The 57,671-nt window shown below is 43.0% G+C and carries 53 protein-coding genes, 7 tRNA genes, 1 rRNA gene and 1 pseudogene (2 of these 62 cut by a window edge); 49 read left to right on the forward strand and 13 right to left on the reverse strand.

Annotated elements, in window-relative coordinates; genetic code table 11:
* The 8 genes from GN277_RS01900 to GN277_RS01935 form a co-directional block, all read left to right on the forward strand.
* Positions 1-2,040: ribosomal RNA gene (locus GN277_RS01900) — 23S ribosomal RNA — on the forward strand; it begins 873 nt to the left of the window's first position.
* A 105-nt stretch (positions 2,041-2,145) separates the two neighbouring features.
* Positions 2,146-2,219: transfer RNA gene (locus tag GN277_RS01905), tRNA-Asp, on the forward strand.
* Positions 2,220-2,270: 51 nt separating this feature from the next.
* A tRNA-Val gene (locus GN277_RS01910) sits at positions 2,271-2,343 on the forward strand.
* A gap of 8 nt (positions 2,344-2,351) precedes the next feature.
* Positions 2,352-2,434, forward strand: a tRNA-Tyr gene (locus GN277_RS01915).
* 76 nt (positions 2,435-2,510) lie between these two features.
* Positions 2,511-2,583 (forward strand) — tRNA-Thr (locus GN277_RS01920).
* 30 nt (positions 2,584-2,613) lie between these two features.
* A tRNA-Met gene (locus GN277_RS01925) sits at positions 2,614-2,687 on the forward strand.
* A gap of 3 nt (positions 2,688-2,690) precedes the next feature.
* Positions 2,691-2,763: transfer RNA gene (locus GN277_RS01930), tRNA-Phe, on the forward strand.
* A 22-nt stretch (positions 2,764-2,785) separates the two neighbouring features.
* Positions 2,786-2,858 (forward strand) — tRNA-Lys (locus tag GN277_RS01935).
* A 108-nt stretch (positions 2,859-2,966) separates the two neighbouring features.
* On the opposite strand, the gene GN277_RS01940 is transcribed toward GN277_RS01935, so the two are convergent.
* Both GN277_RS01940 and GN277_RS01945 read right to left on the reverse strand, forming a co-directional pair.
* Entirely contained in the window at positions 2,967-3,737 is a 771-nt protein-coding gene (locus GN277_RS01940; protein ID WP_159749347.1) for a flagellin, read from the reverse strand.
* 134 nt (positions 3,738-3,871) lie between these two features.
* Entirely contained in the window at positions 3,872-4,588 is a 717-nt protein-coding gene (locus GN277_RS01945; RefSeq protein WP_159749349.1) for a LytR/AlgR family response regulator transcription factor, read from the reverse strand.
* 148 nt (positions 4,589-4,736) lie between these two features.
* On the opposite strand from GN277_RS01945, the gene GN277_RS01950 reads away from it, so the two are divergent.
* From GN277_RS01950 to GN277_RS01960, 3 genes are all read left to right on the forward strand, one after another.
* A complete protein-coding gene (locus GN277_RS01950) occupies positions 4,737-6,614 on the forward strand; it encodes a hypothetical protein (protein ID WP_204162689.1) in 1,878 nt (625 codons plus the stop codon).
* A gap of 307 nt (positions 6,615-6,921) precedes the next feature.
* Positions 6,922-9,471, forward strand: coding sequence for a cation-translocating P-type ATPase (locus GN277_RS01955; RefSeq protein ID WP_159749351.1), 2,550 nt, complete (start codon positions 6,922-6,924; stop codon positions 9,469-9,471).
* 86 nt (positions 9,472-9,557) lie between these two features.
* Positions 9,558-10,724: an AI-2E family transporter gene (locus GN277_RS01960; RefSeq protein ID WP_159749353.1), complete on the forward strand. Its 1,167-nt coding sequence runs from the start codon at positions 9,558-9,560 to the stop codon at positions 10,722-10,724.
* Positions 10,725-10,808: 84 nt separating this feature from the next.
* On the opposite strand, the pseudogene GN277_RS31970 reads toward GN277_RS01960, so the two are convergent.
* The 4 genes and pseudogenes from GN277_RS31970 to GN277_RS01980 all read right to left on the reverse strand — a co-directional run.
* A pseudogene (locus GN277_RS31970) lies at positions 10,809-10,931 on the reverse strand (NADH peroxidase); the annotation flags it as partial.
* Positions 10,932-10,997: 66 nt separating this feature from the next.
* On the reverse strand, positions 10,998-11,225 hold the full coding sequence (locus tag GN277_RS01970; RefSeq protein ID WP_159749355.1) for a type II toxin-antitoxin system MqsA family antitoxin: 228 nt from the start codon (positions 11,223-11,225) through the stop codon (positions 10,998-11,000).
* 214 nt (positions 11,226-11,439) lie between these two features.
* Positions 11,440-11,982 (reverse strand): NADH peroxidase, encoded by a 543-nt coding sequence (locus GN277_RS01975; RefSeq protein WP_159749357.1) that lies wholly within the window; start codon positions 11,980-11,982, stop codon positions 11,440-11,442.
* Positions 11,983-12,130: 148 nt separating this feature from the next.
* Positions 12,131-12,553, reverse strand: coding sequence for a Fur family transcriptional regulator (locus GN277_RS01980; protein WP_159749359.1), 423 nt, complete (start codon positions 12,551-12,553; stop codon positions 12,131-12,133).
* A 271-nt stretch (positions 12,554-12,824) separates the two neighbouring features.
* On the opposite strand from GN277_RS01980, the gene GN277_RS01985 reads away from it, so the two are divergent.
* From GN277_RS01985 to GN277_RS01995, 3 genes are all read left to right on the forward strand, one after another.
* Positions 12,825-13,727, forward strand: coding sequence for a C40 family peptidase (locus tag GN277_RS01985; RefSeq protein WP_159749361.1), 903 nt, complete (start codon positions 12,825-12,827; stop codon positions 13,725-13,727).
* A gap of 121 nt (positions 13,728-13,848) precedes the next feature.
* On the forward strand, positions 13,849-14,061 hold the full coding sequence (locus tag GN277_RS01990) for a hypothetical protein (protein ID WP_159749364.1): 213 nt from the start codon (positions 13,849-13,851) through the stop codon (positions 14,059-14,061).
* Positions 14,062-14,153: 92 nt separating this feature from the next.
* Positions 14,154-14,372 carry a DUF1858 domain-containing protein gene (locus GN277_RS01995; protein WP_159749366.1) on the forward strand — a complete coding sequence of 73 codons (219 nt, stop codon included), beginning with the start codon at positions 14,154-14,156 and terminating at the stop codon, positions 14,370-14,372.
* A 160-nt stretch (positions 14,373-14,532) separates the two neighbouring features.
* Here GN277_RS01995 and GN277_RS02000 read toward each other — a convergent pair whose 3' ends face one another.
* The gene (locus GN277_RS02000) at positions 14,533-15,264 is read right to left on the reverse strand and encodes an adaptor protein MecA (RefSeq protein ID WP_159749368.1); all 732 of its coding nucleotides are present in this window, start codon (positions 15,262-15,264) and stop codon (positions 14,533-14,535) included.
* A 420-nt stretch (positions 15,265-15,684) separates the two neighbouring features.
* Here GN277_RS02000 and GN277_RS02005 point away from each other — a divergent pair, with 420 nt between their 5' ends.
* The 6 genes from GN277_RS02005 (at position 15,685) to GN277_RS02030 (ending at position 25,986) form a co-directional block, all read left to right on the forward strand.
* The gene (locus tag GN277_RS02005; protein WP_159749370.1) at positions 15,685-15,900 is read left to right on the forward strand and encodes a hypothetical protein; all 216 of its coding nucleotides are present in this window, start codon (positions 15,685-15,687) and stop codon (positions 15,898-15,900) included.
* 105 nt (positions 15,901-16,005) lie between these two features.
* Positions 16,006-18,243 (forward strand): glycosyl hydrolase family 18 protein, encoded by a 2,238-nt coding sequence (locus tag GN277_RS02010; RefSeq protein ID WP_159749372.1) that lies wholly within the window; start codon positions 16,006-16,008, stop codon positions 18,241-18,243.
* 195 nt (positions 18,244-18,438) lie between these two features.
* Positions 18,439-20,469 carry an RNA polymerase sigma factor gene (locus tag GN277_RS02015; RefSeq protein WP_159749374.1) on the forward strand — a complete coding sequence of 677 codons (2,031 nt, stop codon included), beginning with the start codon at positions 18,439-18,441 and terminating at the stop codon, positions 20,467-20,469.
* A 72-nt stretch (positions 20,470-20,541) separates the two neighbouring features.
* Positions 20,542-21,483, forward strand: a complete 942-nt coding sequence (locus GN277_RS02020; protein ID WP_159749376.1) for a hypothetical protein — start codon at positions 20,542-20,544, stop codon at positions 21,481-21,483.
* 123 nt (positions 21,484-21,606) lie between these two features.
* On the forward strand, positions 21,607-24,189 hold the full coding sequence (locus GN277_RS02025) for a leucine-rich repeat domain-containing protein (protein ID WP_159749378.1): 2,583 nt from the start codon (positions 21,607-21,609) through the stop codon (positions 24,187-24,189).
* Positions 24,190-24,309: 120 nt separating this feature from the next.
* Positions 24,310-25,986: an O-antigen ligase family protein gene (locus tag GN277_RS02030; RefSeq protein ID WP_159749380.1), complete on the forward strand. Its 1,677-nt coding sequence runs from the start codon at positions 24,310-24,312 to the stop codon at positions 25,984-25,986.
* Positions 25,987-26,056: 70 nt separating this feature from the next.
* Here GN277_RS02030 and GN277_RS02035 read toward each other — a convergent pair whose 3' ends face one another.
* From GN277_RS02035 to GN277_RS02045, 3 genes are all read right to left on the reverse strand, one after another.
* Entirely contained in the window at positions 26,057-27,109 is a 1,053-nt protein-coding gene (locus GN277_RS02035; protein WP_159749382.1) for an L-threonylcarbamoyladenylate synthase, read from the reverse strand.
* Positions 27,110-27,129: 20 nt separating this feature from the next.
* A complete protein-coding gene (locus tag GN277_RS02040; protein WP_159749384.1) occupies positions 27,130-27,810 on the reverse strand; it encodes an N-acetylmuramoyl-L-alanine amidase in 681 nt (226 codons plus the stop codon).
* A 95-nt stretch (positions 27,811-27,905) separates the two neighbouring features.
* Positions 27,906-28,142 carry a YaaL family protein gene (locus tag GN277_RS02045; RefSeq protein WP_159749386.1) on the reverse strand — a complete coding sequence of 79 codons (237 nt, stop codon included), beginning with the start codon at positions 28,140-28,142 and terminating at the stop codon, positions 27,906-27,908.
* A 120-nt stretch (positions 28,143-28,262) separates the two neighbouring features.
* Between GN277_RS02045 and GN277_RS02050 the strand changes: the two genes are divergently transcribed.
* The 13 genes from GN277_RS02050 to GN277_RS02110 all read left to right on the forward strand — a co-directional run bounded on the left by GN277_RS02050 (position 28,263) and on the right by GN277_RS02110 (position 38,139).
* Positions 28,263-28,472 carry a pro-sigmaK processing inhibitor BofA family protein gene (locus GN277_RS02050; RefSeq protein WP_159749388.1) on the forward strand — a complete coding sequence of 70 codons (210 nt, stop codon included), beginning with the start codon at positions 28,263-28,265 and terminating at the stop codon, positions 28,470-28,472.
* A gap of 193 nt (positions 28,473-28,665) precedes the next feature.
* Positions 28,666-29,583 (forward strand): P-loop NTPase family protein, encoded by a 918-nt coding sequence (locus tag GN277_RS02055; protein WP_159749390.1) that lies wholly within the window; start codon positions 28,666-28,668, stop codon positions 29,581-29,583.
* Entirely contained in the window at positions 29,580-30,788 is a 1,209-nt protein-coding gene (locus tag GN277_RS02060) for a CpaF family protein (RefSeq protein ID WP_159749392.1), read from the forward strand. Before GN277_RS02055 ends, GN277_RS02060 begins: the two co-directional genes overlap by 4 nt.
* A 16-nt stretch (positions 30,789-30,804) precedes the next feature.
* Positions 30,805-31,494: a type II secretion system F family protein gene (locus tag GN277_RS02065; protein ID WP_244324556.1), complete on the forward strand. Its 690-nt coding sequence runs from the start codon at positions 30,805-30,807 to the stop codon at positions 31,492-31,494.
* 11 nt (positions 31,495-31,505) lie between these two features.
* Positions 31,506-32,708, forward strand: a complete 1,203-nt coding sequence (locus GN277_RS02070) for a type II secretion system F family protein (protein ID WP_244324557.1) — start codon at positions 31,506-31,508, stop codon at positions 32,706-32,708.
* 33 nt (positions 32,709-32,741) lie between these two features.
* Positions 32,742-32,930: a Flp1 family type IVb pilin gene (locus tag GN277_RS02075; RefSeq protein ID WP_159749394.1), complete on the forward strand. Its 189-nt coding sequence runs from the start codon at positions 32,742-32,744 to the stop codon at positions 32,928-32,930.
* Positions 32,930-34,339 (forward strand): DUF5702 domain-containing protein, encoded by a 1,410-nt coding sequence (locus GN277_RS02080; RefSeq protein ID WP_159749396.1) that lies wholly within the window; start codon positions 32,930-32,932, stop codon positions 34,337-34,339. The genes GN277_RS02075 and GN277_RS02080 overlap by 1 nt, the downstream gene beginning before the upstream one ends.
* Before the next feature lie 112 nt (positions 34,340-34,451).
* Positions 34,452-35,258: a TadE/TadG family type IV pilus assembly protein gene (locus GN277_RS02085; RefSeq protein ID WP_159749398.1), complete on the forward strand. Its 807-nt coding sequence runs from the start codon at positions 34,452-34,454 to the stop codon at positions 35,256-35,258.
* Complete coding sequence (locus GN277_RS02090; RefSeq protein ID WP_159749400.1) at positions 35,246-35,683, forward strand: prepilin peptidase; 438 nt, start codon at positions 35,246-35,248, stop codon at positions 35,681-35,683. The genes GN277_RS02085 and GN277_RS02090 overlap by 13 nt, the downstream gene beginning before the upstream one ends.
* A complete protein-coding gene (locus GN277_RS02095) occupies positions 35,680-36,078 on the forward strand; it encodes a TadE family protein (RefSeq protein WP_159749402.1) in 399 nt (132 codons plus the stop codon). The genes GN277_RS02090 and GN277_RS02095 overlap by 4 nt, the downstream gene beginning before the upstream one ends.
* Before the next feature lie 39 nt (positions 36,079-36,117).
* Entirely contained in the window at positions 36,118-36,861 is a 744-nt protein-coding gene (locus GN277_RS02100) for a DUF6382 domain-containing protein (protein ID WP_159749404.1), read from the forward strand.
* Between the two features lie 84 nt (positions 36,862-36,945).
* Positions 36,946-37,422 carry a coiled-coil domain-containing protein gene (locus GN277_RS02105; RefSeq protein ID WP_159749406.1) on the forward strand — a complete coding sequence of 159 codons (477 nt, stop codon included), beginning with the start codon at positions 36,946-36,948 and terminating at the stop codon, positions 37,420-37,422.
* 150 nt (positions 37,423-37,572) lie between these two features.
* Positions 37,573-38,139 carry a rhomboid family intramembrane serine protease gene (locus tag GN277_RS02110; protein WP_159756289.1) on the forward strand — a complete coding sequence of 189 codons (567 nt, stop codon included), beginning with the start codon at positions 37,573-37,575 and terminating at the stop codon, positions 38,137-38,139.
* On the opposite strand, the gene GN277_RS02115 is transcribed toward GN277_RS02110, so the two are convergent.
* On the reverse strand, positions 38,080-38,826 hold the full coding sequence (locus tag GN277_RS02115) for a sensor histidine kinase (RefSeq protein ID WP_159749408.1): 747 nt from the start codon (positions 38,824-38,826) through the stop codon (positions 38,080-38,082). The genes GN277_RS02110 and GN277_RS02115 overlap by 60 nt on opposite strands.
* Positions 38,827-38,910: 84 nt before the next feature.
* Between GN277_RS02115 and GN277_RS02120 the strand changes: the two genes are divergently transcribed.
* Together GN277_RS02120 and GN277_RS02125 are read left to right on the forward strand one after the other, a co-directional pair.
* On the forward strand, positions 38,911-39,318 hold the full coding sequence (locus GN277_RS02120; protein ID WP_159749410.1) for an HIT family protein: 408 nt from the start codon (positions 38,911-38,913) through the stop codon (positions 39,316-39,318).
* Between the two features lie 27 nt (positions 39,319-39,345).
* Positions 39,346-39,906 carry an RNA polymerase sigma factor gene (locus GN277_RS02125; protein ID WP_159749412.1) on the forward strand — a complete coding sequence of 187 codons (561 nt, stop codon included), beginning with the start codon at positions 39,346-39,348 and terminating at the stop codon, positions 39,904-39,906.
* 102 nt (positions 39,907-40,008) lie between these two features.
* On the opposite strand, the gene GN277_RS02130 is transcribed toward GN277_RS02125, so the two are convergent.
* Positions 40,009-41,076, reverse strand: a complete 1,068-nt coding sequence (locus GN277_RS02130) for an undecaprenyldiphospho-muramoylpentapeptide beta-N-acetylglucosaminyltransferase (RefSeq protein WP_159749414.1) — start codon at positions 41,074-41,076, stop codon at positions 40,009-40,011.
* A gap of 157 nt (positions 41,077-41,233) precedes the next feature.
* On the opposite strand from GN277_RS02130, the gene GN277_RS02135 reads away from it, so the two are divergent.
* The gene (locus GN277_RS02135) at positions 41,234-42,169 is read left to right on the forward strand and encodes a hypothetical protein (RefSeq protein WP_244324558.1); all 936 of its coding nucleotides are present in this window, start codon (positions 41,234-41,236) and stop codon (positions 42,167-42,169) included.
* 69 nt (positions 42,170-42,238) lie between these two features.
* Positions 42,239-42,721 (forward strand): DUF6147 family protein, encoded by a 483-nt coding sequence (locus GN277_RS02140; protein WP_159749415.1) that lies wholly within the window; start codon positions 42,239-42,241, stop codon positions 42,719-42,721.
* Positions 42,722-43,103: 382 nt separating this feature from the next.
* Here the strand turns inward: GN277_RS02140 and GN277_RS02145 are convergent, their stop codons facing one another.
* Positions 43,104-43,349, reverse strand: coding sequence for a TIGR03905 family TSCPD domain-containing protein (locus GN277_RS02145; protein ID WP_159749417.1), 246 nt, complete (start codon positions 43,347-43,349; stop codon positions 43,104-43,106).
* A 344-nt stretch (positions 43,350-43,693) separates the two neighbouring features.
* Here GN277_RS02145 and GN277_RS02150 point away from each other — a divergent pair, with 344 nt between their 5' ends.
* The 12 genes from GN277_RS02150 to GN277_RS02205 form a co-directional block, all read left to right on the forward strand.
* On the forward strand, positions 43,694-44,386 hold the full coding sequence (locus tag GN277_RS02150; protein ID WP_159749419.1) for a 5'-methylthioadenosine/adenosylhomocysteine nucleosidase: 693 nt from the start codon (positions 43,694-43,696) through the stop codon (positions 44,384-44,386).
* Between the two features lie 128 nt (positions 44,387-44,514).
* Positions 44,515-45,963, forward strand: coding sequence for a putative sodium/potassium/calcium exchanger (locus tag GN277_RS29715; RefSeq protein WP_244324559.1), 1,449 nt, complete (start codon positions 44,515-44,517; stop codon positions 45,961-45,963).
* Positions 45,964-46,069: 106 nt separating this feature from the next.
* Positions 46,070-47,416, forward strand: a complete 1,347-nt coding sequence (locus GN277_RS02160) for a glucose-6-phosphate isomerase (protein WP_159749421.1) — start codon at positions 46,070-46,072, stop codon at positions 47,414-47,416.
* The gene (locus tag GN277_RS02165) at positions 47,416-48,852 is read left to right on the forward strand and encodes an aminotransferase class I/II-fold pyridoxal phosphate-dependent enzyme (RefSeq protein ID WP_159749423.1); all 1,437 of its coding nucleotides are present in this window, start codon (positions 47,416-47,418) and stop codon (positions 48,850-48,852) included. The genes GN277_RS02160 and GN277_RS02165 overlap by 1 nt, the downstream gene beginning before the upstream one ends.
* The gene (locus tag GN277_RS02170) at positions 48,845-49,432 is read left to right on the forward strand and encodes a nucleoside/nucleotide kinase family protein (RefSeq protein WP_159749425.1); all 588 of its coding nucleotides are present in this window, start codon (positions 48,845-48,847) and stop codon (positions 49,430-49,432) included. Before GN277_RS02165 ends, GN277_RS02170 begins: the two co-directional genes overlap by 8 nt.
* On the forward strand, positions 49,419-50,408 hold the full coding sequence (holB, locus tag GN277_RS02175; protein WP_159749427.1) for a DNA polymerase III subunit delta': 990 nt from the start codon (positions 49,419-49,421) through the stop codon (positions 50,406-50,408). The genes GN277_RS02170 and holB overlap by 14 nt, the downstream gene beginning before the upstream one ends.
* Positions 50,409-50,412: 4 nt before the next feature.
* Positions 50,413-51,324 carry a PSP1 domain-containing protein gene (locus tag GN277_RS02180; RefSeq protein WP_159749429.1) on the forward strand — a complete coding sequence of 304 codons (912 nt, stop codon included), beginning with the start codon at positions 50,413-50,415 and terminating at the stop codon, positions 51,322-51,324.
* Positions 51,314-52,060: a tRNA1(Val) (adenine(37)-N6)-methyltransferase gene (locus GN277_RS02185; RefSeq protein WP_159749431.1), complete on the forward strand. Its 747-nt coding sequence runs from the start codon at positions 51,314-51,316 to the stop codon at positions 52,058-52,060. Before GN277_RS02180 ends, GN277_RS02185 begins: the two co-directional genes overlap by 11 nt.
* A 12-nt stretch (positions 52,061-52,072) precedes the next feature.
* The gene (gene rsmI, locus GN277_RS02190; protein WP_159749433.1) at positions 52,073-52,915 is read left to right on the forward strand and encodes a 16S rRNA (cytidine(1402)-2'-O)-methyltransferase; all 843 of its coding nucleotides are present in this window, start codon (positions 52,073-52,075) and stop codon (positions 52,913-52,915) included.
* A 153-nt stretch (positions 52,916-53,068) separates the two neighbouring features.
* Complete coding sequence (locus tag GN277_RS02195) at positions 53,069-54,181, forward strand: ABC transporter ATP-binding protein (RefSeq protein ID WP_159749435.1); 1,113 nt, start codon at positions 53,069-53,071, stop codon at positions 54,179-54,181.
* 126 nt (positions 54,182-54,307) lie between these two features.
* On the forward strand, positions 54,308-55,426 hold the full coding sequence (locus tag GN277_RS02200) for a PucR family transcriptional regulator (RefSeq protein ID WP_159749437.1): 1,119 nt from the start codon (positions 54,308-54,310) through the stop codon (positions 55,424-55,426).
* Positions 55,427-55,464: 38 nt separating this feature from the next.
* Positions 55,465-57,671: the 5' portion of a hydratase gene (locus tag GN277_RS02205; protein WP_159749439.1), read on the forward strand. It continues 79 nt past the right edge of the window; 2,207 of the gene's 2,286 nt are visible here — the first part of the coding sequence; it begins with the start codon at positions 55,465-55,467; the stop codon falls past the right edge of the window.

Here is a 57,671-nt window from a genome sequence, read left to right on the forward strand (position 1 = left end):
CGAAATAGCTTTAGGGCTAGCCTCATACAAGTCTTGCGGAGGTAGAGCACTGAATTTCCTAGGGGGCGTCAAAGCTTACCGAAGAATATCAAACTCCGAATGCCGCGTAGATGATGTATGGGAGTCAGACTGCACGAGATAAGTTGGGTAGTCGAAAGGGAAAGAGCCCAGACCTACAGCTAAGGCCCCAAAATGTATGTTAAGTGGAAAAGGATGTGGGATTTCAAAGACAACTAGGATGTTGGCTTAGAAGCAGCCATACATTCAAAGAGTGCGTAATAGCTCACTAGTCGAGAGGTCCTGCGCCGAAAATGTCCGGGGCTGAAACATACTGCCGAAGCTTAGGAATCAGAAATGATTGGTAGAGGAGCATTGGATACTGGAGGAAGCAGTACTGAAAAGAGCTGTGGACGGTATCGAAGAGAGAATGCCGGAATGAGTAGCGAGAGGAAGGTGAGAATCCTTCCGGCCGAATATCCAAGGTTTCCAGGGTAAAGCTGATCTGCCCTGGGGAAGTCGGGACCTAAGGCGAGGCCGAGAGGCGTAGCCGATGGACAACAGGTTGAGATTCCTGTACCACAATTTAACAGAACTGTGGGGACACGTGTGGAAAGCATAAGCCGGGAATGAAGAAACCGGCGCAAGCGAGGTAGGAGGTACATTGGCAAATCCGTGTATCAATCTGAAGACGTGATGCGGACCGAATTAAGAGTAGGGAAGTATGTGAGCCATGCGTCAAGAAAAGCCGCTATAGTTTGAATTGTGCCCGTACCGTAAACCGACACAGGTGGATGAGGAGAGAATCCTAAGGCCGACGGGAGAAGCATTGTCAAGGAACTCGGCAAAATGACTCCGTAACTTCGGGAGAAGGAGTGCCAGGTAAGACTGGCCGCAGAGAATTGGCCCAAGCAACTGTTTAGCAAAAACACAGGTCTGTGCAAAACCGAAAGGTGAAGTATACGGGCTGACGCCTGCCCGGTGCTGGAAGGTTAAGAGGAGAGGTTAGCGAAAGCGAAGCCTTGAATTGAAGCCCCAGTAAACGGCGGCCGTAACTATAACGGTCCTAAGGTAGCGAAATTCCTTGTCGGGTAAGTTCCGACCCGCACGAAAGGCGTAATGATTTGGGCACTGTCTCGACAATGCACCCGGTGAAATTGAAGTACCAGTGAAGATGCTGGTTACCCGCGCCAGGACGGAAAGACCCCATGGAGCTTTACTCCAGCTTGATACTGGGATTCGGTATTGCATGTACAGGATAGGCGGGAGGCTGGGAAGTGGTGACGCCAGTTGCCATGGAGCCGCTGTTGGGATACCACCCTTGCAGTATTGGATTTCTAACCAGAGGCCGTAAGCCGGTCTGGGGACAATGTCAGGTGGGGAGTTTGACTGGGGCGGTCGCCTCCGAAAGGGTATCGGAGGCGCTCAAAGGTTCCCTCAGAATGGTTGGAAACCATTCGCAGAGCGCAAAGGCAGAAGGGAGCTTGACTGTGACACCGACGGGTGGAGCAGGTACGAAAGTAGGACTTAGTGATCCGGTGGTATAAAGTGGGATTGCCATCGCTCAACGGATAAAAGCTACCCTGGGGATAACAGGCTTATCACTCCCAAGAGTTCACATCGACGGAGTGGTTTGGCACCTCGATGTCGGCTCATCGCATCCTGGGGCTGAAGTAGGTCCCAAGGGTTGGGCTGTTCGCCCATTAAAGCGGTACGCGAGCTGGGTTCAGAACGTCGTGAGACAGTTCGGTCCCTATCCGGCGCGGGCGTAGGATATTTGAGAGGAGCTGTCCTTAGTACGAGAGGACCGGGATGGACTGGCCGCTGGTGGATCTGTTGGCTAATCAAGGCCATGGCAGAGTAGCCAAGCCGGGAGGGGGATAAACGCTGAAGGCATCTAAGCGTGAAGCCCCCCCTCAAGATGAGATATCCCTACTGTCAAGGTAGTAAGACCCCTTGAAGACGACAAGGTAGATAGGGCGGAGGTGGAAGTGCAGTAATGTATGGAGCTGACCGCAACTAATCGGTCGAGGGCATGACCAAAGGTGGATAGGTAAAGGAAGAAGATGGAAGATCAGATAGAGCTTAGAATAAAGTTTCTTGTGTGCAGTTTTGAAGGTATGTACCTTCTAAGCGTATTATACGCAAGGCCCAGTGGCTCAGTTGGTTAGAGCGCCGCCCTGTCACGGCGGAGGTCGAGAGTTCGAGTCTCTTCTGGGTCGTTGACATCAGACATTCGATGTGTTATAATTGAATGTAGATGTTGATTATATGGGATCTTAGCTCAGCTGGGAGAGCATCTGCCTTACAAGCAGAGGGTCATAGGTTCGAGCCCTATAGGTCCCATAGATTATGGATGGATTCCCCGAGTGGCCAAAGGGGGCAGACTGTAAATCTGTTGGCAACGCCTTCGAAGGTTCGAATCCTTCTCCATCCATTTGGATATTAAAAAGATATTTAAAGTTTTTTTATATCCGGTTAGATATAATTATCTATTTGATGATGTATCTTGTGCCGATGTGGCTCAATTGGCAGAGCAGCTGATTTGTAATCAGCAGGTTATCGGTTCGAGTCCGATCATCGGCTTGCTTCCAAAAGAAGCATTTAACAGAATATCGCGGGGTGGAGCAGTCTGGAAGCTCGTCGGGCTCATAACCCGAAGGTCGTAGGTTCAAATCCTGCCCCCGCAATCCGCCCAGATAGCTCAGTTGGTAGAGCAGAGGACTGAAAATCCTCGTGTCGCTGGTTCGATTCCGGCTCTGGGCATTTTGTATACCTAAAATAACGTGGGCGTGTAGCTCAGTTGGTAGAGCACTTGACTTTTAATCAAGTTGTCCGGGGTTCGAATCCCCGCACGCTCAGTTAAAGCAATACGATTGTGTCAAATGAAAAATACAAGATATGGCGTTTCCCATAAAATGGATTCCACCATATCTTGTATTTTTTAATTCAAGAAATCGCTAAATGTCTTAAAACAAAAGACCCATAGTCTTCTGACCTTCCTGTTCTGCTTTCTTCTTCTGAAGCATCATGGAAATACTCTGCATGGTCTGCTGATGTGTCAATTCCTGAATTGCCTTTGCAATGTCAGTATCCCCCATACGGCTTTGAGCAGCAGTCAGATTAGTGGACGCATATCCATTATAATCGATTGCATGATCAAGAGAATTGGACTGCGCGCCAAATGTACTGCGGTTGCTGGTGACCTTTGTTAAGGCATCATCAATAGACTGAAGGTTAAAATCCTTCGTAACATCAAAGTCCGCAATTCCAAGAGCCTGTAATGTAGAGTTTGCAGCATGGTTGACGGTAATGGAAGCACCGCCGGCATCTGATACAAGCTGAACGCCGTTACTCATACTGCCATCTAGCAGATTCATCCCGTTATAGCGGGTCTGAGTAGCAATATGCTCAATACCCTGCTTCAACTGATCGATTTCCTTCTGGATATCTGCCCGATTCGTACCATTCAGGGTTGAATTGCTGGCACGTAAGCCTAATTCACGCATTCTCTGCAGATGGCTGGTGATACTTCCCAGTGCTGAATCAGAAGTATTCAGCATGTTCGTTCCGTCGCCCAGATTCTTTGTACCTGTATTATAGCCCGTCACTTGAGCTTTTTCATTCTCGACAATAGCCAGTTCAGCGGCGCCGTCCGCTGCAGACATCAGCTTGTTACCACTTGAAATATGTCCAAATATATAAGGGGTTGTGCTGCTTATTGCGGAAATTCTGCTCATCTATATTCCTCCTTTCATAATGGTATAAAGTTATACCTTAATGGACGGAGTCCACCCGCCCCGATAGGGACATGTATTGCGGTGTGCCCTTGGGTATACTTTCATATATAATATCGTACAAATTATTAAAATGATTACCAATTTTTGTAAAAACGATAATTTTTAACAAGTTGTTTTATTTTTACGTGACCGCGTACACGAATAGGAAGGCGTTTTCCATTTTCTAAGAGACAACAGTTATTTTCAAAATCCAGAACATGGTCAGCGTTAATCAGGATGCCTTTGTTGATTAAAATAAAGCGGGGGTCGTGATGTGTTTTGCAAATAAATTCGGACATAGTCAGACGGCTTCTCAAGATGGACTCGTCAGTAAGGCTAATGTCTAAATAATGTCCGTCTGTGACAGCAGAAATAATGTCTCGGTAAAAGACGGGAATGATTCTCCGGTTACTGTTAATCTCCATATACTTCGGATATGGAAGAAGTATTGACATGGCATCCTCCAACACCTTCGCCACTCTCTCCTCAGAGAAGGGTTTGACTATATATTCAAAGGCATGGCAGGAGAAAGCGTCCGGCATGAAATCAGCGCTGGAGGTCAGGAAAATGAGGAGACAACTGTTATCCTGTTCTCTCATTTTTAATGCGGCTGTGATTCCATCCATTTTTTCCATATAAATATCCATGAAAATAATAGAAAATTTATTTCTTTTAAAATCACTGAGAAAATCTTCTCCGCTGACAAAGGATACAATTTCTGTTTGACATTGGTTTACCATACAAAAGTCACGGCAGATTCCTTTCATTTTATCTAAAAAAATCGGTTCATCATCAACGATTGCAATTTTCAATCAAACTTACCTCCTGTCAGGTTGTATTACTATTTTATCATATGGATGTTGTTTTTGCCAGAAATTTGATGTTCTTGCCAGAGAGGTTCTCTTTTCTGGCAAGAAATATATAATTGGTTTAGAGAATAAATAAGGGAGAAGTTTGCTTATGAAAAAAACAGTAAAACGTATAGGAAGTCTGCTACTCTTTGTTTGCGTGGCATTCGTCTGTACAATGAACGTATTTGCAGAGGAGGAGAAAGCGCCTGTGGTCTATGATTCTGGGACAGGTTATAAGGCAGAGAAAATCACACATCCTGAAAAGGATGTGATGACGGCGGACGGCATTGTGGATTACACAGGAAATGGAACGATGGGGGTTAATCTGGAGGATGGACAAGGTGACCGCGGACAGAATTATTCCTGGGGCTCCATTGGTTACGGGGATTATATGTACATAGGTACTTGTTATGGTGCGTGGACGTCTACGCTTCAATTTATGAAAATGAGCCTGGGACGTAATTATGATGATACAGTCATGAAGGAGGCGTTGGATACCTATTATCACGGAAATATGTATACCGGTGAGGAGGACGGGGTAGATGCACTGGGAATCCTGTTAAAGCTGAATGTTAAAACAGGAGAAGTTAAGATTCTTATGTCTAAGGAATCGACGGGGCAGAACACGATTTTTAGAAATGCTGTTGAATTCAAGAATAAGTTATATTTTTGCGGCGCAGTTAATACGATTCCCTGCATCTATCAGGTGGATCCGGAAACAGACGAATGTAAGCAGGTGTATGCGGGCATGACATTAGAAGAATACATGGAGGCTTATCAGAAGGGAGTGTCAGTTGGAATTCGGGGAATGTGTGTATATAAGGATAGGCTCATAGTAAGCTGTATCAATACGAATGGGGCAGTAATCTGTGAGTCAGAAAATCCCACTGACCAGGAGTCATTTAAGATTATTGCGACAGATGAGGAGTTATTCCATTATCCTGCTTATAATTACTGCGATAGTATCTATGGCGGTTCTATTTTCGATATGACCCAGTACGGAGAGAGTCTTTATGTTTCAATCTGTACCGGTAAGCCGGAAAATGCTGTAAACGAGAATACGATGCAGTCTTTTGGAATTGTAAGGGGAGATGTTGCAAAGGACGGCAGTTGGAAGTGGACGAGTGTGGTAGGCGACAAGGAGAAGGATGGGGCTAAATACACTTTTGGAATCGATCCAGAACGTACACGCAGCGGGGCCGCAAATTTGATTACATTTGACGGATATCTCTATATCGGGGAATATAATGATGAAGAAATTGCGGTAGAAAGGATGTTGTTTGACAATGATTTTACGTTTATGAATCTGAATTTTGAGCAGCCGGTTAATTTCTACCGGATGGATGAAAATGAAGATATAGAGCTGGTTGTGGGAGATAAGGACGAGATGTTTCCAGAGGGAGGTCTGTCCGGAATGGGTTCAGGATTTGGATGTAACGAAAATCAGTATATCTGGAAGATGGTGGAATATGACGGAAAACTTTATGTGGGAACTTATGATGCCAGCAGCTTTTTACTTCCGCTTGACGAGTATATGAATGACGAAAATGCAGCGCAGGAGTGGAAGGATAAAGTAGATGAATATGTAGAGAAGCTGTGCAGTAACTATCAGGGAATTCCGGAAAGCGCTGTTACCTGTGGGGAGTATTTAGATAAAGCAACATTTGGATTTGATTTGTATGTGACAGAGGATGGAATTCATTTTACAAAGATTACTGATGATGGATTTGGGGATCCGTATAACCATGGATGCAGGGCATTTGGTATTACAGAGGAAGGATTGTTTGTCGGTACAGCGAATCCCTTTTATGGCACTCAGGTTTGGAAGCTCAGTGAGAATGAGGATTCAATGGAAATGGAAGGGGAAGATGTAATACAGGAGGATTCGGAGGGAGAAAATAGTCAGATAGGCATAATAGTGGGAGTGTTTGCAGCGGCAGCTTTAATATTCCTGTTGGCTATATATAAGAAAAGGAAACAAAAATAGCCGGCAGATGTTGACAAGATTTGGAAATTAGTATATATTGATTATCAGATAAAAGGGAGTAACTTGCGTATTCGGGATCATCTGAAGCGTTTACGATGTCGTCAGTACGATGATGAAGCACCATCCGTATCGTAATGAAATAGTGAGACTTTTATTGCATAGTTCCATATGCAATAGAGGTCTCTTTTTTGTATTCCTGATGCCTGTATTACTAGAAATATGGGTATGCTAAAAGAGAAAGAGAGCTCTGTATGCAGGAACGTGAATCATTTACTTTGACAAATATTGAGAAAGAGAGGAAATGTTTATGCTGACGAGTGAACAGGCAAGAAAGAATCAGGAGAAGTTTGGATTAAATGAATTGACGGAGGGGAAGAGGAAAAGTACGTTTCGGATATTTCTGGAGCAGTTTAAAGATTTTCTTGTGGTCATATTGGTGATTGCAGCTTTTGTTTCAGGATTCCTTGGAGATGTTGAGAGTACGATAGTTATTCTGTTTGTGATTATTATGAATGCTATTTTGGGTACAGTTCAGACAGTGAAAGCAGAGAAGTCTTTGAATGGATTGAAGCAGTTGTCTGCACCTGCGGCAAAAGTGGTTAGAGACGGCACGCTTAAGCAGATTCCTTCCCGTGAGGTTACGGTTGGCGACGAGGTTATAATTGAGGCGGGGGATTGTATTCCGGCTGATGGAAGGCTGCTTACTTGTATGAGTCTGGAGATAGATGAAAGTACGCTGACTGGAGAGAGCCTTCCTGTGGGAAAATCTCTTGAAGAACCGCCCAAAGGGGCTGCACTGGGGGATCAGACGAATCGGGTATTCTCCGGAAACTTTGTCACTTACGGGAGAGGAACCTATGAAGTGACTGCTATTGGCATGAAGACAGAGGTAGGCAAGATTGCCGGACTACTGAATACTGCCTCTGAAAAAAGAACACCCTTGCAGATAAGCCTGGATGAGTTCGGTAAGAAGTTATCAATCATTATACTTGTATTCTGTGGAATACTCTTTGTGATGAGCATCCTGCGGGGCGGCTCCGTGGTGGATGGATTTTTATTTGCAGTTGCCCTTGCAGTTGCAGCCATTCCAGAGGCGCTGAGTTCGATTGTCACGATTGTGCTGTCCTTCGGAACACAGAAGATGGCGAATGAGCATGCCATCATCAGGAAGCTTAAGGCGGTTGAGGGCCTTGGAAGCGTATCGATTATCTGCTCAGATAAAACGGGGACGTTGACCCAGAATAAGATGACTGTGGAGGAGTATTATGTGGATGGCAATCGAACTTCGGCAGAGGACATTTCTTTGGACTGCCACGGTCAGGAATTACTGCTTCTGTATAGTATCCTTTGTAATGATTCTTCCAATGTACAGGGACAGGAAATTGGAGACCCGACAGAAACAGCTTTAATTAATCTGGGAAAACGTGTTGGATTGGGTATTACGGATGTACGTGACAAGTATCCAAGATTATCTGAGCTTCCCTTTGACAGCGATAGAAAGTGTATGTCCACAGAGCATAAGATGAACGGGCGGGCCGTGATGATTGTAAAAGGAGCTGTGGATGTGCTGATGGAGAAAATGGCCTTTGTCTGGGAAGATAATTTTGTAAGGACATTTACCAAAGGGGACAAGGAGAGAATTAATGCACAGAATTTGGAATTTTCTCAAAATGGTCTGAGGGTGCTTGCATTTGCCTATAAGGAATTGGAGGAAGAAAGGAAGTTGGCTCTGGAGGATGAAGAAGGGCTTACCTTCTTGGGGCTGATTGCCATGATGGACCCGCCCCGCACAGAATCTAAGGAGGCTGTAAGCAGGTGTATCCAGGCAGGAATTAAGCCTGTAATGATTACTGGGGATCATAAGATTACAGCAGCGGCAATCGCAAAAAGAATCGGCATATTAGAGGAGGATTCAGAAGCCTGCGAGGGTGCTGTGATTGATCATATGACTGACTCAGAGCTTCAGGATTTTGTGGAGGGAATCTCAGTGTATGCGAGAGTTTCTCCAGAGCATAAGATACGGATTGTTCGTGCCTGGCAGGAGAAGGGGAATATCGTGGCGATGACAGGGGACGGGGTAAATGATGCACCGGCTCTTAAGCAGGCGGATATTGGTGTCGCTATGGGGATTACGGGAAGCGAAGTGTCAAAGGATGCGGCTTCTATGGTACTGACAGACGATAATTTTGCAACAATCATTAAGGCCGTAGAAAATGGAAGGAATATCTATCAGAATATTAAGAATTCCATTCAATTCCTGCTGTCTGGTAATTTTGCCGCGATTCTGGTGGTACTGTTTGCATCTGTTGCAGGACTTCCCGTGCCTTTTGAGCCGGTGCATCTGCTGTTTATTAATCTTTTGACGGATAGTCTTCCTGCTATAGCGCTGGGGCTTGAGCCTCACAGGGCGGAGGTTATGAGGCAGAAACCGCGGTCTATGAAGGAATCTATTCTGACCAGGGAGTATCTGTTCTGCATTGGTACAGAGGGACTGTGTATTGGTGTAATGACGAGTATCGCGTTCCTCGTTGGATATTGGAGTGATGGCGCTGCGTTTGCCAGTACGATGGCATTTGGGACTTTATGCGCCAGCCGTCTTATACATGGCTTTAACTGTAAATCGCCCAGACCGGTTGTATTTTCATCAGCAATATGTAATAATGTTTATTTAATTGGTGCATTTTTAATTGGTATAGTTTTGATTACGTGTGTAATGACGTTGTCAGGGCTTAAGGGAATCTTCAAGGTGGATACCCTTAATATGGGGCAGTTATTGACTGTGTATGGGCTTGCATTTTTAAATCTGCCTGTGGTTCAGATTTTAAAATGGGTGAAGACACGCAGAGTCGTATTGTAGCGCCAGGAGTCGATGATGCAAGGGTCTTTTGTCAGACGGACTTGGTTTGGCAGGAAATAGACAGAGGATAAGAATAGGAGGTTTGTATGGAATTAAGTAACAATACTGTAAGGAAGATAAGAGGGCTGATTGTATTCACGGCATTAATTACAGCGTGTCTGTGGAAATATGATGTTGTGGTCAAGGCTTTGGCATTTGTGTTTCACATTATTTTGCCGTTTGTCCTTGGAGGTGCAATCGCTTTTGTGTTGAATGTTCCCATGAATTTTGTGCAGCGTAATCTTTTTAACGAGAATAGGATAAAAGGGAAAAAGCGTATGCAAAAATTGGCGCGTCCGGTCAGTATGCTGATTGTGATTTTTGGTGTGCTTGGAATAGTGGGGATTGTAATGTTCGTGCTGATTCCGCAGCTTGGGACTACGTTTGCCAATCTGGGTGCGAGTATCCAGGAATTCATCCCAAAGGTACAAAAATGGGCTGAGGATATCTTCCATAATAATCAGGAAATTATGGAATGGGTGGAAAGTCTGGAATTTGACTGGAATAAGATTATGGAGACTGGAATTAATTTCTTCAAAAATGGAGCTGGAAGTGTGCTGGATTCTACGATTACGGCGGCAATGAGTATTGTGAGCGGTATTACTACATTCTTTATTGCGTTTGTGTTTGCAGTCTATATTCTGCTTCAGAAGGAAAAGCTGGGGCTTCAGGCAAAAAAGGTGCTTTTTGCGTTCGTTAAAAGAGGACGAGGGGAGGCGGCATTGGAGGTGCTGTCTCTGACATATAATACATTTTCCAGCTTCCTTACGGGACAGTGTGTGGAGGCCGTAATCCTGGGCAGCATGTTTGTAGTGTCCATGGCTGTGCTGAGACTTCCATATGCGCTGTTGATCGGTATTGTCATTGCATTTACCGCATTGATACCGATTTTCGGAGCGTTTGTGGGATGTGCGGTGGGAGTGTTTATGATATTTATCGAGGATCCATTTAAGGCGATGATTTTTATTGTATTGTTCCTGGTGCTGCAGCAGGTTGAGGGGAATCTCATTTATCCTCATGTTGTGGGTAATTCTGTGGGGCTGCCTTCTATCTGGGTGCTGGCAGCGGTCAGCGTCGGCGGCAGTTTGATGGGGGTAGTTGGAATGTTGATATTTATACCGATTGTATCGGTGGTATATGCACTGTTTCGGGAGGTTGTGTACTTAAAGTTAAAGCAGAGGAATATTACACCGGAGGAGGTGGAGAAGATATAATTATATAGGAGAATGAAGTAAAAAGAGGAGTATGTGTAGACACACCTATTCCTCTATAAAGTCTTATATTATACAGTTTTTATCTTAGCCAAAGTATCTCTTAAGAAGTCCCTGAAATGCCTTGCCGTGTCTAGCCTCATCTCTAGCCATCTCGTGTACGGTATCGTGGATTGCGTCCAGATTAGTAGCCTTAGCTCTCTTAGCAAGGGCAGACACGGCAAGGCTTCCGAGGGTCTGTTAAAGAGTTACCGAAGTACCTCTTCAATCATCAAGCTATGCAACTTTTGTATAATTGATTACTGAAATCTCCTGCATAAGCGATTTGGCTGTATTTACTATTTTCTCTAACTGGCATGCTGTTTCATCTGAATAATACTTTGCGCCGCATTGCTCACACTCTTCACAGGGGACATTTTTAATAATGATTAGACAGCCATTGCAATCTACAACATGGATTGTGATGGATTCTGTTAAATTATAACTCTTACAATACATACACATTTATCTTTCCTCATGCTTACGAAATACTCATGTTTCTCTGGGTGTTACGATTTTTCGCCGCTAGTCGGAATGCTTTTTCCATTGCAGGTGTAAGTTCAGGTGAATCTTCATCTTCTATTATACAGTAAAGATACAGAAAAAAGGAACCTTTTACAATTTTAAATGTAAAAGATTCCTTAAGTTAATGACATTGTTATATTACGCCGTTTTCATCTTAGCCAAAGTATCTCTTAAGAAGACCTTCAAACGCTTTTCCATGTCTAGCCTCATCTCTAGCCATCTCGTGTACAGTATCGTGGATAGCGTCCAGATTAGCAGCCTTAGCTCTCTTAGCCAGATCGAACTTACCAGCCGTTGCACCGTTTTCAGCATCAACTCTCATCTCAAGATTCTTCTTGGTGCTGTCTGTAACAACCTCTCCAAGCAGCTCTGCAAACTTAGCAGCATGCTCAGCCTCTTCGTAAGCAGCCTTCTCCCAGTATAAACCGATCTCCGGATATCCTTCTCTGTGTGCAACTCTTGCCATAGCAAGATACATACCAACCTCTGTACACTCTCCCTCAAAGTTTGCTCTTAAATCAGCAACGATATCCTCGCTTACGCCCTTAGCTACGCCTACAACGTGCTCTGCAGCCCATGTCTTCTCTCCACTCTGCTCTTTGAACTTGTCCGCGCCAACACCGCACTGAGGACATTTCTCAGGTGCAGAATCTCCTTCATGAACATAGCCACATACTGTACAAACAAATTTTTTCATAGCAAATCTCTCCTTTTCTTATTTAAAATTTATTATTAATATCAGTAATAATTACTGATATTAATTTAGCATAGTTATTGAAAAATGTCAACCACTATTTATTATATTTTGTATAATATCTTTTGTAAGTATCCGTAAAAAGAAAATTTTAATTGGACTTTTCCTCCAGGGAATGTTCCAACTGATCTTCACATTCTTTACAAATTCCATAGAACAAAGTCGTGTGAGATTCAATAGTTCCATTAAAATGTCGGTCGGCATACTCTGTGATGGATTGTGAATGCTGCTCATCCATCGTGAGGTCGTAGACCTTGCCGCAGGAACGACATACAACATGGTAGTGAGGATCAACCCGTCCATCGAAGCGGTCCCCCCCATCAGGAGTAGAGATTTTGATGGCCTCACCCATATCTGCAAGAAGATTAAGATTGCGGTACACGGTGCCAAGACTAATATTCGGAAATTCTTTTCTAACTTGCAAGTATACAGTATCAGCGGTTGGATGGTCAAGAGTGTGTTCCAGATAATCTTTAATAGCGGCACGTTGTCTGCTGTATTTCATGTTTGCCATCTGATTGCTCCTTTCAATAATGATAATAATTATTAAATTTAGTATAATTCAGCATGTATCATTTGTCAACGAAAAATTTAAAAATGTAACAATTCGTAATAATTGATTTGGAATATAATGTAATCATACCCAATATTTAGGCAGAATATGGCGAATGAATTATGAATAAATCGGGTTGACACTGGAAATATAAATGATATAATAATAACGTAACAAATGTAACAATTCTGTAATATTTACAAAAGATAAGAAAACATAAAGGAGGGAGTTTATGGATTCTATTCTGAAAAAAGGATTGTTCCTAGTTACTACAGCAGGAGCTATAACAGCATTTCCAGCTACGGCGTATGCTTCAGATACAGCAACCGATGACGTGATGCCGCAGATGGGGATTGAAGAGGTACTGAATAATTGCTACTCGTCTGATAAGGAGATTGAAGTAGAAGATTATCTGGTGCCGACAGAGAAGGGTGAGTATTTAGATATGGCGTTTGCCAATGTCGAGACGTTTCTTTATATAAGAAGCGAACCGACAAGAGAAAGCGAGTGGGTAGGTAAGTTGTATCCCGATTATGCCGCGAAGATTCTTGGACCTGTGGGAGAGTGGACTAAGATTGAATCCGGCGAGGTGACAGGCTATGTGTGTTCCGAATATATTATAGTAGGAAACAGTGCAGAGCAGAAGGCACAGGAGATGGTACAGGACTCAGAAACCGAGGACCCAACGGATGCATTTACTTACGCAGAATCTAAGGAGGAGGAAGAAGAAAGACTTGCAAGAGAAGCGGAAGAAGCTGCTCTAAGAGCACAGGAGGAAGCGGCTGCAAAAGGAGGAACTGGACAGGCTATCGTTGATTTCGCGTGCCAGTTTATCGGAAATCCTTATGTGTGGGGTGGGACAAGCCTTACAAACGGTGCAGATTGTTCGGGATTTGTCCAGTCAGTATTTGCAAATTTCGGAATCAGCCTTCCCCGTACGACGAGGGACCTTGTCAGTGTGGGTACACCGGTCAGCTATGACCAGGCAATACCAGGCGACATTATTCTCTACGACGGCCATGTAGGAATCTATATGGGAACTGGACAGATTGTAAATGCAATCAACAGCGCGCAAGGGATTGGGATATTGCCTGCCACTTACACAAGTATTGTTACAGTAAGAAGACTTATTTAAAATATACAGATTATTTTAGACGAGAAAATGGTCCGGGAAAAACTTCCTGGACTTTTTATCTTGTCGAACCTTAGAAGACAAACTATGCAAATTGTTCAAAAATGTAAAAATATGTAAAAAAATGGAAATTTGGTTTTTCCAAGTTTTCCACAGTATAACGGCCAAAAAAGGTGGAAAAACCACTGTTTTTTTTATTTTATCCACATTTTCCACATTAATTGCGGTGGATTTGGGGGAATACTCAGAGGAAAGAAAAGAACGCATGTTTTGTGAAGATATGATAAAAATAGGAATTTGTCGAAAAAAATGGAAAAATGGGTTGACATCTGAGTAGTCAAATATCAGGAATAAATTTCTTGAAAATGTTTACACAATGATAAAAAGCGATTATAATGGAAACACTGAAGAGAAAAGGAGGCGTTAAAAATGGGACAGATTTCTAAAGACATGACTTTTGGTCAGCTTCTTGAGCAGTATTATGAGAAGTGTCCGAAGATTGTAGAGGTTTTGATGGAAGCAGGAATGGGCTGTATTGGATGCCCACATTCCCAGATGGAATCCATTGAAGAAGGCGCAATGGGACATGGAATAGATCCGGATTTGTTAGTTGAAAAGCTCAATGCGACGATTCAGGCAGCAGGTTAGTATTTGGTCTGATCATGAGACGCTGACGGTTACCAAAAAACAAAGTACTAAAAAACAAAGATAGAAGGGACTGCGAAAATCCAGATATATTTTATCTGAATTTTCGCAGTCCCTTCTTAAATGGCAAAAATTACTGCCGGTGACTGCGCACACAGATATATTAGACTGCTGCAAGTGTCTGTACTGCATCTGAAACAACCATATCACAGTGTTCCTCTAAAAAGGCCAGGGTAGCTCCTGACGATACTTCCATAGAACCATATTCTGACAGCATATTACAGATACGGTTAAAATCGTTGATGGTATGTTCTGACTGTGTTAAAGCCAGAATGTAAACATCCTCCTCCGGATCTTTATACAATGTATTGGAGCCGGAGTAAATGGAATTAAGCAAGTGTACTGCCTTCAAGACACTGTTCATCGTAGGAAACGAGAACAGACGCATAACATTCTTGGACGGTTCCGCAGGTGCATCTTCTTTTCCTTCTGGTACAACGGAATTACTGAACTTTTCTTTGACCTTATCAAGTAATTCCAGTAATGTATCAGCCCCCTCTAATTTATTAATGACATCCTTTTTCGGAGAATCCCATTCGCTTCCGGGCGACGGGGCGAACTTGGAAAAGCGGGTATCCAGCTCTTCAGGGTCCTCGACCTTGGTAATTACCAACACGATGGAGTCGGCAGAAGCAGGAATCGCTTCAATCATCAGAGGCAGGTCTTCTGCTTCAAAGCCAAACTCAAAGGCGGCTTGTTGCATCATATCGCGGAAAAGTGACTTAGCTTTCTCGGTTCCATAGGCCAGTTCGCTTAATTGAAGATGGCGGGCAGCAAGATCAGCACGAGTCAAGGTGCAGCGGATCTGATTGTCGTTTAATTTTTCAATCTTCATATTTCATCACTTCCTTCTAATGTAGTATAGCATAGAAAACCTTGAATGTTCAATAAAATAAGTATAAACTAAAAAAGTGCTTGCGTAAAGAGTTTTTATCTATTATAATTACAATATTAGAAGATAGTTTTCCCTGATGACTACGTTCTTAGAACAGAGGAGGGAGAATTTCTTAAAATAAATTTATTTCACATACTACGAATCTATGAATCTATCAGAGACAGATCAGAGAAAAATCAGAAAACAGCCGTTTCAGGCAATTTTCACATGAACTATTAACATTATATTATAATGCCGGAACTATCTTCTATTTAATATTAAGCTGTGGCGTATAAAGGAAATTGTATCACGGCATCTCCTTTTATCATTATATGCAATCTCAGCCGTAGTTATCATCCGGCATGTGTAAGGAGGTCAGACGTGGGGGATGAGGTTGATTTACAGAAGATGTTCAAAGAATTGACAGGATATGAGAAAAACAGGGTAGACTTAAGGATTGACGGGATACCGGCGAGTCCTATGCAGATTGTCCAGGCACATGTGGCTCGTGAGGAGTCTGCCTATATGAGAGACTATGTACTGAATGAGAAAGGTGATATTAAGGAGCTGTGGTTTACCAATATTGAGAGTAACTAATAAGGAGAAATTTGCGAATACCCCGTAAAAAAAGAGAAAATGTCGAAATAAGTAATGACGTGTGCCGAGGGTTTTGCTATAATAAGGTCGAGTAGGAGGTGCAGCATGGAGGAAAAAGGCAAAAGAAGCCGCACAACTTCAGACCGCAGAGGGAATACAGGCATGTTAAGGCCTAAGAGCATAGATGGGACAAGAAGCCGTATTTCAGCAGAAGAACAGGCAGGAAGACAAGACAGTGAGGGGAAGGAGTCTGTAAGTGGCAGAAACCTGGAATTCCGTAGACAGCCGGTCGGAAGGCAGAGAACAGAGAATCAGCCATTTGGCAGGCAGAGACCAAAGAGCCAATTATATGAAAGACAGAAAGCTGATAGCCAGACTGTAGGAAGACAGAGGGAAGAGGGCCAGCCATTCGGCAGAAAGAAGGCAGACGAGCAGTCAACCGGAAGGCAGATGCAGGAAAATCAGCCCTTTGGAAAAATGAAGCAGGACGAACAGTCAGACAGAAGACAAAGACTGGAGAATCAAGGTATCCGAAGGCAGCAGCCCAGAAGACAGGGGAATGGAAGACCTGTAATGAGAAAGCAGCAGTCCAGGCGGAGAAGAAAGAGGAATCTTGGAATTAAGATTGCCGCTTTGGTCATACTAGTTATCGCAATAGTTGCAGCAGCATTTTTATGGAAAAAATACAGTCCTTCAAAAGAAGAATATGATTTGAGCAAATATTATGGTATAGAGAATGAAGGACAGTTGGCGATTACTGTAGATAATCAGGTTGTAGAGCCCTATGGAATGATTGCAGATGGTAAGGCTTATGTTCAGTATGAGATTGTAAGGGATTATATCAACAGCAGATTTTACTGGGACCCCAATGAGAATGTTCTTCTATATACTCTTCCAAAGGATATGGTCACTGTGGAGGTAGGAAGCAAGGACTATAATGTATCCAAGGAGAAAAAGAGTGAAGATTACGTCATTTTAAAAACAGAGGGAAGCACAGCATATATTGCCTTGGATTTTGTCCAGCAGTATACGAATATTGAGTATGAATTGTACAATGAACCCAACCGTGTTATGATTGTCAGCGATTGGGGTGATATGACTGTAGCATCAGTGAAGAAGAATACCCAGGTGCGTTATCAGGGCGGTGTGAAGAGTCCGATTTTGACACAGATCAAGAAGAAGGATGAAGTTACCATATTGGAGAATGAAGGGGACTGGAAGAAGGTTCGTACAAAAGATGGATTTATTGGATACGTTAAGAGTAAGGCGCTTAGAAAAGAAGAAAAGAAGAATATTTCCAGGGCTTTTGAAGAACAGGAGTTTACCAGCATTAAGAAAGACTATACCATCAATATGGCATGGCACAATGTAACGAATAGTGAGGCGAACAGTGTAGTCCTCCAAAGGATTGCAGACAGCAAGGGACTGACCACCATTGCGCCTACATGGTTTCATGTAGAGAATACCGATGGCAATATGAATTCTATTGCGTCAGCGGATTATGTGAATTATGCTCATCAGGCGAATATAGAAGTATGGGCTACAATCCGTGATTTTGACGGAGGAATTAGTTCCTATGAGGAATCTTATGAGCTGCTTCGCTATACGTCAAAGAGGGAGAATCTGATTAACCAGTTGATGGCAGAGGCGTTAAGAGTTGGTATAGATGGTATCAACGTAGACTTTGAGAAGATTTCCGACGAGTGCGGGGAACATTATATCCAGTTTATTCGGGAATTGTCTGTAAGGTGCAGGCAGAACGGTATTGTGCTGTCAATAGATAACTATGTGCCCAAGGGATATAATATGCAGTATAACCGCAAAGAACAGGGAATCGTTGCAGATTATGTCATTATCATGGGTTATGACGAGCATTATGGAGGTTCGCCTGTGGCGGGTCCTGTAGCTTCTTATAACTTTGTGAAGGAAGGAATCGAGGAAACATTGAAAGAGGTTCCGGCAGAGAAGGTAATCAACGGGATTCCGTTCTTCTCCAGACTATGGGAGGAGACTCCGAAGACCGCCGAGGAATTGGCAGAGCAGCAGGGAACGGAAGCAGCCCAGTATGATATGAAGGTGGAGAGCCAGGCTTTTGGTATGTCTCAAGCCAGGTCAAAGGTTGACGAAGCAGGTGCAGAGTTGACCTGGAATGATGAGCTTAAGCAGAACTATGCGACGTGGACAATCGAGAGTACAACTTATGAGATCTGGCTGGAGGACGAGCAGTCTATCGAAGAAAAGCTTAAGCTTATGAAGGAGTACAAACTTGCGGGAACATCTGCATGGGCATTGGGTCAGGAGAGTCCGGAAGTATGGAATCTGATTCAGAAGTACGTGAACTGAAAGTAGAGACAAATAACAGAATACCTCTTGCAGCTTAGATTTTTAAGGAATCAAAGCTGTAGGAGGTATTTTTCTATATTATTGGTTAGAATTTACAATGTTGAAGAGTCGAAAGTACTATGTTATTTTTAACTGCATAGGAACATTTTTAGAAATGAGGTTAGCATAAAGAACATTAAGGCAGGGAATCAGAAGATGGAAGTACGGACATTGGCAGATGAGAGAATATTAGACATTCTGGAAAAGGATTCACAGAGAGGAATGGCGCTCTTAATGGAGAAATACACGGCCTTAATCTGGCATGTGAGTTCTCATTATATAAGGAATCCGGAGGACATAAAAGAATGTGTAAACGATACATTTTCAGAATTTTATTTTCACAGAAAACGGTTTAAGTCGGAGAAATCTTCTTTGGCTGCCTATCTGACAGCGATTGCGCGAAACAAGGCGGTATCTCTCTACAGAAAAGAACAAAGAGAGAAAAAACGGCGGGCAGATGTAGATTCTGAGAAATTGGCAGAGAAAGAGTCACAGATTGAACAGGCAGAACTGCGGACAGATATAGAACGTGCAATGAGCCTGCTTAAACCGAACGAACTGCAAATTATCAGGATGAAGTATTATGACGGAATGTCTGTACGTGAGATAGCAGCTTCTCTTAACCTGCCCTATGAGACTGTAAAGAAACGCCACCAGAGAAGTGTGCTGAAGCTGGGGCAGAGCCTGATGCTTATCCTTGCGCTGGTATTTATTCTTACAGCTTGCGTCTACGGAGTTCTGCGTTATCTTGAAGTCATACCTCCAATTGGGGCCTGGTCCTGGCCGTGGATATGGGAGAAAACAGATGAGCCAAAAGAAGAACAGGAGGATGATATAAGGGAGAAGGAAGTTCCTGAGCTTCATCTTGGGGATACAGGAGGGGAACAAAGAGAGCCGGATATGGATGCAGATTTGCCGGAACAAGAGGGAGCTGAGGAAGCTTTGCTTAGTATATCTCCAACAGCTTTGCCGATGGAAGAAGAGGGTAAGGCCGTGGATATGACGCCCACAGTTATGGACGAGTACACGGTGAGTCCAGGATATGGGGTCAATGTAGACCCGAAAGAGCCAGTTTATACTTTGGCAGAGAAAGAAACTGTGGAGAATGAAAGATATGGGTTGACATTGGAGGAGGCTCATTATATTAATCATAGGGTTACGGCAACAATCAGACTCTATAAAAAGAATGATACGGTAGAAAGTTGGAAGGAATTATCAGAGGGAATAAATGTTAAATTTATTTCATTTAAAGAGTTTAAATGGAATCGTACATATATATCATGCAGAAGCATAGATTCGTCTACAGAGTTACTCGTCTGCTGTTTTGACAATGTGTCGCTTCCAGATTTGGAGAAGGGAATTGAGAATATTTCAATATTATTTACCAGTGGAGACAGTATTTCTTTTAGTATGTCGCGTGTAGAGCAGGAAAAGGTTACAGAGTATCCCCATCAGACTGGAGAACTTGGAGGTATATTAGCAATACCTCGGTTTGAGGAGGGCTCCTTGATCATAGCCATTCACCCATTGGATGATGAGGATGAGTTTCAGATTGTTCCTGCAATCATTGTAGATTCCGCCGGTTCTGGTTCGGAAAGAATTTTGATGATAACGGGGGAAGACGGTACAACATATGCTGGGGAGTGTATCAGATATCACCCCATGGGGGAAGAAACCTATTTTGAATGGAATTTTGGTAAGGTAAGGCCAGGCAGTTATAAGCTGAATATTCCTTGGATTTATATGCAGGCAAAAATGAATGAGATTAATATGCCAATTGACCCGTTAAAGAACTTGTGGGATGATAAGAAATATTCTTTCCCTGGAGGAAGGGTTTGGATTCAGGATTGCATACCTTTAGATGCGAAACCGGAGGAAGAGTTATCAATGATAAAAAAATGGCGTATCCGTATAGGATACGATTCGGTTTACGAGAACTGTCCGGTTACCGGTTTTTATGGATTGTCCTGTGAAATGGATTGTGATCCTTCGGAAAATGATCGTTTTGAGACTGGATATGTAATGAGAATGATTTCAAATGATGCAGAGAACGGGATATGGGAATATGATTTAACAGCGAATCTGGAGTTATCGAATCCACAAAGTATGCATCTGTTTTTTAGTAAAACAGATACCGTTAATCTTCGATGGAATCAGAGCTTCGAGATTCCGTTTACTGTTGAATAATTTGTCCCTTTTTGTCCTTGTCAAGCGAATATATAAAATAAGGGAGAATTTGTTTGATTTGGAGGAAATGGGATGGACAGCAGATATACGGTAGATGAGGTTGAGGCTCTTGCCAGGAAATGCATTTTGCTTGGGAAGGAAAAAAGGCCAGAGCTTCAATGGGTGAAGAAGCATTATGAGCATATACAGGAAAAATATCAACTGAAAAATAAGACGGAGACAGATAGATTTCTGTATGAAAAAATGTATGGACATGCGCCGGAAAAATCGACGGAATTCCTGAAGATTCGTTACTGGCGGACTGGAAATTATGTGCCGGGAAGCAGGGAGCAATGTCTGTTGTTCGGGAACGCGTTAGAGCTTTCTGAGGATGAGCTTCGGTTTATGCTGCAGGGATTTTGTGACAGGAGTGAGGATATTTATGCGACAGAGGCGAGCCAGCAGAATGAAAAATGCCGAAAAAGGCAGGAGTATTTGAAGGAGATTATTGAAAATTATATTAAGAATGTTTCCAGGGATAGGCTTAAGAACCTTCATGTTCCAGAAAAAAGGGCGGAGATGTTTTTCAGACATTTGTATTTTACGGATGCGTTTCACTATGTTGAGCCGTTGGCTAAGATTGAACCGGATATTATGAGGAAGCATATTACGAGTTACAGATATCAGTCGGAGATTGTCCGTCAGATGAAGCTTATTGGTGAGATACCGAGAAAAGTTTTTATCCGGCATCTGCTGATTCTCGGTCTGCCGGACCTCACCCTTGAAAAGTTGAATGAGCAGCTTAGGTTCTTCGGATATCTTGCTCTTACAGATAAGCATACCATGGTCAGAGGGGAGAGGCTTGATTGGCTGTTAATCCGGATTTTTGAGATGTATGAGGAGTTACTTAAAAGAAAAGATAAACAGGACTGTCTGAGATGGTTTCAGGGGGCTTGCCGTAAGTTAGACTTGGTATTCAGGGAAGAAGGGTATCCCAGACTAAGGTTTATGTATTTTAAGGCTTTGAAGATATAAAAGGCTTAAAAAATGTAAAATGTTAGCTTTTACAATGTTGATAAGGATATTGTAAAATGATAGATTTTAATAGTGATATTAGCATAGAACATACCCATAAGGAAGGGAGAAAAAGAAAAGAAGATGAGAAAGAGAAGAAAACTATTGGCGTTTCTTTTGGCAGGAACGCTGGCTATGTCTAGCTTCACTGTGGCCAGCGCGGATGAGCCAGAGAATGAGCCATTGCCGGTGGCAGACGAGCAGCAAAAGGAAATATATGATAACGGGAGGGCAGAAGAAGGTATGCTTCTTACGGAAGCCCAGTTAAAAGAGTTAGAGAAGGCAGAAGAAAAGGAAGAAAAGAAAGAAATAGAGAACGACCAGACAAAAGAGAAAAAAGAAGCAGATATCCAGGAAATGGTAGAGATACCAGACCCCACTTTTAGAGCCATACTGAAAGAGCATGGAATAGAAGCGGATGAGAAGGGATTTGTCAAAAGAGCAGATATGGAAAAATTGGCGTCTTTAAGCATCTGCGATCAGAGTGGAATCGATATCACAGGAATCGGATATGCTGTTAATCTAAGAGAGCTTACCCTGGAAAAATGCGGTATCACATCTGACTGGGTTAAGAAGTATATGGATGAAATTAAAAATATAAGTCTCAATAAGTGGTCTCTGGCAGGAAACGAGCTTACAGACGTATCCTTTTTAGAAGGCACATATATGTGGAATTTACAGAGTTTAGATGTGTCGGATAATAAAATTACAGATTTTACAGGCGCTTTAAATTATTCTAATTTGGCCTGTGTATTTTCTTATATGGGAAATACTCCGGAGGGAATGAAGCAGATATTTGAGAAATATTCTTACGCGGATATTTCTATGCCGGAAGGCTTCACAAGAAATGCTGAGTTTAAATATGAATCAGTTCTGGGAAGCTATGCGCCCTTTGCCGATGCAGCTTCGGTAAAGCTTGAGAGTTCTGACGAAGGGATTGTTGCAGTTGAAGGTCAAGATTTGATTGGGAAAAAATGCGGAGAGGCAGTCATTACCGCTAAGTATGAAGATGTTGAAAAGACATTTAAAGTTACGGTTACAGAGAGTGAAAAGAAAGGCCCTATCGCAGATGAGGATAAGATATCAAAGGATCAGTTACCGGAAGAAAAGGGAAGTCTTTCTGTTCTGAATAAGGGGCAGATCTGGAACTGGGAGACAGAGCCTCCCAAGAATGTGTCTGGCGACAAACAGATGAAGACATATGTTGCTTACTGGGTATACCGTGAGAATCAGGCAGTAGGATTGGGAGAGGATTATTACGGACTCGACCAGAACGGTACCCTCTGGAATATCAAAAAGCATAAGATAAATGATACAGAGTTTGCACAGATTAAGATTGCAGACAAGGTAAGATTTATTGTGAAATATGTGGACAGCCCATTTAGAAGGACGGCAGTAATCTATATTACAGAAGACAATAAATGCTACATAAGTTATGTAGACGGAGAAAATGTTGTCACTCAATTTGTCTGTGATAATGCAGAGTCAGCGGACAGCAAGGGTTATATTTCCAAAAAAGACGGAACAACGGTAAGAGTTGAATTAGACGACAATCAAAAGGTAGTTGTAAAGGCAGAAAAATTCCATATAATGGATTCTGTTTCATATGTATTCCTCGAAGAAGATACCCCCTATGATTTGGCTTTGGACAGTAAGGGGAATCTTTGGAAAAGACCTTCGGGCAGTACAGAATGGGAAGATAAACCGATTGATGAAGGAGTCAGTGAATTATCCTTTTATGGATTTATCAAAAATGGCACATTGTACGATTTGAAAAAAGGTTTTCCAAAAATTGCAGACAATGTCAGAGAATTATGCAGCAGAGGATATATCACAAAGGATGGAGTCTATTATGTTAAAAGCGGCCCCAATTTTGTTATGGCCCTTAAGGGAGTAAAAAAAGTAGTCAGAGATTATGCATTGACAGAAGATCATGTACTGTATGTCATAGGTGGAGCGGGATCGGCAGTTCCGGTGCTGTACTCTGTTGTGGATATATTTGAATCAAACATGGAAGTGAACGCTCAGCGTGAAGATGGAAGTATATGGGAGATTTCCGACACTAAGGCAACGGAAATATGTACTCTGAATCAGATTACAGGGTCTGCTCTGGCGGATAAGGGAATTACAATAAGCGGCGCGGAGGACGGAGTCGAATTAAAAGTAAAGACAGAAGCTGAGATGAGCGATAAGCAGAAGGCAGAGCTTGAAGATAAGGTGAAGAAGCTTCATAAAAATGTGAAGGGTGTGAAGTTCTATGACATTTCACTTTTTAAGGATGGCAATGAGCTTCATGACCTGGCTAAAGCGGTTAGAGTGACTATGCCGATTCCGGAAGGCTTTGGAAAAAACCTTATGGTTTACCATGAGAACCAGCAGGGTAAATTAGAAGATATGAAGGCAACGGTTAATAGCAACGGAACAGTAAGCTTTATGTCAAGCAGCTTTAGTCCGTATATGATTGTTGACCTGGGAGAAAGCGGAGGCACCTCAGGCGGCAGTAATGGAGATACTTCAAAGAAACCGTCTGTATCTAATGAAGGAAATGATACGGGCAGAAAAGCGCCGAAAACGGGAGATACTTCTTCTATTATGCTGTATCTATTTCTCGCATTAGCAGCAATGAGTTGTACAGGAGTGGTTACAAGAAGGAAGTTAAATAAATAATTTGGGGCTGTCGCGCCTAGTGAAAACATACAAGATATGGTATTTCCTAAGAAATGGATTTTATCATATCTTGTATGCTTTTTACTTAGTGAGACGTCCAATTCAGGGAAGTTTGAGATTATGAAAAAGACGCAGGAAAAAAATGAGACATTGATTTTGCAGATTTTTATCACTGTTGTGGCATTATTGTTTGGAGGATTTTATGAGTTTGTAAGCTGTCTTGCCACCATAGGATTTGGAGTATATCTGTTTTGGATTACACATAGAAGGAAGGAAATCTGCCTATTTTGGAACAGCGGCATTATTCTTGCGATTGTTCTTTTAGTATGTCATGGATTAGCGGTTTTATGGGCTGTGGACAGTGGAATGGCCTTTCTTGGGTTTCTGAAATTTATGCCGATTGTATTATTTGTATTAATTCTTATGCAGTTTACAGAGGAGGAAAGGAACAGGCTTTTATTATCGGTACCTGTATCCGGAATCATTATCATAGCAATAGGAATTCTGTTTTATTGGGTTTTGGCTGTAAGAGAACATTTCTTTATGGCAGGAAGATTTGGCGGGACGTTTCAGTATTCTAATACCATGGCTCTTTATTTCCTGGCAGGCATTGTGGTCATACAGAATAAGATTACATTTTCTATCAAAACAGCGGCGGGAACAGTGGTGTTACTCCTTGGTATTCTTATGACAGGAAGCCGGTCAGTTTTTGTGATGACAGTGTTTTTGATGGCGATTGAAGCATGGAAAAATAGGGGATACCGGCTGCTGAATGTGGGACTTCTTACGGTTTCCGTGGTCGGGGGAGGCATCTATGGAGCTGTGACAGGAAATTTCCAAAATTTTGGGAGGTTTCTGACCATTTCTTTGGAAAACAGCACGTTTATCGGGCGTCTTTTATATTGGCGGGACGCATTTTGGCTGATACTTCGACATCCTATGGGAAGTGGATATATGGGTTATTATTACAGTCAGGGGCAGATTCAGACGGGAGTATATTCTACTGTTTTTGTCCACAATGATTTTTTGCAGATTGTTCTTGATGTGGGATGGATTCCGGCAATCTTGGCAGCAGGAGTTTTGATAAAGCATATATTTTTCACGAAAATAGATGTGACAGCGAAGATGATTTTGTTTTTAATCGGAGTTCATAGTTTGCTTGATTTTGATATGCAGTTTTTGAGTATCTGTCTGTTGTTTTTTATGGTTCTTGAGTATAACGGGGGAGAGGGATGTCAGGTTAAAGCGCAGGTTAAGAGAGCTGTATATGGTATTACTGCGGCAGGTGTGGCAATTTCTCTATATTTTCTGTTTCCACTTGTTTCGTTTTACAGGGGAGAGTATGAGTTGGCACGGAAGCTTTATCCGTATTATACTGAGGCAGAGTTGGTTCTTCTTCAAGAAGCACAGACAAAAGAGGAGGGGGAGACGCTTGCAGACAGCATTTTGAAAAGGAATCAAAATGCAGCGCTTGCTTATGATGCCAAAGCCCTTGCCTGCGCTATGGAGGAAGATTTTGAAGGGATGGTACAGTATAAGGAAATGGCGGTAAAGAACAACCCTTATGCCATATATGAGTATGTAGATTATGTGAGCCTGTTAAGTCGGGCGGTGGAGTATTACAGTGAAAAGAATGACGTGAAAATTGCGAAAGTCTATGTGAATCAAATTCTTGAGCTTCCTGACAGGTTAGAAGATATGAAGAAAAGAACCAGCGAGCTAGGATGGAGGATTAAGGACCAGCCGGAATTGGTATTGCCAAAGGAGGTTGAAGATTATATTTCAAATCTTCAATAAAGAATACATTGTTGGTTAAAAAATAATAGTCATACAACATATCCTAGGATTTTGTATGACTATCTTTTTATTATTTTACAAAAATAACATGCTGTCCGGCAGCTTTTAGAAGACGGTTCATTATTGCATTTCCAATTCCACCTGTGGAAAAGGATTCACTATAGATAAAATCTGTTCCGTCGCTGTCAAAATCCCGCAGAATTCCGTATAAATTTCCAGCTACCGTCATTTCGTCCTGCCTTGTACCGATACATTTGACATTGCCTGTGGAATAACGACGGACTGTTTCCTCTGTACCAATAATTCCCACTTTATACCCTTCGGCTGTCTTTTCTTTTGCCAGTCGGTTAATCTCTTTTACTACCTGAGAAAGCTCTCCTTCCAGTACAGTCAGCTCTGCCTTTGGGGCATAGTGACGGTACTTCATTCCCGGCGCTTTTGGAGATTTTTGGCTGTCTGGTTCGATTAGAGTTCTGTCCACAGCGACCTCACCGATTAGATTCTCAAGATTTTCTCTGGTTATAGCTCCTGGCCTTAATATCATAGGAGGTTCCACTGTCATGTCCAAGATTGTGGATTCTACACCGATATCTACCAAGCCGCCATCTACAATCATTGGAATCTTTCCGGTTAAATCTTCTGCTACATGCTGCGCTGTGGTAGGACTTGGGCGGCCGGAGGTATTGGCGCTTGGCGCTGCAATATAGCCGCCGCCAGCCTGGATGATTTCTTTTGCAATTGGATGATTTGGCATTCTTACAGCCACAGTTTCAAGTCCTCCTGTGGTTCCAACCGGAACGGCAGGTGTCTTTTTAAATATCATGGTAAGAGGGCCCGGCCAGAATTCTTTTGCAACAGCAACCGCCTTTTCTGGTATCGCTTCTGCAATCTTTTCAAGAGCGTCCATATCTGCGATATGGACAATCAGCGGGTTATCAGAGGGCCTGCCCTTTGCGGCATAGATTTTTTTTGCTGCCTGTTCATTCAATGCATCCGCTCCCAGACCGTAGACGGTCTCCGTGGGGAAGGCAACCAGTCCGCCATTTTTTAAGATATCGCCGGCTTTTTTGATTATGTCTTTATTCGTTTGTTCCGTATCAATTCGTTCAATTATTGTTTTCATGGGAAATATTATACTACACTCTAGTCTTTCATACAAGCTTCAATTCCCTTTACGATTGCTTCCGCAACCTGCTGCTGGTATTCATCTGTGACTAACTTTTCCGCTTCTTCGCGGTTGCTTAAAAATCCACATTCTACGATAATTGTTGGAACCTCAGTCCTTTTAAGAAGATAATAGGTATCGTCTGCTTTTGCCTGCCGCCGGTTTTCTTTGTCAATGGCCAGCAATGCTTTCTGCATGACTGCGGCAAGCTGTTCGCCTTCTGCCGAGTGCTTATAGTAGAAGACCTGTGCGCCATGGATTGATTCCTCATGATAACTGTTTTGATGGATGCTGACAGCAAATTGGGGGACAGTGTCATTGATTAATTTCACCCGTTCTTTCATATCCTGTACTTTTTGGCTTCCGCTGCTTTTTTTTGCGAGCATGGTATCTTCTTCCCGCGTCATTATGACTTTTATACCTTTCTTTTCCAAAATCTTTTTGACCTTTTTTGCTATTTTCAGGTTAATATCTTTTTCTTCTGCCTTGTTGATTCCGACTTTTCCTGGGTCTGAACCACCGTGTCCGGCATCCAGAACAATGGTATTTTCAGCCCTTTTAATCTTTCCGCTTGAAACATATTTTCCCAGATTCCTGCTAACGACGATTAGTCCTGCTAATAACAGAATTAATATGACAAATTCTACTTTTCTGCGCAAAAAAATACCTCCTGACAGTCTATATATTCATCTATATGACCGTAGGAAGTATTTTATATTTTTAATTGTATTTCTGATGCCAGAATTTTAATTGTTTAGATAATTTTTGCCTGGCGCAGCAGGAAACGGTAACGCAGCCAGGCGGCATTTCCCCTGTAAATATAGGAGTCAATCATGTCAGGGTCCGAGGCGTACTGAAAATTAAGATAGGCTTCTTCTATTTCCTGGCGAGCGTTGGCTATTTCATCCATTAGTGTATTCGCCTGCGGGTCATAGGACAGGCGTTTGTATACATCTTCTTCTGCTGCATTTCCACGTTCAAACAATCTCATAATCCACCTCTTAAGAAAGTAATTTCCAAACAATCCTAGTATAAGCAGATTTTGAGAATAAAATACGTCTGAGGTGGATATATATGGTATCAGGAAATGAATCTGAGGAGGAAAAGGAATATGTCAGAGCAGAAGCCGCAGCTTTTTTCAAACTTTATTGTTCGGGCAATTATAGGATGTGCTATGATTTTTTTTGTAAATGAATTCCTGGGCGCCCAGGGAATTACTGTACAGGTCGGGCTGAATCCATGGACTGTTTTGACATCAGGAATCCTTGGAACTCCTGGGGTTGCACTTCTTTATGGAATTTCTTTTTACAAAATTATGTGAAGGTTGCACAAAATTTTTGCTTTTTTAAAAATGGGATAGACAAATCATATAAAAAGGGTTTATAATCATCCTACAAGTTACAAGTCAGGTAGCTTGTATCTGATAGATTCAATAGATATTCAAAGTGTTCGATGCCGTATCGGCAGCAATTCACAAAGTAATTGATGAGGCAGCAGAGTAGGAGGGATATTATGTGAGCAGCAGGAGTTTTGTAATTTGTGACCAAGAGGAAGGATATGCTGCAGCATTTGCCGTATTTTTGATGAAGAAGAAGGAGCTTGCTTTTCAAGTACAGGTATGTAACGGTCTTTCACAAGTACAGGCAATTCTGCGGGAGCATCCCATCGACGTCCTGCTCATTGGAGGCAATTATCCTATAGATGAGCGTAAGGGACTTCGGGCGTCCAATGTATTTGTCCTTGCGGAATCCGCAAAGACAGAGACTAATTCTGATGAGACGACTGTGTATAAGTATCAGTCGGGGGAAATGCTTTTGGCTGAGATTATCTGTAAGTGCAGTAAGGAGAGTGAGACAGGGGAGCTGTATTTTCATGGGGCTAAGACGAAGAACTCAAGGATTATCGGTATTTTTTCTCCGGTACACAGAAGCGGTAAGACAAGCTATGGATTAAGGTTGGGGCAAGAGCTGGCTGTCTCGGAAAATGTGTTGTATCTCAATATGGAGATTTATGGCGGGATTGGAGGTTTTTTTCCAGAGGAAGGCCATACTCTGGCAGATGCACTGTATTATTCAAGGCAGGAGAACAAGAACTTAGGCGTGATACTTACTACTCTGGTAGAGCATATGGGTGCATTGGATTATCTGCTTCCTGTGCGGGTGTCGGAGGATATCAGGACGGTTACTCTGGAGGAATGGATAAACCTGGTTCGTCAGATTGAAGAACAGAGCATCTATGATGTATTGATTCTGGATGTGGACGAAGGGCTTAAGGATGTATATGGACTTCTTCGGATTTGTACAGAGATTCTTGTGCCTGTCATGAAGGATGCATCAGCGGAGGCGAAGCTTTTGCAGATGGAGGATGAGCTGCATCTTTTAGGATTTGATGATGTAAAGAAAAAGATGGTGAAGAAGGAGTTAATTTCATGATGCGCTCAGAGCAGCTTCACACCAGGATTCTGGATGAGCTGGATATGACCAGGGAGATTGAAGATGATGAGCTGACACGTTTGATTTACAGAGTGCTTAAGGAGGCGTCAGAGGAGGAGTACCTCTCACTGGCAGAAAAGACTGCCCTTGGCAGAGAGTTGTTTAATGCATTCCGTAAGCTGGATGTTTTGCAGGAATTTCTGGAGGACGACAGGATTACAGAGATTATGATTAATGGGACGCAGAATATATTTTATGAGCGTGATGGCAAGATATTCCAGTCGGACAGACGTTTTATCTCCAGGGATAAATTAGAGGATGTGGTACAGCAGATTGCCGCTGGCTCTAACCGTTTGGTGAATGAGGCGTCTCCGATTGTGGACGCAAGGCTTACCGATGGCTCCAGAGTGAATATTGTTCTGGAGCCGATTGCGTTAAATGGTCCGATTGTGACAATTCGTAAATTTTCTAAAGAGGCAATTACCATGAGACAACTAATCGCATGGAATTCCATCAGCAGTGAAGTATCTGAGCTTCTTGCCAAGCTTGTGGCAGCCGGATACAACATATTCATAAGTGGGGGTACCGGTTCCGGCAAGACCACTTTCTTAAATGCATTATCGCAGTTTATTCCCAAGACAGAGAGAATTATTACCATTGAGGACAATGCAGAGTTAAGGATTCAGGACGTTCCGAACTTGGTAAGGCTGGAGGCAAGGAATGCGAATGTGGAGGGAACCGGAGAGGTGACGATTCGGGAGTTGATTAGGTCGGCTCTGCGCATGCGGCCGGACCGTATAATTGTTGGGGAAGTGCGCTCAGCGGAGGCAATCGATATGCTGCAGGCGCTGAATACAGGGCATGACGGAAGCCTTAGTACCGGACATGCCAACAGTCCGACGGACATGTTAAGCAGGCTTGAGACAATGGTATTAATGGGAATGGACCTGCCTCTATCTGCAATCCAGAGACAGATTGCATCTGGAATTGATATTCTAGTCCATCTGGGAAGGTTGAGGGATAAGAGCAGGAAGGTATTGGAGGTAACAGAGGTATTAGGGTATTGGGATGGTGAGATTCGATTGCAGACATTGTATAAATATACAGAGGTTCAGGAAGAAGAAGGAAAGATACAGGGGGAATGGAGGAGGGTTCAGGAGATTACTCATAAAGAGAAGCTGCTGGCAGCAGGATATCACCTGTAAGGAGCATCTTTGGAATGTGGCGAAGGCGTTAGGAATCACGGTGGTTACGGTGTGGCTGTATTACCGTTCTTTGTGGCTGACATTGCTGTTACTGCCTCTTTTTATCTGGCATTTTCGCATGATGGAGGAGGAATGTGTCAGAAAGAAGGAGATGGAATTTCAGGTGCAGTTTAAAGAAGCGATTCAGGCAGTATCCGCGGCTTTGAATACAGGGTATTCTGTGGAAAATGCATTTAGGGAAGCTCAAAAGGAGCTTAAGTTAATCTATCCGGAAACTGCAAGGATATCAAAGGAACTGCTGTTTATTATCAGACAGTTACGGATTCATGTGCCCATGGAGCAGATTTTGGAGGAATTAGGGATGCGCGTGCAGATAGAGGATGTCAGGAATTTTGTGACAGTATTTGCAGCGGCGAAGAAGAACGGGGGCAATATGATTGCTATTATACAAGATACGGTAAGACAGATTGGTGACAAGATTGATGTAAAACGGGAGATAGACACAATACTTGCGGCAAAACGATATGAATTTCGTGTGATGTCTGCAATTCCCTATGCAATCATTGGTTATATGTCTTTCAGTTTTCCTGAGTTTATGGACAGCCTGTATGGAAATATTTTTGGAATTGGGGTGATGACAGTATGTCTTGGAATCTATATGGGCGCTTATTATCTTGGTGTAAGAATGATAAGGATAGAAGTCTGATACTTAAATATGTGGCAGTAGGAAGCATGCTGGTGATAGGAGGTATTCTTTTAGCATCTGATTTTATGCAGTCTGTCAGGGAGACAGATGGTGTGATCGAGAGAAATTCCTATGGCAAGGGAAGTAAGCTGGAAGATTTGGAGGTAACAGTTCAGGGAAAAGCGGAAAAGATTCCGATAGAGGTGGAGATTGCTGAAAGGCAGTATTCGTCAAAAGAGGTGCTGGAGGTATTTGACAGGATTATTTCCAGAATGGATGAATTGATCTTGGGTGAGAATAAGAGCCTTGACAGGATTGAACAGGATATGGTGCTTCTGACAAAGATTCCAGATGCGCCGGTAGAGGTATCCTGGGAGTTAGACCGTTATGATGTGCTGAACGTTAGGGGAGAGATACAGCCGGATAATTTGAAAGAAGAAGGAACACTTGTAAACTTAAGCGCAGTTCTGACATATCGTGAAAATGCAGAGGAGCAGGCATTATACCAGTGTACCGTAAAGGTATTTCCAAGGACACTGGATGAAGATGAAAAGGTGAGAAAGCGCATAGAGGAAGAAATCCAGAAACAGGAGAAAGAATGCCGTACTAGTAAGCTCGTGAAGCTTCCGGACAAGGTTTTAAACAGGGAGGCAGTTTATTATCAAAAAATGGACTTCCGTGGTCTGGTTCTGGTGATTATGGCAGCACTTATTGGAGTACTCTTGTATGCGCTTGAGATTCAGAAGCGGGGTAAGGAGAAGGAAAAGAAAAAGGGACAGATGCTTCTGGATTATCCAGAGATTCTGAATAAAATGAGCCTTTTTCTTGGAGCAGGGATGACGGCGAAACGTGCCTGGAGGAAGGTAGTGGAAGACTATGAACGCCAGAAGGAATCGTGGGGCGAACGGTATGCTTATGAGGAAATGAAGCGTACCTGCCATGAGATGGACAGTGGAGTCAGAGAGTCAGAAAGTTATGAGAATTTTGGAAGACGTTGTGATATTCAGGTGTATGTAAGGTTCGGCGCGTTATTATCACAAAATCTTAGAAAAGGGACAAAAGGGCTGACGCAGTTATTGAAGCTTGAAGCAATCCAGGCGTTTGAGGAGAGAAAAGCAAGGGCAAAACGGCTTGGGGAGGAGGCAGGGACAAAACTGCTGCTTCCAATGTTTTTGATGCTGGCGATTGTGCTGGTGATTGTGATTGTTCCCGCGTTTCTGTCCGTACAGATATAAATTCAATATAAAATGATTTTGAGGAGTGATAATATGTGGAGAATAGGGTCTGTTTTATCAAAAGTAAAAGAGAAGTTAAGAGAGGAGGATGGAATCGGGGTAGTAGAAGTCATATTGATTCTAGTGGTATTGATTGGTCTGGTCATTATATTCAAGTCTCAGCTTACCAGTCTGGTACAGAATATTTTCCAAAAAATCGTAAGCGAGAGTTCTGGAATCTGATGCCGGAATATGGAAAAAGAGCTTGGGATTGGGAAGAAAAAAAGTATTGTGGAGAAGTGACGGCTTATTTGAGCTTGATTTTCATCCTTTTGATTACTTTTATCGGCGGGATTATGGAGAGTGCATCTGTCCAGCTTGCGAAAAATTACCGAAGAACAGATACAAATCGAGCGATGGAATGTGTATTTGCAGAATACCAGAAGGAGCTTTTAGAAAAATATGATATCTTTGCCTTAGACGGCAGTTATGAGACGGGACAGTATACAGAGAAGAATGTGACAGAGCGCTTGGAGTATTATGGTGAGGGTAGGTTAGAGCATGAAGTGAAGAAAATTCAGTTTCTAACTGATAAAGGATGTAGGAGCTTTTTAAACCAGGTTTCAGCATATATGAAGCATAAATATGGATTGGATGCCATGAAGGATCTGCTTGGAATGACCTCTGAGTGGGGGCGGCAGGAGGATAGCGCACAGGCTTATGTAAAAGAGGAAAATTCATGGCACGAGAGCATGGACGGTCTGCTAAAGGAAAACGAAGCTGAACTGCCCAGGGAGAATAATCCCATTGACCACATAGGGCAGTTGAAGAAGACGCCTTTATTGACGCTGGTAATGCCAAAGGGCAAGGCTATATCAGAAAAGCGTGTAAAAAGCAGAGAAATGTTAGAGGTCAGAGAACGGAAGCAGGGATATGGCAATTTTTCGGAGGCTGAAGAAAAGAACGGAAATTTGTCCTCTCTGCTGTTTGGGGAATATCTTCTTGAGCATTTTTCAAAGTTTACGGATACAGAGTATACAGGAGGAACGTTGGATTATGAATTAGAGTACATTCTGGCAGGAAAAGACAGTGATAAAGAAAATCTGGAATATATAGTCAGAAAATTATTACTTTTCAGATTTGTTCCTAATTATGTATATATCCAGACAGACAGGGAGATGAAGGCTGAGGCAGAGACAGCGGCATTAGCATTATGTACCCTTCTTGCGGTTCCTGCCATTACGGAGGCAGCAGCCCAGGGAATTCTGTTGGCGTGGGCATATGGGGAATCAATTATGGATATCCGGTCTTTGCTGAAAGGAAGCAGGGTGCCATTGGTGAAGTCAAAGGAGAGCTGGCAATTACAGTTTTCTAAACTGCTTACTCTTGGAACAAAGGAGGATGTGAGTGAGGGAAGGGATGATGAAAATGGGCTTGGATATTCGGAATATCTTCGTATGTTGTTGTTCTTAACAAATACGGAGGTGACAGCGTTACGGACACTTGGAGTCATAGAGCAGAATATGAGAAAGGTCTATGGTCAGGCATATTTTCGGGCGGATTTTTGTATCAGCAGGATGGAGATAGGGTCGGTTTGCAGCTTGAGAAGAGGCGTACGTTATCAGTTTAAAACTTACTATGCTTATCAGTGACGAAGATGTTTAGATGAAAAGGCAGAGGCGGATACAGATGCCCTTTCGGGTATCAGAATTAATCCAGAAAACAGACGTGTTAAATCAAATAGAAAGGAGAAGGATTCGTACGATGAAAAGTAAAACACTCCCCTCATATTTAAAAAATTCTTATCTGTCTGGAAGGGTATCTGTATCCGCCTCTAAAGAAGCTAGTATAACGGTTGAGGCGGCTATAGCAGTTCCAATTTTTTTTCTGGCAGTGGTGAGTCTTATATATCTGATGGAAATCATGGCCATCCAGACTGCTATGCGTTCTGGTCTGCAATATGCGGGAAGGAAGGCGTCGGAGGAAGCTTGTGTAATTACAATGATTATGCCTTCCCGATTAGAGAGGGATGTGGTGCAGGCAGTTGGTGCAGAACGGCTAGACAGAAGTATCGTAATCGGTGGAAGCGGCGGAGTCAGGTGTAATGGCTCGCATATATCTTCACGAACGGGAATCGGAGAATTGGAAGTTACATATCAGGTGGGGTTGCCGATTCCAATGTTTGGCGTACCTCCTTTAAAATATCAGGAGAAAATGCGTATCAAGGCATGGAGCGGATATGAGAAGCCAGGATTTGGGTCAAATCGTGAGGATACAGTTTATGTTACAGACACCGGTATGGTCTATCATAGGGATTATCACTGTACATATTTAGAGTTATCCATTCATATGGTTCCATCAGGAAACATTGAAGATCTGAGAAATCAAAGCGGAGGAAAATATTATCCATGTGAGCGCTGTATGAGAAATGGGGGAAATGGGGTGTATATCACTAATACAGGGGATCGGTACCACAATTCGTTGTCATGCAGCGGATTAAAACGAACGGTCTATGCCGTTTTACTGTCTGAAGTCGTCGGAAAGGGGGCCTGCTCCAGATGTGGAAGGTAAGTCAGTGCATAAGTATGGTTTTGCTGGCAGGGCTATCCATTACAGATATTCATTCCCGAAGAATACCAGTTATCGTTCTGATTTCTGGTAATCTGGCAGCGCTGTGCTATCAGATTTATATCGCAAAAGAGGATGTATTTGTGCTGGCGGGAGGAATAGGAGTAGGATTATTATTTCTGTTAGTCAGTAGGGTTACAAGAGAGGGAATGGGATATGGGGATAGCTGGACGATACTTATTTTAGGAATTTACCTTGGCTTGTGGAAGCTGTTAGAAGTTCTTTTGGCAGCATTTCTATTCCTTGGGATAGCAGCAATTATTTGTCTTTCTTTAAAGAAAATATCGAGAGAATATAAGCTTCCATTTATTCCCTTTTTGGCAGCAGGATATCTGTTCAGTATTTTAACAGGAGGGATGAACGGATGAAAGATTACAAAGTACAGGCAAGCATGACGGTAGAAATGTCATTTCTTATGCCTATGATTCTGTTCCTGATTATGGGATGTATTTTGGCAGTATTTTATTATCATGACAAAAATATATTGTCTGGTGCTGCATATGAGACGGCCGTTGTTGGTAGTACGAAGGCAAGGGAAAAGGAGGGCATAAAGGAGGGGGAATTGGAGACGCTTTTTTATCAAAGGGCAAAGGATAAATGTATTATGTTTGTCAACTTGCAGGTATCAGTCAGGGCAGGGAAAGAAGAGATTGAAGTCGTTGCAGGCGCATCAAGGAAATATATGAAAATTTCGGTTGCCAAAAGAGCGGCGGTTACAGAGCCAGAGAAAAAAATCAGGGATTTGAGACGTATTAAAGGATAGAAAATATTGATCAGAGAGGATGGAGAGGTGATTTCTTAAATGGAACGTAAGATTACGATTGAGGAGGAGATTTTCTATAAAGAAGATTATCAGATTCGTATGCTAAAGGCAAATAATTTAAACGGAATATTGAAGATGGGAGGCAGAGGAGTTAATCAGAACAGCTATTATGATTATGACGTCAGCGGAAAGATTTCAATGAAAGCGATGTTTGAAAGAAGTAAGATAAATGCAGAAGACATAAAAATGTTTCTTAGAGATTTAAAGAATGTGGTAAAAGAGGTGGAAACTTTTTTGTTAAATATCCATTGTATCCTGTTGAAACCAGAGTATATCTTTTATGAGGAGGGAAAGTATTTCTTCTGTTATTATCCATTGGCAAAGCAAGAGCTGTGGGAGGAATTTCACGAATTAACAGAGTATTTTGTGAAACAGGCGGATTATCAGGAGCAGGAATGTGTTCGTATGGTATTTCTTTTACATAAGAAGACAATGGATGAAAATTACAGTTTGGAGAAGCTGGCGGCAGAATGTATGAAAACTTTGCAGGAGGATGGAGATGCAGCAGAAGAACATCAGAAAAAAGCTGGCGATAAAGACAGAGAAGACATGGAAGAAGATTTGCAGGGGAGAGACTGGATTACCGAACAGGAAATTGGAAGTGGGGTTATGAGAGAAACGGATACGGTGTGGGCGCCTGTCAAAAAGCTTCTGAATAAGCGCAGGAAATCAAAATGGGGAGATTGGGATGGATTGCATATCGAAGAAGAAGATTTTTCCTGAGAGATTTTTCCTAAAAGTGATAATGACTTTGGTGTTTAGATATGTTACAATAATTTTGTCAGATATAGGAAGGAGGCGGCAGCTATGAAATTAGATAAGGAAGATTTGTTGGCTATATCAGATTTACTTGATGAAAACATGAGTTCCGCGTTACGACCGATAAAAGATGAGCTTCGAGAAGTGAAAGAGAAAGTATACGATTTGGGAGAAGACCTTGAAGGGGTAAAAGAAAGACTTGAGAGGGTAGAGGAAAAAGTTAAGAGGTTGGAGGAAAAAGTAGAGCAGGTAGGGGAAAAAGTTAAGAGGTTGGAGGAAAAAGTAGAGCAGGAAATCGAGAGGGTAAATGAAAGGCTCGATAATGTAGATAATAGACTTCATTCTGTAGAACTACATATTGAAAATGTTACAGATAAGAACATCCAGTTATTGGCAGAAAATTATGTCCCTGCGGCTAAGAGATATGAGAGAGCATCTGCTGAAATGGAAGGAATGAAGGCAGACATTGAGATTATAAAGGTAGTAATTGCAGACCACAGTAAGAAGCTAAGTGTATTTGCCTAATTTATTGCTAAGAAAAATTAAGTGATATAGGTTACTTTATCAGGAAGAATATGATATACTATGCAGGAATAATGAGGACATATACTGGAAGGTGACTTTGTGATACATAGAAATAGAATAAATGCCCCATGTACTGTTATATTGGCAGTAATGAATGTGCTCGTATTCTTTGCACTTACTTTACAGGGAATGACAGAGGATGGGACGTTCTTATTAGAGCATGGGGCTATGTTTGTTCCCAAGGTAGTGGAGGATGGGGAATATTACCGTTTATTTACCAGTATGTTTCTGCATTTTGGATTTGAACATCTGATGAATAATATGGTAACACTAGTATTGCTGGGATGGAATTTGGAGATTGAAGTAGGGAAGATTAAATTCCTGTTAATCTATATTCTTAGTGGTCTGGGCGGCAATATTCTGTCTGCATGGTATGAAGTTCGGACAATGGATTATACTATTTCAGCAGGGGCATCGGGGGCGATTTATGGGATCATCGGTGCGTTATTATACATAGCAATGCGTAATCGTGGACGGATTGGGGATATCTCTGGCAAAGGGCTTGTATTTATGCTCATCATCAGTCTGTATTACGGATTTACCAGTAGTAGTGTGGATAATTTGGCACATATTGGCGGTCTGGCAATAGGTTTTGTGTCAGGAATACTTCTGTACTGGAAGTGCAATCGTAAAGACAGTGCCTTTTCCAAGAGTTGATTTTACCTGTATGGAGCCGCCATGAGCTGTAATAATCCGTCTGGTAATTGCAAGCCCAAGACCTGTTCCGTTTTTCTTATGTGTTACAAATGGTTCAAAGATGGAAGACATATCATTAGTATCGATTCCGGAGCCGTTGTCTGTAATCGAGATGTGAATTGTATGTTCACTATAATCTGCGTCCAGTCGGATTGAAGGAGATTCTGAATCTGAGATGACAGCATCTTTCGCATTACTCAGAAGATTCAAAAGGGTCTGTTTTAGTTTAACAGGATCAACCATGACTGACGGCAGGTCGGAGGCAATTCTGGAAGTGAATTCGATATTAGTATCCAGAATAGATGATGCAAACGACAGAACAAGAGCTTTAAGGAAGGAAATAGCATCAATTCTGACGAGGGATAGTTTCGTACTATTGTTATAGGAAGAAAGCTCCTCCAATAGCTGATTCATGTATTCAATATCTTGATGCAGGGAAGTCCAGTGACGGAATTCCAAAACTTCAGGGTGTTGTGCTTCAATTAATTGAAGTGTACTGTATACAAGAGTTAAGGGGTTCCGAATCTCATGGCTAATGGCGTTGATTTCCATACGATGAGACTTCAGAAGTCTTGTGAGAAGTTCTTTTTTATCAGGACTTTCCTCCATGATTTGTTGTAATTTGTCGTAATCTGCTGCTGAAAACATAGTATTTACCGCCTTTCTGAATTAACAGTTTAGCATTGGCGGGTGAAATAATCAATTATTTTTTTAAGAAAGGGTGATATAGATATGAAGGACGAGAATTGCATATTCTGTAAACTCGCAAATGGGGACATACCCACAGCTACTTTATATGAGGACAAAGATTTTCGGGTAATCTTGGATGTAAGTCCGGCATCAAAGGGTCATGCATTGATTATTCCTAAGGAGCATTATGCGAATCTGTATGAACTTGATGATGAATTGGCATCAAAGATATTGGTATTGGCTAAGAAGATGATCACAAAACTTACGGATATTCTTGGCTGTGACGGCTATAATATTGTTCAGAATAATGGAGAAGCGGCTGGTCAGACCGTATTTCATTTTCATTTGCATATGATTCCAAGGTATAAGAATGATAGCGTTGGATTAAGCTGGAAGATGGGAAAACTGACCGAAGAGGATAAAGAGGAATTACTGGCTAAGATAAAATAGTTTAAGGAAGCGAAGGATGAGTAGTAAGTGGAAGTTGAGTTAATAACAAAAGCAGACTTCAATGTAATTTACGAAGAAAATTTTGATCGAGTATATAAAGCGGCAGTAAAATATTCCGGAAATCACCATTCGGCAGAAGAAATTGTACAGAATGTATTTATGAAGTTATTTACGAACATGGATAATGTTGAGAAAGAAGCAGCCAAGGCGTGGCTGCTTCTGACGACAAAGTACATGGCCCTGAATCTGAAAAGAGATCGTAAAAAAGAGTGTCTGATGGAAGATATGGAGGGTGAAGCCGAGGTGAGACTCTCAGAATCTGTGGAAAATCCGGAAGAATTCTTTGAGAGAAAGATAAAAGATCAGCAGTTTATGGAATTGAAGAAAGGAATATTTGAGGCATTGTACGAAAAGAACCCCAGGTGGTATGAAGCCATTACGATTACATATGTTTTAGAAAAGCCGCAGAAAGAGGTTGCGGAAAATATGGAAGTGACGCTGGATGTTCTGCATAGTATATTGTATCGGGCAAAGAAGTGGATACGCGAGAATTACGCAGAAGAGTATGCTCACTTGAATAAAGCGTAAAACAGGTGCCGGTACTGACACCTGTTTTTTGTCTTTGAGTATCGACATTTTTCGACGAAATGCGTTATTATACGTGTCTATACGGAACGAATGGCTATAAAACTATTTATTAGCGGCAGTTTCAATTAGGTCTATGATTGTATCGATAGAATTCTGCTGAGGAGAATTCTTCATGGCATCTATGTAAGAAGTTCGGTTCTTATATAATGACATAATGGAATTAAGAAGCGACTCTTTACTAAGTGATTCTTCTTCCAGAACGATACTGTAGCCCTGACGTTCAAATGATCGGGCGTTCAAAATCTGGTCACCACGGCTTGCATTGACAGAAAGCGGAATCAGAAGATTCGGCTTGTGGAGTGCAAGCAGTTCACAGATGGCGTTAGCTCCGGCTCTGGAGATTACGATATCTGTTAAGGCAAAGAGATCTTTTAACTCCTCTTTGACGTATTCAAATTGGGCATAACCTTCCATGCCCTTGAGGGATTCGTCAAGCTTTCCTTTGCCGCATAGATGGATGACCTGGAATGTTTTTAAAAGTTCGGGCAGGACACTTCGTACTGCCTCGTTTACTGCCACGGAACCAAGACTTCCGCCGACAACCATGATTACAGGTTTGTCGGAAGTGAATTTAAGGAATTCTTTAGCTTTATATTTGTCACCAGACAATAACTCCTGCCGGATTGGTGAACCTGTCAAGATAGCCTTTCCCTCTGGAAGATGTGTCAAAGTCTCTGGGAAATTACAGCAGACTTTGGTTGCGGAAGGGATAGACAGCTTGTTTGCAAGACCAGGCGTCATATCAGATTCATGAATGATGGTTGGTACATGACGACCCTTGCCCGCCAGTACGACAGGAACAGAGACAAATCCACCCTTGGAAAAGATAACGTCAGGATTCAGTATCTTTACCAATTTTTTTGCTTCGCCTAATCCCTTGATTACGCGAAATGGGTCCGTAAAATTCTGAATACTAAAATACCGGCGCAATTTTCCAGAAGATATTCCATGATAAGGAATTCCAAACTGTTCGATTAACTCCTTTTCAATGCCATGGTAGGAACCAATATAGTGAATATCATATTGTAATTCTTTGAGCCGTGGCAAGAGAGCAATATTAGGTGTTACGTGGCCTGCGGTGCCGCCGCCAGTTAAGATAATGCGTTTCATAATGACCTCCCAATCTTGATAAAGCATAGAACGTTGTCTGTATGACAATCTGTTATAATTATATTATACGTTTAGAAGTGATTTGGTCAAGAGAAAGAAGAAGATTTAGGGATATACATACAGTATATAAGGTTGCATATATTTAATGAGAGGGATAATGATGAAAAATAATGATGAATTATTGGAACAAATGATAAAAGAAGACTTCAAGAGGGCTGCGGAGGAGGAAGATGCTGCTCTCAGGGATGACGATGCTATCAGTGTTCCGGTAGGGATGAAGGAATCTTTGTATTTGAAGATTAGTGAGGAGATAGAGAGGCTAGAAAAAAGCGGGAAAGCCGCAGATGTAAAAGAGATAGACAACATTGTGGAAATAGAGAAGGTGAGGAAAAAGCAGCGGGAGCATCTGTATGCTAATATGTCCGAGGATGACCGTAAGGCATTGGAAATTGGCAGGAGAGTATTGGAGAAAGAAAGGGCACAGAAAGAGGGGAAGGTTGTTTGGAAGAAGAAACAGATTAAGAAGGTGTACTTTGGGCTTGCTGCTGCGCTGGTGTTAGCGATGGCTGTAGGAGTAACAATTATGGGCGGACCTGAGAAGATTATCAAGATGATGACTCAAATGGTTGGAGACAGGGAAATAGAGCAGGTAGATTCTAGTGAAGATAATTTGATTATAGTAAATGAGGATGAAGAAGATGCATACCAAAAAGTCAGTGAGGAATTCGGAATAGAACCAGTAAAGATAATAATTATATCAGATAAAATGAAGTTTATTAGTATGAAGTATGATGATTCAATGAAGACTGCAGAATTATGTTATGATTATGGAGGGGAAAAGCTACTTTATTTGATAAATTCATCCTATACTAAAGAATCATTTGGTTTTAAAATTGAAGACAAGGTTATAGATAAATATCCTATAGAAGTGTATGGAAGAAAGATAGAAATAAAGCAGTATCAAGTGTCAGATGGGGAAAAGGATAGATTTTCTGCTAGCTTTGAGGAAATGGGATTGAAATATTTTTTATCGGGTACTATGAATAAATCAGAATTTGATTTTATAATAGAAAATTTGTATTTTTTATGGTAAATTGCGTCAGTTTTTACAAAGTTATGTGTTTATATAAATGAGGGATAAATTAGGATTGGAGGTGTAAGAGTGAAAAAAAGGATAATGTCTGTATGTTGCACATTTTTGTTGATAATCGGCATGCTATTTATATCAACAAATAATGCAAAGGCAGCATCAGATGATCCTATCTTGGATGGTTCGTATCTAACACACGATGAAGAATCTGTTGGTTATGTTACATCATTTACAAGAGGAGTTGATTTACTTGCAAGTTATTCAAAATGTGCAAGATTGGGTCCTGGAAAGCTCTTTGCAGGAGGAACGACGATTGCAACGCGCGATGTTAATAGTGTGAGAGTGACTGTTCTTGTAGAACGTGCTAAAGAAGGAGATACATCCTGGACTTATTATGATCACTGGTCTAAAGAGAATGTAAATGCAGATAGAGTAAGTTCAAGTCGGACACTATTAGTTGAAGGTGGTTATTATTATAGGGTTCGTTGTACACATTCGGCTCATCTTGACCTAGGGAGCTCCTTCACCAACGGTGTATTCATCGAAAAGCCATAAAGAACCATTCGTCCAAAGTATAAGAGAGTAAGACAAACAGGTAAAAAGTAAGCGACAAATTAAAAAGACAGACGACATACTAAAATTAAAAATTGAATATGGAAAAATTGCAATCTGAAGACAGAGTTAGTCTAAAAAACTAAAGATAGCGGATAATCAGGAAGGGCTGTAGGAAGTACCGTCTACGGTGCAAACGATGGAACTATTAATTTAATTTCGACCTTACATTGAGAAACCGTAGGCCCACGAGACGGGTCAAAGTCGTCGTAGACGGTACTTCCTGCAGCCCTCCCAGAAAAATTAAGAGAACGAGAATAATCTGAAAGGATACGAAGTAATGTTACGCTTCGTATCCTTTTCCAGTTATGTGTTGTGTCTAAATCTATGCATCCCCGATTGCCTGTCGCAGTGCCTTGGCAAGCTGATCCGGACAAGAGGTTGGCTTGAACCCGCAAGTAATTCCCTCCATACGTGAGATTGCGTCATGTACATCCATACCAACCACCAGGCTTGCAATTCCCTGGGTATTTCCGGCACAGCCGCCGACAAACTGTACATTCTTAATAATGTTTCCGTCCACATCTACCTTAATCAGCCGTGAACAGACACCAGATGGCTTAAATTCCATATCCATCCTCCTCCTTTAAAGTTTTAATTTATCTTTCCTTTTTGGAAAAACCCCGCTAAGAGTTTTTTCTATGAGATTCATCTCCAGATGTTTTTTTATCATCCAGAGCTGTAACCTTTATGCAGAGCATCCGTTTCCTTTACTAATATTATACAATGAACTTCCATAGTTACAAGCATAAATTTAATAAATTTGGTATACAAAGGATAAAGAAAGTTATGGTTTTATTTCTGACAGCTTTATGATACAATTTTTAGAGATTGAAGAATTGAGTCCAGAGACTGGCTCTATCTTTTTCGCTATAATGAACACAAAAATAAGGGTTACAGGAGGATAACGAAGGAATGATTGGAATCATCGGAGCAATGGAAGAAGAGGTTGCGGCGCTTAAGGAAGCCATGGATATTCATGAGACAGTAGAGCAGGCATCCATGGTATTCTGTAAAGGAGTACTGTGCGGCAAGGAGGTTGTAATAGTAAGAAGCGGGATTGGCAAGGTAAATGCAGGAATCTGTGCACAGATCCTGGTGGACAGGTTCAAAGCAGAAATGCTGATTAACACGGGAATTGCAGGTTCTCTGGATGCGAAGATTGATATAGGGGATATGGTAATCTCGACAGATGCCCTGCATCATGATATGGATGCCACAGAGTTTGGATATCCAGTGGGGCAGGTGCCGAGAATGGAGGTAATGTCCTTCCCAGCAGATGAAGAACTGGTGAAGAAGGCTGTTCAGGCAAGTGAGAAAGCGAATCCGGATATCCATACATTTACCGGAAGAGTAGCCAGCGGCGACCAGTTTATTGCATCCCGTGAGGTGAAGGACAAGATCGTTGAGAATTTTCATCCTCTGTGCGTGGAGATGGAAGGGGCGGGAATTGCTCATGCGGCACATCTGAATAAAGTTTCGTACGTCATAATACGCGCCATTTCGGACAAAGCTGACAACAGCGCCAGCGTAGATTACCCGACTTTTGAACGACAGGCAATCGCCCACAGCGTAAGGCTTGTGAAGGAATTATTGACATTAATATAAAAAGAGCAGGCTTCACAATCCGGTGGGAAATGACAGGATCTCCCTTCTGGCGTGCGGAATCTGTAGAACGGTTTTTAAGCTCTCCTTTAGAATTTCAGTTATAATTCTATACAGAAGGAGGGCTTTTTATGTTAGAAACAATTTTGGACAGGCACATAATATTTGTGCTAATGGGAATCCTGACAGCCGTAGGGATTATGAGTAAATTAATTGTCAATGTCTCTTTGAAACGTTTGGTACGTGCAGCGGGAAATATGAATAAAAGCACCCATCCGCTGATGCGCCTGGTACGTGCCAAATTTGAACATGCCAGCATGGTCAGCGACAAGGTTGAAAATGTTAAGGTATTTGTGGACAAGTACTTGTATGAGTATAAGGTATTGGGACTACGGCTTCACAGTTGGAGAAGGATGGAGAAAGCGTCGGCAGCGTTGTGCCTGCTGACAGGAGCCGTGGGTGCAGGGCTTGAATACGCCGTAAATGGAATGAGCGATCTGGTGTGGAAGACCGGTGCAGTCGGAGGAGGACTTGCGGCCTTCGTATATCTGGTTCATCTGCTGACAGATGAAAAGTACCAGTTAGAGGCCGTTCAGAATTACATGGTCGATTTTCTGGAAAATGTGTGCCAACACAGATTCGAGAAATCTAATCAGAAAGAGATTAAAGTATTGGCGCAGGATGGAGCGTACGGGGAGTTTGGAGTTATGCCGGCAGACGGGCAGGACAATTCAGGAGATAAATATGCAGTCCGGAAGAAGGAGACGGCGGAGGATTTGTTTGCAGTAAGAAATCTTGAACAGGCGGATGAGCATTTATATGCAGCAAAGAGCCAGGGGCAGTCGGGAGGGCAGGCATATACAGCAAAGGGCCAGGGGCAGCCGGAAGGACAGTCATATACAGCGAAGGGGCAGAGCCAGTCGGAGGGACAGCCATATAACGACCAGCCGGAAGATTCTTACTCCGTGAGAAATCGGGATTCTTCACAGGGACAGAGTGCGGTAAGCGCATTTCTCGCAGCAGAATTGAAAGCAGGGGAATCGGTTTTCCGTACCCAGGAAACGGAGCCAGATGAGGCGGTCAATGCATTTCGTACTGCGGATTTGAGAGTGGATGAAGTTGCAAACGCATTTCGCATGGCGGAATCCGCACAGAGTAAAGGAGGAAATGAGTTTCGGACCCAGGAGACCAGCCGGAATGAGGGACCGGCAGAGCTTCGGCTGCAAGAAGCAGGACAGAATGACGGAATCAGCGCATTTCGGATGCCAGAGCCAATTAAGACCGATGGAACCGACACATTTCGGACATCGGAAGCGAGGCAAAAGGAGTCGGTGGAAATAGAAGCACCCAGAGGAAGGGAGAAGCGTAAGGAGAATATCGTGGAGATTCCAGTTCCTGAGCTAGCCAGGGAGACCATAGAGAAGGTAGTCATCGAAACGCCGGAGACTTCAAATCCCGCCAGGAACCCACAGGGACGCCAGAACTTACAGAAAGATAGAATGCAAAGAAGGGAAAAAGCCGAGGAAGAAATAGACCGAGATGTTGTAATCCGAAGGATACTCGAAGAGTTTATGGCTTGATTATAACCGTCTGATTTGGTAAAATAATAAATGTATAAAATTACCATAAATGAGCGAGAATGCTGTTTTAAACAGAGTTTCCCGCATAGAAGGAAGGAGCCCTAATATGAGCAGAGTTACATTTGATTATTCTAAAGCAAAGACATTTATTTCAGAGCATGAGATTGAATCAATGAAGAAGATTGCAGAGAATGCAAAAGCAGAACTTCTTGGCAGAGAAGGCGCTGGAAATGATTTCCTTGGCTGGATTGATCTTCCTGTGGATTATGATAAGGAAGAATTTGCAAGGATCAAGGAAGCGGCAGAGAGAATTAAAGGAGATTCAGAGGTTCTTCTCGTAATCGGTATTGGAGGCTCTTATCTTGGCGCAAGGGCGGCGATTGAATTTTTGCGTCATAATTTCTATAATATGGTATCAAAAGAGATTCGTAAGACACCGGAGATTTATTTTGTAGGAAACAGCATCAGCAGCACATATTTGAAGCATCTGGTTGACGTGATTGGAGAGAGGGATTTCTCCGTAAATATCATCTCCAAATCTGGAACCACGACAGAGCCTGCGATTGCTTTCCGTATCTTTAAGGGAATGTTGGAGAAGAAGTACGGCAAAGATGGGGCTGCAAAGAGAATTTATGCCACAACCGACAAGGCAAGAGGGGCGCTTAAGAATCTGGCCACAGAGGAAGGATATGAGACGTTCGTTGTTCCGGATGATGTAGGAGGTCGTTTCTCTGTACTGACAGCAGTAGGACTTCTTCCGATTGCAGTTAGCGGTGCAGATATTGACAAGCTGATGGAGGGCGCGGCAGATGCAAGAGAGCATGCTCTAAATGATTCCTATGAGGAGAATGATGCTGTGACATATGCTGCAATCCGCAACATTCTGCTTCGCAAGGGCAAAGCAGTCGAGATACTTGCCAACTATGAGCCAAGTCTTCACTATGTTTCTGAGTGGTGGAAGCAGCTCTACGGCGAGAGTGAAGGTAAGGATCAGAAAGGAATCTATCCGGCATCCATTGACCTTACAACAGATCTTCATTCCATGGGACAGTTTATTCAGGACGGAAACCGCATCATGTTCGAGACTGTTTTGAACGTAGAGGAGTCCACGGAGGAGATTGTAATCGAAGAAGAACCGGTTGATCTGGACGGATTGAATTATCTGACAGGAAAGACCGTTGATTTTGTCAATAAGAGCGCAATGAACGGAACCATGCTTGCCCATACGGATGGTAATGTTCCGAATCTGGTTGTTAAGATTCCAAAGCAGGACGAGTTCTCACTGGGCCAGTTGTTCTATTTCTTTGAGTTTGCCTGCGGTGTCAGTGGATATATTCTGGGAGTGAATCCATTTAACCAGCCAGGCGTGGAGAGTTATAAGAAGAATATGTTCGCGCTTCTTGGAAAACCAGGATTTGAGAAGGAGAGAGAAGAACTTCTTAAGAGGTTATAATGGGGTGTTTGTATAACAGGCTTAGGGAATATAGCAGGTCGGATTACTATGGTTTCCATATGCCGGGGCATAAGAGGCAGCTTAATATGTTAGGCTCAGAGCCTGTCTACTCCATTGATATTACGGAGATTGAAGGGTTTGACGACCTTCACCATGCAGAAGGGCTTCTTAAAAGCGCCCAGGAACGGGCGGCAAAGGTGTACCATGGAGAGGAGACTCATTTCCTTATTAATGGAAGCAGTGTAGGAATCCTAAGCGCTGTTGCAGGTGTGACAAAAAGAGGTGATACAGTACTTGTGGCAAGAAATTGCCACAAGTCTGTGTATCATGCCATAGAGATGAATGGATTGAACCCGGTGTATCTGGCACCGGGATTTCATGCGTCTATGCAGATGAATACCGAGGTTTTTGCAGAGGATGTCAAGGCGGCTTTGAGAGCGAATCCAAAGATTCGGGCGGTTGTGATTGTGTCGCCTACCTATGAAGGGGTGATATCAGATGTGGAGGCAATAGTGGGTGCGGCTCATGAGAAGGGAATACCAGTCATTGTTGACGAAGCCCATGGGGCGCATTTTGGTTTTCATTCGTATTTTCCAGAAAATTCCAATAAAAAGGGTGCAGACATCGTTATACACAGTCTTCATAAGACCCTCCCGTCGCTGACCCAGACTGCACTTCTGCATATAAATGGAAAACTTGTCAGGCGTGAGAAGGTACGCAGGTTCATTCATATGCTGCAAAGCAGCAGTCCTTCTTATATTCTGATGGCAAGTATGGACTCGTGTATTGAGATGCTTGAAAACCGGAGGCAGGAGTTGTTTGAGCCGTATGTGAGGAGCCTTCAGGCACTTCGGGAGGAGCTTCAAGCCCTTAAGGGACTGAAGCTGGTTTGGACAGACAGGTGCGACCCTTCAAAACTGGTTATTTCTGGGGAGGATGTAGGACTTACAGGAAAAATGCTTTATCGGATTCTGCTGGAAAAATATCATCTTCAGATGGAGATGGCGGCTGGTAAGTATGTTCTTGCCATGACGACGGTTGGGGATACACAGGAAGGATTTCGACGGCTTAGCTGTGCTTTATCGGAGATTGACGAAGAAAACAGACGGAGAGGAAGGGAAAGTTTGCAAAAAACAGGGAATATTCCTTGCCTTCCCGCGCCTGATGTGGTATATAATAGTTCGGAAATAGAAGAAATGCTGGAACATTTTCATGAAACAGGAGTGAATCGGGTGGAGGCCAGACTGTGGAGAGACAGCGTAGGATACGTGTCCGTGGAGTATGCATATCTATATCCTCCAGGAATTCCTTTAATTGTTCCGGGAGAAAGGGTATCACAAGAGGCGGCAGATATGTTACAATGGTATTATGAGATGGGTTTTTCTATTGAAGGATTAAAAAGGGATTCTTATATTGAGGTTTTGGCACATGGGTAAGATCTACTATTTGATGGGAAAGAGTTCTTCCGGAAAGGATACCCTGCTGAAAGAAGTAAAAGAGGCTTTGCCGAAGCTTAGAACCATTACGCCATATACCACCAGACCTAAACGGGAGGGAGAACGGGACGGGGTAGAATACTTTTTTGTGTCAGAGGATACATTAAGTACATATGAACGGCAGGGCAGAGTAATCGAGCAGCGGGCATACAATACGGTTCATGGCGTATGGAGATATGCGACCATTGACGACGGGCGGGTAGACCTTAAAAGTGCAGATTATCTTGTGATTGGGACGCTGGAATCTTATTGCAGGATGAGGGAATACTATGGAAGGGATAACGTGACTCCCCTTTATATTGAGGTGGAGGACGGAGAGCGTCTGAAACGTGCAATCGGACGTGAAGAAGTACGAAAGGCTCCGGATTATATGGAGCTTTGTAGGAGATTTCTTGCAGATTCAGAGGATTATTCCGAAGAAAACCTTTTAAAGTATGGGATTACCAGAAGAATCCAGAATAATGACGGAACAAGATGCTTAGAAGAGATTATAGGGGAAATACAACATGGGAAGCTTTAAAGATGTGGTAGGCCACAAAGACATTATTAATTATATCAAGAATGCTGTGAAGATGGACCAGATATCCCACGCATACATTTTAAACGGAGAGAGAGGCGCCGGAAAGAAGCTTTTGGCATATCTTTTTGCAATGACATTGTTGTGTGAGAAGAAAGGACCAGAGCCTTGCAATACCTGTCACTCCTGCCGGCAGGCGGAGACTGGAAATCATCCAGATATTATCAGAGTAACCCACGAGAAGCCTAATTCTATCAGTGTGGATGACATTCGTGACCAGGTGAATAATACCATTATGATAAAGCCCTACCAGGGACCGTATAAGATATACATTATTGACCATGCAGACCTTATGACTGTACAGGCACAGAATGCATTGCTTAAGACAATCGAGGAACCGCCTCAGTATGCGGTGATAATGCTGCTGACTGAGAATGCGGAGGTTCTTCTGCCTACGATAAATTCCAGATGTGTAATGCTGAGGCTTCGCTATATCAAGGATAAATTGATTAAAAAGTATCTTATGGAGAGCCTTAAAGTGCCGGATTACAAGGCAGATCTGTGTACAGCATTTGCTCAGGGCAACATGGGGCATGCAATTATGCTGGCCAATTCAGAGCATTTTAATGAGATACGCGAGGAAGCCGTTCATCTGCTTCGGCATGTTCACGAGATGGAGATAAGTGAGATTGTACAGGCTGTGAACAGTATTTCTGCATATAAATTAGAGATTACCGACTATCTGGATATTATTGCGGTATGGTATCGGGATGTTTTGCTATACAAGGCAACCAAGGATATGGATACGGTCGTATTCAAGGACCAGATCAACGATATTCGTGAGCAGGCGAGAAAGAGCTCTTATGAGGGAATTCAGTTGATCATCAGTAGTCTTGAAAAGGCGAAGGCGCGGCTTAAGGCGAATGTGAATTTTGAGCTGGTCATGGAGCTTTTGTTCCTGACAATGAAGGAGAATTAATCGTATGACGAGAGTGATTGGAGTAAGGTTCCGTCCGGCTGGGAAGATCTATTTCTTCGCACCGGGGAAGTATGAGGTCAAGACAGGAGATAAGGTAATCGTTGAGACGGCGAGAGGCGTGGAGTTTGGTTCTGTGGTTACAGGACCAAAGGAGATAGAGGACGGAAAGATTACACAGCCCTTGAAGTCTGTAATCCGGATTGCAACCCAGGAAGATATATATAAGGAAGAAAAGAACCGTGAGAAGGAAAAGGAGGCATTTTCCATCTGCCTTGAGAAGATCCGCAAGCATGGACTTGAGATGAAGTTAATCGATGCGGAGTATACATTTGACAATAACAAAGTACTTTTTTATTTTACAGCAGACGGGCGGATTGATTTTCGTGAGCTGGTGAAAGATCTGGCAAGTGTGTTCCGCACCAGGATTGAGCTTAGACAGATTGGAGTACGGGATGAGACGAAGATTCGCGGAGGAATTGGAATATGCGGACGCCCGCTATGCTGTCACACATATTTGACGGAATTTGCGCCGGTTTCTATTAAGATGGCAAAGGAACAGAATTTGTCTCTGAATCCCTCCAAGATATCGGGAGTATGCGGGAGGCTTATGTGCTGTCTGACCAACGAGGAGGAGACTTACGAAGAACTGAACAGCCGCCTGCCTTCTAACGGGGATCGAGTGACCACGCCTGACGGATTGAAAGGTGAGGTGCAGTCAGTAAACGTACTGCGTCAGCTTGTGAAAGTGATCGTGACCCTGGACAATGATGAGAAGGAGATTCGGGAGTACAAGGCAAAAGAGCTTAGGTTTAAATCGAGACGCAGAAAGAAGGATATGAGACTGTCGCGGGAGGAGATGGCAGAGCTTAAGGCATTGGAAGAAAGGAACGCGGCGTCGAAGTTGGATGATGAATAGAGAATATATAAGAGAGGGAGAACGCCTGGACGACTTGCAGATTAAGGGGTATGGGATTATACAGAACCCCGAAAGCTTCTGTTTTGGGATGGATGCGGTTCTCCTGTCTTCTTTTGCAAAGGTAAAGCCCCATGAGCATGTGTTGGACCTTGGAACAGGCACAGGAATTTTGCCGATTCTGTTGGAGGCGAAGAATGAAGGGGCCCACTACACTGGTTTGGAGATACAAAAGGAGAGTGTCAGTCTGGCCCGAAGAAGTGTAAAATATAATGGGCTTGAGAAGCAGATTGACGTGGTGGAAGGAGATATCAGGAAGGGGTCTGAGCTCTTTGGCGCGGCTTCTTTTCAGGTCATTACTGTGAATCCGCCTTATATGATTGGAGAACACGGGCTAAAGAACGAAAATGAAGCCTTGTATATCGCAAGACATGAGGTATTGTGCACATTGGAGGATGTACTGCGGGAGAGCGCAAGGCTTCTGGTGCCAAAAGGAAGATTCTATATGGTTCATAGGCCCTTCCGCCTGCCGGAGATACTGGCCAAGATGTCGGCATATGGGATAGAGCCGAAGCGGATGAGGATGGTACATCCCTTTGTAGACAAAGAGCCGAACATGGTTTTAATCGAGGGGCTTCGGGGAGGAAAACCTCGTATGAAGGTAGAGCCGCCTTTGATTGTGTATCAGAGAGATGGGAGTTATACGGAAGAAGTGCTGAGGATTTATAATGACGAATGAAGGAGATTGACCATGTCAGGAACATTATATCTATGTGCGACGCCAATTGGTAATTTGGAGGATATGACGTTTCGCTGTATCCGAATTCTGAAAGAAGTAGATTTAATCGCAGCGGAGGATACCCGCAATAGTATCAAGCTTTTGAACCATTTTGATATCAAAAAACCTATGACCAGTTATCATGAGTACAATAAGATAGAGAAAGGGAAAAAGCTGGTAGAGAGGCTTCTGTGGGGCGAGAATATTGCGCTGATTACAGATGCGGGAACACCGGCGATTTCTGACCCAGGCGAGGAGCTGGTTGGGATGTGTCGTGAGGCAGGGATTACGGTTACGGCAGTTCCGGGCGCGGCGGCATGTATCACAGCGCTTACTATATCAGGACTGCCTACCAGGAGATTCGCGTTTGAGGCATTTTTGCCGACAGATAAGAAAGAGCAGAAAGCAGTTCTTGAGGAGATGAAGCATGAGACACGCACCATGGTGCTCTATGAGGCGCCCCACAGGCTGGTGCGCACATTGGAGGCTCTTTTTCAGGCTCTTGGAAATCGAAGGATTAGTGTTTGCCGTGAATTGACGAAGAAGCATGAGACCGTGTTTTCATCGCTTATAGAGGAGGCAGTTCTGTATTATAAGGCCCATGAGCCAAAAGGAGAATGTGTCATTATAATAGAAGGAAGAAGCCGCCAGGAGGTTTGTGCCAGAGAGAGGGAAGAATGGGAGGAAATGAGCATCGGGGACCATATGGAATTCTATCTGGGCGAAGGAATGGAGAAAAAAGAGGCTATGAAGAAGGTGGCGAAAGACCGAGGAGTCAGTAAGCGGGAAATCTATCAGGCGCTATTGCCAAAGTAAACGGATATCCTTGGTCAACTTGTATAAAATTTTGTGAAAAAATTGTTCAACTTGGGTATACCCTAAACTGAACTTTTTTATATACTTTTTATTAAAGCAAGACGGTATCACAGATACAAAGAATATTTTTTTTAAAAATGGAGGAAACCCAAAATGGCAAGTTTATCATTAAAACACATTAATAAAGCATATCCGAATGGATTTGAAGCTGTAAAAGACTTCAACCTTGAGATTGAAGATAAGGAATTCGTCATCTTCGTAGGCCCTTCAGGATGTGGTAAGTCAACAACACTTCGTATGGTAGCCGGTCTGGAGGATATATCTTCCGGAGAATTATGGATCGGAGATAAGATGGTCAATGATGTAGAGCCTAAGGACAGAGATATCGCCATGGTATTCCAGAACTACGCTCTTTATCCACATATGACAGTATATGACAATATGGCTTTTGGTCTTAAGCTGAGAAAAGTTCCAAAGGACCAGATTGATAAGATGGTACGTGAAGCTGCTAAGATTCTTGATTTGGAAGCATTGTTAGATCGTAAGCCGAAGGCTCTTTCCGGTGGTCAGAGACAGCGTGTTGCTATGGGACGTGCAATCGTTCGTAATCCTAAGGTATTCCTTATGGATGAGCCTCTTTCTAACTTGGATGCTAAGCTGCGTGGACAGATGCGTATTGAGATTTCCAAGCTGCATCAGAGACTGGGCACAACCATCATCTATGTAACACATGACCAGACAGAGGCTATGACTCTTGGTACAAGAATCGTAGTTATGAGCGCAGGTGTTGTTCAGCAGGTTGATACTCCTCAGACATTGTACGATCGTCCGTGTAATCTGTTCGTTGCAGGATTCATTGGATCACCGCAGATGAACTTTGTAGACGCTAAGTGTAAAGTGAACGGCAAGAAGGTAGCTCTCGTTGCTGGACCTGCATCTATCGAGCTTCCAGAAGCTAAGGCTAAGAAGCTGATTGACGGTGGATATGATGGAAAGACTGTTGTACTTGGAATTCGTCCAGAGGATGTACATGATGAGCCAGATTTCCTTGCTAAGTCTCCGAACACGATTATCGAAGCTACAATTCGTGTATACGAGATGCTTGGTGCAGAAGTTTACCTGCACTTCGATTATGAGGGATCTACTATGACAGCAAGAGTTGATCCAAGAACTACAGCAAGAACAGGCGATACCGTTAAGTTTGCACTGGATGCTGACAGAATCCATGTATTTGATAAAGAGACAGAGAAAACAATTACAAATTAGTTTTCAGTGATAACGAGGAGGCCAGACACCATTGGGTGTCTGGCTTTTTAATGGTAAGCCTGTACATTCTGTTTATCCTATGATAAAATAAAACATGTGCCTATCAAAGAACAGGAGGGAATTCCAGTGTTATCGAATCAGATACTACATAAAGCAGTACAGGATATTAAGAGGATTACCGGATTAGAATGTGCGATTTGGGATATGAAAGGAATCTGCCTTGTCATGACCAATGAGAGGATGACAGGGTTTGACGGAGCCGTTTCAACATTTTGCGAGGCGGCGCCCACCGTTGCGGCAGAGGAGCTTCTCTTCCGCATAGAAAAAGATTTGGGGGTGTTTCTTGTACATGATGACGAAGACCCCTGTTATGTTCTTGTGCTGAAAGGAGGATGTCCGCAGATGGAGATGGCGGGCAGACTTGGAGTCAGCCAGTTAGAGAATCTTCTTTTTGCGTACAAGGAGAAGATGGATAAGAATCGTTTTATCCAGAATTTGATTTTGGACAATATGCTGTTGGTGGATGTGTATAATCAGGCCAAGAAGATGAAGATTCCGGTTGAGCTAAGAAGGGCGGTATTCCTGGTGGAGTCCAAGAACGAAGGAGAGAATCTGATTCTTGAGACGCTGAAGGGACTGTATGCCACTGGCACAAAGGATTTTGTGACAGCGGTGGATGAGAAGCATGTGATTTTGGTCAGGGCATTGGAGAATACAGACGATTACCCTCAGTTGGAACAGATGGCAAGGGAATTGGTTGACACGCTGAATATGGAGGCCATGGTCAGTGTTCGGATTGCTTATGGTACCATTATCAGTGAATTAAAGGATGTGTCCAAGTCTTACAAAGAGGCGGGAATGGCGCTGGAGGTGGGACGGGTGTTCTATGCGGACAAGAATATCCTTGCCTACAACGAGCTTGGGATTGGACGTCTGATTCATCAACTGCCGGCTTCTCTTTGTGAGATGTTCCTTAATGAAGTGTTTGAGGGAAATACGGCGGACCAGTTCGAGGAAGAAGAATTAATTACTGTGTACACATTTTTCGACAATAATCTGAATATTTCTGAGACGGCAAGGCAGCTCTATGTACATCGAAATACCCTGGTATACCGGCTTGAGAAGATTCAGAAAAGGACAGGCTTAGATGTCAGGGTGTTTGAGGATGCGCTAACGTTCAAGATTGCAATGATGGTGGCAGACCATATGAAGTATATGCAGAGCTATTCTGTTGTGCGCAGATAGAAACAGTACAGTATGTAATTTTAGGAGGAGACAAAAATATGGTGAAATTATACGATAAGGGTGTCTATCTGTTAAATGGAACAGAGATTTTGGAGGATGCCCGTGAGATAAAAGAAAAGACCGGACGGGAGGTATCTCCTGGGGAGGCGGCAAAGGATACAATGGCATATGGCATTCTTGCCGACCACAATACATCCGGTAATATGGAGCAGCTTCAGATTAAATTTGATAAGCTGACTTCACATGACATTACATTTGTGGGGATTATCCAGACGGCAAGGGCGTCTGGGCTTGAGCGGTTCCCCATTCCCTATGTATTAACGAACTGTCATAATTCTCTCTGTGCGGTAGGAGGAACCATTAATGAGGATGATCATATGTTTGGGCTTACCTGTGCAAAGAGATATGGGGGTGTGTATGTGCCGCCTCACCAGGCAGTAATCCATCAGTATGCGCGGGAGATGCTTACTGGCGGCGGTAAGATGATACTTGGTTCAGACAGTCACACACGCTATGGGGCGCTGGGAACCATGGCAATGGGTGAGGGCGGACCAGAGCTTGTAAAGCAGCTGCTGAATAAGACCTATGATATTAAGATGCCTGGCGTAGTAGGAATCTATCTGGACGGTGAGCCAATGAAAGGGGTAGGCCCTCAGGATGTGGCGCTTGCGATCATTGGGGCAACATTTGGCAATGGCTATGTGAATAATAAGGTTATGGAGTTCGTGGGGCCTGGTGTGTCAAAGCTGAGCGCTGATTTCCGTATTGGAATTGATGTTATGACCACAGAGACGACCTGTCTTTCCTCCATCTGGATGACGGATGAGAAGATTCGGGAGTTCTATGAGGTTCATGGAAGGTCAGAAGAATATAAAGAATTGAAGCCAGGCGCTGTGGCATATTATGACGGCATGGTCTATGTAAACTTAAGCGAGATTAAGCCAATGATTGCAATGCCCTTCCATCCGTCCAATGTCTATACTATTGACGATGTAAATGCGAACCTAAAAGACGTACTCCACGACGTAGAGCAGAAGGCGCTGGTAAGCCTTGACGGCGCTGTGGACTATACGCTGCAGGATAAGATTGTGAATGGAAGGTTATATGTAGAGCAGGGAATCATTGCAGGATGTGCAGGAGGCGGATTTGAAAATATCTGCGCGGCGGCGGATATTATAAGAGGACGTTATATCGGTGCAGATGAATTTACGTTCAGCGTGTATCCTGCAAGTACTCCAATCTATATGGAGTTAGTGAAGAACGGGGCGGTTGCAGATTTGATGCAGGCAGGAACAATTGTGAAGACTGCGTTCTGCGGGCCTTGCTTTGGGGCGGGGGATACTCCGGCAAACAATGGGCTGTCCATCCGCCATTCTACAAGAAATTTCCCGAATCGTGAAGGCTCTAAGCTTCAGAACGGACAGATTGCGTCGGTTGCGCTTATGGATGCCCGTTCCATCGCGGCGACTGCGGCAAATAAGGGCTTCCTTACAGCAGCGACAGACTTGGATGTGGAATTCACAGGACAAAAATATCATTTTGACCAGAATATTTACGCAAACCGTGTGTTTGACAGCAAGGGAGAGGCAGATTCGTCGGTTAAGATTAAGTTTGGACCGAATATCAAGGACTGGCCCAAGATGGCGGCGTTGCCAGAGAACCTGCTTCTTAAGGTGGTGTCCGAGATTCATGATCCGGTTACCACCACGGATGAGTTGATTCCTTCTGGAGAGACTTCCTCCTATCGCTCGAATCCGCTAGGGCTGGCAGAGTTTGCCCTGTCCAGGAAGGACCCTGCCTATGTGGGACGTGCGAAGGAGGTTCAGAAGGCAGAGAAGGCCATCGAAGCAGAGCAGTGTCCGGTTGAGGCGTTGGCTGAGCTTAAGCCTGTGATGGAGAAGCTTCATGAGACCTATCCGGATATTGACCGGACGAATCTTGGAATCGGAAGTACTATATTTGCTGTGAAGCCAGGAGACGGGTCAGCGAGGGAGCAGGCGGCGTCCTGCCAGAAGGTCCTTGGCGGATGGGCTAATATTGCCAATGAATATGCTACCAAACGGTATCGCTCGAATCTGATCAACTGGGGAATGCTTCCGTTTATCACGGAGGAAAACCATGAACAGTTAAGCTTTAAGAACGGCGACTACCTGTTTGTGCCGGAGATAAAAAAAGCGGTGAAAGAAAAGGCAGCAGAGGTCAAGGTTTATGTGGTTGGAAACGGAGACATGTGGAAGGAGATTAC

The organism is Sporofaciens musculi (assembly GCF_009830285.1).
Lineage (GTDB): Bacteria > Bacillota > Clostridia > Lachnospirales > Lachnospiraceae > Sporofaciens > Sporofaciens musculi.

Excerpts from the sequence above, each read along its gene's own strand:
- GN277_RS02075 (WP_159749394.1), top strand. The coding sequence starts at position 32,742 with ATGTGGAGAATAGGGTCTGTTTTATCAAAAGTAAAAGAGAAGTTAAGA.
- GN277_RS01950 (WP_204162689.1), top strand. The coding sequence starts at position 4,737 with ATGAAAAAAACAGTAAAACGTATAGGAAGTCTGCTACTCTTTGTTTGC.
- GN277_RS02185 (WP_159749431.1), top strand. The coding sequence starts at position 51,314 with ATGATGAATAGAGAATATATAAGAGAGGGAGAACGCCTGGACGACTTG.
- GN277_RS02050 (WP_159749388.1), top strand. The coding sequence starts at position 28,263 with ATGTCAGAGCAGAAGCCGCAGCTTTTTTCAAACTTTATTGTTCGGGCA.
- GN277_RS02120 (WP_159749410.1), top strand. The coding sequence starts at position 38,911 with ATGAAGGACGAGAATTGCATATTCTGTAAACTCGCAAATGGGGACATA.
- GN277_RS02025 (WP_159749378.1), top strand. The coding sequence starts at position 21,607 with ATGAGAAAGAGAAGAAAACTATTGGCGTTTCTTTTGGCAGGAACGCTG.
- GN277_RS02095 (WP_159749402.1), top strand. The coding sequence starts at position 35,680 with ATGAAAGATTACAAAGTACAGGCAAGCATGACGGTAGAAATGTCATTT.
- GN277_RS01970 (WP_159749355.1), bottom strand. The coding sequence starts at position 11,225 with ATGTGTATGTATTGTAAGAGTTATAATTTAACAGAATCCATCACAATC.
- GN277_RS02035 (WP_159749382.1), bottom strand. The coding sequence starts at position 27,109 with ATGAAAACAATAATTGAACGAATTGATACGGAACAAACGAATAAAGAC.
- GN277_RS01985 (WP_159749361.1), top strand. The coding sequence starts at position 12,825 with ATGGATTCTATTCTGAAAAAAGGATTGTTCCTAGTTACTACAGCAGGA.
- GN277_RS02000 (WP_159749368.1), bottom strand. The coding sequence starts at position 15,264 with ATGAAGATTGAAAAATTAAACGACAATCAGATCCGCTGCACCTTGACT.
- GN277_RS02160 (WP_159749421.1), top strand. The coding sequence starts at position 46,070 with ATGAGCAGAGTTACATTTGATTATTCTAAAGCAAAGACATTTATTTCA.
- holB (WP_159749427.1), top strand. The coding sequence starts at position 49,419 with ATGGGAAGCTTTAAAGATGTGGTAGGCCACAAAGACATTATTAATTAT.
- GN277_RS02195 (WP_159749435.1), top strand. The coding sequence starts at position 53,069 with ATGGCAAGTTTATCATTAAAACACATTAATAAAGCATATCCGAATGGA.
- GN277_RS02170 (WP_159749425.1), top strand. The coding sequence starts at position 48,845 with ATGGGTAAGATCTACTATTTGATGGGAAAGAGTTCTTCCGGAAAGGAT.
- GN277_RS29715 (WP_244324559.1), top strand. The coding sequence starts at position 44,515 with ATGTTAGAAACAATTTTGGACAGGCACATAATATTTGTGCTAATGGGA.
- GN277_RS02010 (WP_159749372.1), top strand. The coding sequence starts at position 16,006 with ATGGAGGAAAAAGGCAAAAGAAGCCGCACAACTTCAGACCGCAGAGGG.
- GN277_RS02180 (WP_159749429.1), top strand. The coding sequence starts at position 50,413 with ATGACGAGAGTGATTGGAGTAAGGTTCCGTCCGGCTGGGAAGATCTAT.
- GN277_RS02110 (WP_159756289.1), top strand. The coding sequence starts at position 37,573 with ATGAATGTGCTCGTATTCTTTGCACTTACTTTACAGGGAATGACAGAG.
- GN277_RS02045 (WP_159749386.1), bottom strand. The coding sequence starts at position 28,142 with ATGAGATTGTTTGAACGTGGAAATGCAGCAGAAGAAGATGTATACAAA.
- GN277_RS02135 (WP_244324558.1), top strand. The coding sequence starts at position 41,234 with ATGATGAAAAATAATGATGAATTATTGGAACAAATGATAAAAGAAGAC.
- GN277_RS02015 (WP_159749374.1), top strand. The coding sequence starts at position 18,439 with ATGGAAGTACGGACATTGGCAGATGAGAGAATATTAGACATTCTGGAA.
- GN277_RS01955 (WP_159749351.1), top strand. The coding sequence starts at position 6,922 with ATGCTGACGAGTGAACAGGCAAGAAAGAATCAGGAGAAGTTTGGATTA.
- GN277_RS02150 (WP_159749419.1), top strand. The coding sequence starts at position 43,694 with ATGATTGGAATCATCGGAGCAATGGAAGAAGAGGTTGCGGCGCTTAAG.
- GN277_RS01995 (WP_159749366.1), top strand. The coding sequence starts at position 14,154 with ATGGGACAGATTTCTAAAGACATGACTTTTGGTCAGCTTCTTGAGCAG.
- GN277_RS02080 (WP_159749396.1), top strand. The coding sequence starts at position 32,930 with ATGCCGGAATATGGAAAAAGAGCTTGGGATTGGGAAGAAAAAAAGTAT.
- GN277_RS01940 (WP_159749347.1), bottom strand. The coding sequence starts at position 3,737 with ATGAGCAGAATTTCCGCAATAAGCAGCACAACCCCTTATATATTTGGA.
- GN277_RS02030 (WP_159749380.1), top strand. The coding sequence starts at position 24,310 with ATGAAAAAGACGCAGGAAAAAAATGAGACATTGATTTTGCAGATTTTT.
- GN277_RS02090 (WP_159749400.1), top strand. The coding sequence starts at position 35,246 with ATGTGGAAGGTAAGTCAGTGCATAAGTATGGTTTTGCTGGCAGGGCTA.
- GN277_RS02115 (WP_159749408.1), bottom strand. The coding sequence starts at position 38,826 with ATGTTTTCAGCAGCAGATTACGACAAATTACAACAAATCATGGAGGAA.
- GN277_RS02130 (WP_159749414.1), bottom strand. The coding sequence starts at position 41,076 with ATGAAACGCATTATCTTAACTGGCGGCGGCACCGCAGGCCACGTAACA.
- GN277_RS01990 (WP_159749364.1), top strand. The coding sequence starts at position 13,849 with ATGGAAATTTGGTTTTTCCAAGTTTTCCACAGTATAACGGCCAAAAAA.
- GN277_RS01975 (WP_159749357.1), bottom strand. The coding sequence starts at position 11,982 with ATGAAAAAATTTGTTTGTACAGTATGTGGCTATGTTCATGAAGGAGAT.
- GN277_RS02085 (WP_159749398.1), top strand. The coding sequence starts at position 34,452 with ATGAAAAGTAAAACACTCCCCTCATATTTAAAAAATTCTTATCTGTCT.
- GN277_RS01980 (WP_159749359.1), bottom strand. The coding sequence starts at position 12,553 with ATGGCAAACATGAAATACAGCAGACAACGTGCCGCTATTAAAGATTAT.
- GN277_RS01960 (WP_159749353.1), top strand. The coding sequence starts at position 9,558 with ATGGAATTAAGTAACAATACTGTAAGGAAGATAAGAGGGCTGATTGTA.
- GN277_RS02100 (WP_159749404.1), top strand. The coding sequence starts at position 36,118 with ATGGAACGTAAGATTACGATTGAGGAGGAGATTTTCTATAAAGAAGAT.
- GN277_RS02020 (WP_159749376.1), top strand. The coding sequence starts at position 20,542 with ATGGACAGCAGATATACGGTAGATGAGGTTGAGGCTCTTGCCAGGAAA.
- GN277_RS02060 (WP_159749392.1), top strand. The coding sequence starts at position 29,580 with ATGATGCGCTCAGAGCAGCTTCACACCAGGATTCTGGATGAGCTGGAT.
- GN277_RS02105 (WP_159749406.1), top strand. The coding sequence starts at position 36,946 with ATGAAATTAGATAAGGAAGATTTGTTGGCTATATCAGATTTACTTGAT.
- rsmI (WP_159749433.1), top strand. The coding sequence starts at position 52,073 with ATGTCAGGAACATTATATCTATGTGCGACGCCAATTGGTAATTTGGAG.
- GN277_RS02165 (WP_159749423.1), top strand. The coding sequence starts at position 47,416 with ATGGGGTGTTTGTATAACAGGCTTAGGGAATATAGCAGGTCGGATTAC.
- GN277_RS02145 (WP_159749417.1), bottom strand. The coding sequence starts at position 43,349 with ATGGAATTTAAGCCATCTGGTGTCTGTTCACGGCTGATTAAGGTAGAT.